At 70.3% G+C, this 46,520-nt stretch carries 42 protein-coding genes; 26 read left to right on the forward strand and 16 right to left on the reverse strand.

Annotation, left to right across the window (positions count from 1 at the left end; genetic code table 11):
• Positions 1-84 precede the first annotated feature (84 nt).
• The 5 genes from ERL55_RS14580 to ERL55_RS14600 all read left to right on the forward strand — a co-directional run bounded on the left by ERL55_RS14580 (position 85) and on the right by ERL55_RS14600 (position 5,039).
• Positions 85-2,523 (forward strand): ribonucleoside-diphosphate reductase subunit alpha, encoded by a 2,439-nt coding sequence (locus tag ERL55_RS14580; RefSeq protein WP_129137076.1) that lies wholly within the window; start codon positions 85-87, stop codon positions 2,521-2,523.
• A gap of 175 nt (positions 2,524-2,698) precedes the next feature.
• Positions 2,699-3,748 carry a ribonucleotide-diphosphate reductase subunit beta gene (locus ERL55_RS14585; protein WP_129137077.1) on the forward strand — a complete coding sequence of 350 codons (1,050 nt, stop codon included), beginning with the start codon at positions 2,699-2,701 and terminating at the stop codon, positions 3,746-3,748.
• 100 nt (positions 3,749-3,848) lie between these two features.
• Positions 3,849-4,331 carry a flavodoxin gene (locus tag ERL55_RS14590; RefSeq protein ID WP_129137078.1) on the forward strand — a complete coding sequence of 161 codons (483 nt, stop codon included), beginning with the start codon at positions 3,849-3,851 and terminating at the stop codon, positions 4,329-4,331.
• Positions 4,303-4,650 carry a thioredoxin family protein gene (locus tag ERL55_RS14595; protein WP_129137079.1) on the forward strand — a complete coding sequence of 116 codons (348 nt, stop codon included), beginning with the start codon at positions 4,303-4,305 and terminating at the stop codon, positions 4,648-4,650. Before ERL55_RS14590 ends, ERL55_RS14595 begins: the two co-directional genes overlap by 29 nt.
• Entirely contained in the window at positions 4,647-5,039 is a 393-nt protein-coding gene (locus ERL55_RS14600) for an acyl-CoA thioesterase (RefSeq protein ID WP_129137080.1), read from the forward strand. The genes ERL55_RS14595 and ERL55_RS14600 overlap by 4 nt, the downstream gene beginning before the upstream one ends.
• A 323-nt stretch (positions 5,040-5,362) precedes the next feature.
• On the opposite strand, the gene ERL55_RS14605 is transcribed toward ERL55_RS14600, so the two are convergent.
• On the reverse strand, positions 5,363-6,250 hold the full coding sequence (locus ERL55_RS14605) for a fructose bisphosphate aldolase (protein WP_164972239.1): 888 nt from the start codon (positions 6,248-6,250) through the stop codon (positions 5,363-5,365).
• Between the two features lie 139 nt (positions 6,251-6,389).
• Between ERL55_RS14605 and ERL55_RS14610 the strand changes: the two genes are divergently transcribed.
• The 4 genes from ERL55_RS14610 to ERL55_RS14625 are packed head-to-tail and all read left to right on the forward strand — an operon-like array spanning position 6,390 to position 10,429.
• A complete protein-coding gene (locus ERL55_RS14610) occupies positions 6,390-7,061 on the forward strand; it encodes a DUF3348 family protein (protein ID WP_129137082.1) in 672 nt (223 codons plus the stop codon).
• The gene (locus ERL55_RS14615) at positions 7,058-9,145 is read left to right on the forward strand and encodes a DUF802 domain-containing protein (protein ID WP_129137083.1); all 2,088 of its coding nucleotides are present in this window, start codon (positions 7,058-7,060) and stop codon (positions 9,143-9,145) included. The genes ERL55_RS14610 and ERL55_RS14615 overlap by 4 nt, the downstream gene beginning before the upstream one ends.
• The gene (locus ERL55_RS14620) at positions 9,142-9,783 is read left to right on the forward strand and encodes an OmpA family protein (protein WP_129137084.1); all 642 of its coding nucleotides are present in this window, start codon (positions 9,142-9,144) and stop codon (positions 9,781-9,783) included. The genes ERL55_RS14615 and ERL55_RS14620 overlap by 4 nt, the downstream gene beginning before the upstream one ends.
• Positions 9,773-10,429, forward strand: coding sequence for a DUF2894 domain-containing protein (locus ERL55_RS14625; protein WP_129137085.1), 657 nt, complete (start codon positions 9,773-9,775; stop codon positions 10,427-10,429). The genes ERL55_RS14620 and ERL55_RS14625 overlap by 11 nt, the downstream gene beginning before the upstream one ends.
• A gap of 889 nt (positions 10,430-11,318) precedes the next feature.
• Here ERL55_RS14625 and ERL55_RS14630 read toward each other — a convergent pair.
• The gene (locus ERL55_RS14630) at positions 11,319-12,731 is read right to left on the reverse strand and encodes a sorbosone dehydrogenase family protein (protein ID WP_129137086.1); all 1,413 of its coding nucleotides are present in this window, start codon (positions 12,729-12,731) and stop codon (positions 11,319-11,321) included.
• Complete coding sequence (locus tag ERL55_RS14635; protein WP_129137087.1) at positions 12,728-13,150, reverse strand: DUF2231 domain-containing protein; 423 nt, start codon at positions 13,148-13,150, stop codon at positions 12,728-12,730. The genes ERL55_RS14630 and ERL55_RS14635 overlap by 4 nt, the downstream gene beginning before the upstream one ends.
• Positions 13,151-13,529: 379 nt before the next feature.
• On the opposite strand from ERL55_RS14635, the gene ERL55_RS14640 reads away from it, so the two are divergent.
• The 6 genes from ERL55_RS14640 to ERL55_RS14665 all read left to right on the forward strand — a co-directional run bounded on the left by ERL55_RS14640 (position 13,530) and on the right by ERL55_RS14665 (position 20,608).
• Positions 13,530-14,840 carry an amidohydrolase gene (locus ERL55_RS14640; RefSeq protein ID WP_129137088.1) on the forward strand — a complete coding sequence of 437 codons (1,311 nt, stop codon included), beginning with the start codon at positions 13,530-13,532 and terminating at the stop codon, positions 14,838-14,840.
• A 67-nt stretch (positions 14,841-14,907) separates the two neighbouring features.
• The gene (gene queF / locus ERL55_RS14645; protein WP_129137089.1) at positions 14,908-15,726 is read left to right on the forward strand and encodes an NADPH-dependent 7-cyano-7-deazaguanine reductase QueF; all 819 of its coding nucleotides are present in this window, start codon (positions 14,908-14,910) and stop codon (positions 15,724-15,726) included.
• A gap of 77 nt (positions 15,727-15,803) precedes the next feature.
• Entirely contained in the window at positions 15,804-16,181 is a 378-nt protein-coding gene (locus tag ERL55_RS14650; protein WP_129137090.1) for a LysM peptidoglycan-binding domain-containing protein, read from the forward strand.
• A gap of 39 nt (positions 16,182-16,220) precedes the next feature.
• On the forward strand, positions 16,221-16,733 hold the full coding sequence (locus ERL55_RS14655; RefSeq protein ID WP_129137091.1) for a hypothetical protein: 513 nt from the start codon (positions 16,221-16,223) through the stop codon (positions 16,731-16,733).
• A 110-nt stretch (positions 16,734-16,843) separates the two neighbouring features.
• A complete protein-coding gene (gene panE, locus ERL55_RS14660; protein ID WP_129137092.1) occupies positions 16,844-17,779 on the forward strand; it encodes a 2-dehydropantoate 2-reductase in 936 nt (311 codons plus the stop codon).
• Between the two features lie 600 nt (positions 17,780-18,379).
• Positions 18,380-20,608, forward strand: coding sequence for an NADP-dependent isocitrate dehydrogenase (locus ERL55_RS14665; protein WP_129137093.1), 2,229 nt, complete (start codon positions 18,380-18,382; stop codon positions 20,606-20,608).
• Between the two features lie 306 nt (positions 20,609-20,914).
• Here the strand turns inward: ERL55_RS14665 and ERL55_RS14670 are convergent, their stop codons facing one another.
• The 3 genes from ERL55_RS14670 to ERL55_RS14680 all read right to left on the reverse strand — a co-directional run bounded on the left by ERL55_RS14670 (position 20,915) and on the right by ERL55_RS14680 (position 23,376).
• Positions 20,915-21,268, reverse strand: coding sequence for a hypothetical protein (locus ERL55_RS14670; protein WP_129137094.1), 354 nt, complete (start codon positions 21,266-21,268; stop codon positions 20,915-20,917).
• 109 nt (positions 21,269-21,377) lie between these two features.
• A complete protein-coding gene (locus tag ERL55_RS14675) occupies positions 21,378-22,406 on the reverse strand; it encodes an NADP-dependent oxidoreductase (protein ID WP_129137095.1) in 1,029 nt (342 codons plus the stop codon).
• A gap of 4 nt (positions 22,407-22,410) precedes the next feature.
• Entirely contained in the window at positions 22,411-23,376 is a 966-nt protein-coding gene (locus ERL55_RS14680) for an aldo/keto reductase (RefSeq protein WP_129137096.1), read from the reverse strand.
• Between the two features lie 137 nt (positions 23,377-23,513).
• On the opposite strand from ERL55_RS14680, the gene ERL55_RS14685 reads away from it, so the two are divergent.
• From ERL55_RS14685 to ERL55_RS14695, 3 genes are read left to right on the forward strand one after another with little or no spacing between them, the layout of a single operon-like run.
• Positions 23,514-24,365 carry a methyltransferase domain-containing protein gene (locus ERL55_RS14685; protein WP_129137097.1) on the forward strand — a complete coding sequence of 284 codons (852 nt, stop codon included), beginning with the start codon at positions 23,514-23,516 and terminating at the stop codon, positions 24,363-24,365.
• A gap of 53 nt (positions 24,366-24,418) precedes the next feature.
• Positions 24,419-25,027 carry a pseudouridine synthase gene (locus ERL55_RS14690; RefSeq protein ID WP_129137098.1) on the forward strand — a complete coding sequence of 203 codons (609 nt, stop codon included), beginning with the start codon at positions 24,419-24,421 and terminating at the stop codon, positions 25,025-25,027.
• Positions 25,028-25,081: 54 nt separating this feature from the next.
• Positions 25,082-26,185: a hybrid sensor histidine kinase/response regulator gene (locus ERL55_RS14695; RefSeq protein WP_164972223.1), complete on the forward strand. Its 1,104-nt coding sequence runs from the start codon at positions 25,082-25,084 to the stop codon at positions 26,183-26,185.
• 69 nt (positions 26,186-26,254) lie between these two features.
• Here ERL55_RS14695 and ERL55_RS14700 read toward each other — a convergent pair whose 3' ends face one another.
• Together ERL55_RS14700 and hrpB are read right to left on the reverse strand one after the other, a co-directional pair.
• Positions 26,255-26,659 carry a hypothetical protein gene (locus ERL55_RS14700; RefSeq protein ID WP_129137100.1) on the reverse strand — a complete coding sequence of 135 codons (405 nt, stop codon included), beginning with the start codon at positions 26,657-26,659 and terminating at the stop codon, positions 26,255-26,257.
• 604 nt (positions 26,660-27,263) lie between these two features.
• Positions 27,264-29,771: an ATP-dependent helicase HrpB gene (hrpB, locus tag ERL55_RS14705; RefSeq protein WP_129137101.1), complete on the reverse strand. Its 2,508-nt coding sequence runs from the start codon at positions 29,769-29,771 to the stop codon at positions 27,264-27,266.
• An 84-nt stretch (positions 29,772-29,855) separates the two neighbouring features.
• Here hrpB and ERL55_RS14710 point away from each other — a divergent pair, with 84 nt between their 5' ends.
• On the forward strand, positions 29,856-30,668 hold the full coding sequence (locus ERL55_RS14710) for a TatD family hydrolase (RefSeq protein WP_129137102.1): 813 nt from the start codon (positions 29,856-29,858) through the stop codon (positions 30,666-30,668).
• A gap of 67 nt (positions 30,669-30,735) precedes the next feature.
• Here the strand turns inward: ERL55_RS14710 and ERL55_RS14715 are convergent, their stop codons facing one another.
• The 3 genes from ERL55_RS14715 to ERL55_RS14725 form a co-directional block, all read right to left on the reverse strand.
• Positions 30,736-32,286: an OmpA family protein gene (locus ERL55_RS14715; RefSeq protein WP_241685789.1), complete on the reverse strand. Its 1,551-nt coding sequence runs from the start codon at positions 32,284-32,286 to the stop codon at positions 30,736-30,738.
• 141 nt (positions 32,287-32,427) lie between these two features.
• Positions 32,428-33,234 carry an ABC transporter permease gene (locus ERL55_RS14720; RefSeq protein WP_129137103.1) on the reverse strand — a complete coding sequence of 269 codons (807 nt, stop codon included), beginning with the start codon at positions 33,232-33,234 and terminating at the stop codon, positions 32,428-32,430.
• Positions 33,231-34,211: an ABC transporter ATP-binding protein gene (locus tag ERL55_RS14725; RefSeq protein WP_129137104.1), complete on the reverse strand. Its 981-nt coding sequence runs from the start codon at positions 34,209-34,211 to the stop codon at positions 33,231-33,233. The genes ERL55_RS14720 and ERL55_RS14725 overlap by 4 nt, the downstream gene beginning before the upstream one ends.
• A gap of 158 nt (positions 34,212-34,369) precedes the next feature.
• On the opposite strand from ERL55_RS14725, the gene ERL55_RS14730 reads away from it, so the two are divergent.
• From ERL55_RS14730 to ERL55_RS14760, 7 genes are all read left to right on the forward strand, one after another.
• A complete protein-coding gene (locus tag ERL55_RS14730; protein WP_129137105.1) occupies positions 34,370-35,143 on the forward strand; it encodes an FAD-binding oxidoreductase in 774 nt (257 codons plus the stop codon).
• 224 nt (positions 35,144-35,367) lie between these two features.
• A complete protein-coding gene (locus ERL55_RS14735) occupies positions 35,368-36,612 on the forward strand; it encodes a M50 family metallopeptidase (protein ID WP_129137106.1) in 1,245 nt (414 codons plus the stop codon).
• Positions 36,613-36,677: 65 nt separating this feature from the next.
• Positions 36,678-37,076 carry a hypothetical protein gene (locus ERL55_RS14740; protein WP_206733333.1) on the forward strand — a complete coding sequence of 133 codons (399 nt, stop codon included), beginning with the start codon at positions 36,678-36,680 and terminating at the stop codon, positions 37,074-37,076.
• Positions 37,073-37,273 (forward strand): helix-turn-helix transcriptional regulator, encoded by a 201-nt coding sequence (locus ERL55_RS14745; protein WP_129137108.1) that lies wholly within the window; start codon positions 37,073-37,075, stop codon positions 37,271-37,273. Before ERL55_RS14740 ends, ERL55_RS14745 begins: the two co-directional genes overlap by 4 nt.
• A complete protein-coding gene (locus tag ERL55_RS14750) occupies positions 37,270-38,772 on the forward strand; it encodes an alpha/beta hydrolase (protein ID WP_129137109.1) in 1,503 nt (500 codons plus the stop codon). Before ERL55_RS14745 ends, ERL55_RS14750 begins: the two co-directional genes overlap by 4 nt.
• 169 nt (positions 38,773-38,941) lie before the next feature.
• Positions 38,942-39,688 carry an ATP-binding cassette domain-containing protein gene (locus tag ERL55_RS14755; protein WP_129137110.1) on the forward strand — a complete coding sequence of 249 codons (747 nt, stop codon included), beginning with the start codon at positions 38,942-38,944 and terminating at the stop codon, positions 39,686-39,688.
• Positions 39,685-40,878 (forward strand): ABC transporter permease subunit, encoded by a 1,194-nt coding sequence (locus tag ERL55_RS14760; protein WP_129137111.1) that lies wholly within the window; start codon positions 39,685-39,687, stop codon positions 40,876-40,878. Before ERL55_RS14755 ends, ERL55_RS14760 begins: the two co-directional genes overlap by 4 nt.
• Before the next feature lie 521 nt (positions 40,879-41,399).
• On the opposite strand, the gene ERL55_RS14765 is transcribed toward ERL55_RS14760, so the two are convergent.
• The 5 genes from ERL55_RS14765 to rpmH form a co-directional block, all read right to left on the reverse strand.
• Complete coding sequence (locus tag ERL55_RS14765) at positions 41,400-42,419, reverse strand: energy transducer TonB (protein WP_129137112.1); 1,020 nt, start codon at positions 42,417-42,419, stop codon at positions 41,400-41,402.
• Between the two features lie 161 nt (positions 42,420-42,580).
• Positions 42,581-43,918 carry a tRNA uridine-5-carboxymethylaminomethyl(34) synthesis GTPase MnmE gene (gene mnmE, locus ERL55_RS14770; RefSeq protein ID WP_129137113.1) on the reverse strand — a complete coding sequence of 446 codons (1,338 nt, stop codon included), beginning with the start codon at positions 43,916-43,918 and terminating at the stop codon, positions 42,581-42,583.
• A gap of 73 nt (positions 43,919-43,991) precedes the next feature.
• On the reverse strand, positions 43,992-45,716 hold the full coding sequence (gene yidC / locus ERL55_RS14775; protein ID WP_129137114.1) for a membrane protein insertase YidC: 1,725 nt from the start codon (positions 45,714-45,716) through the stop codon (positions 43,992-43,994).
• A gap of 13 nt (positions 45,717-45,729) precedes the next feature.
• On the reverse strand, positions 45,730-46,209 hold the full coding sequence (gene rnpA, locus ERL55_RS14780) for a ribonuclease P protein component (RefSeq protein ID WP_343132714.1): 480 nt from the start codon (positions 46,207-46,209) through the stop codon (positions 45,730-45,732).
• Positions 46,209-46,349, reverse strand: coding sequence for a 50S ribosomal protein L34 (gene rpmH, locus ERL55_RS14785; protein WP_027070414.1), 141 nt, complete (start codon positions 46,347-46,349; stop codon positions 46,209-46,211). The genes rnpA and rpmH overlap by 1 nt, the downstream gene beginning before the upstream one ends.
• Positions 46,350-46,520: the final 171 nt, after the last annotated feature.

A 46,520-nucleotide genomic window follows, 5' to 3' on the forward strand; every position in this document is an offset into this window, starting at 1 on the left:
CGACGCCGCTCGTCCACCCTCCGCCTCCAACGCCACGCCCGCCTGCGAGGGACAGGCCGGCCGTGCGCCACCTCTGGAGGACGCATGCACCACGACGACACCCACCTGGCCGAGCCCGCGACGCCGGCCGGCGCGCCATCCGTCGCCCACCCCGATGACAACGTGCCGCTGCCGCCGGCCGCGCATTCCGCACCGGCGATATCCGCACCGCCCGCTGCGACCTGGATCACCAAGGACGCCGGCAACCGCCGCACCCCGTACGACCGCGCGCGCCTGGAACGCGGCATCGACCGCGTGCACGCCGAGTTCCCGCAGCTCGACATCGCCGACTACAAGCGCAGCGTGTTCGGCTTCGTCGAGCGCAAGGAAGCGGTCAACGCCGACGACCTCACCGACCATCTGATCCGCGAGGCCGAGGCCCGCGTCGATGTCACCGCGCCGGAGTGGGAATTCTTCGCCGCCCGCCTGTACCTGCATCGCCTGTACAAGCGCGCCAGCCGCAACCGCTTCTACGATGCCGGTGAGAAGTACGGCTCCTACGTCGGCCTGCAGGAGTCGCTGGCCGACCGCAACATCTATTCCAACGACATCCTGCGCGCCTACTCCAAGGAAGAGCTGCAGGAAGCCGGCCGCATGATCGAGCCCGAGCGCGACAAGCTGTTCGCCTACAACGGCCTGTACCTGCTGGCCACGCGGTATCTGGCCACCGACACGTCGCGCGCCGTGTTCGAACTGCCGCAGGAGCGCTGGCTGACCATCGCCCTGTACCTGATGCAGAACGAGACCCGCGGCGGCCGCGAGCGCCGCATGCAGCTGGTCGGCGAGGCCTACTGGGCGCTGTCGAACCTGTACATGACCGTGGCGACGCCGACGCTGCAGAACGCCGGCAAGGTCGGCGGCCAGCTGTCGTCGTGCTTCATCGACACCGTCGACGACAGCTTGCAGGGCATCTACGACTCCAACACCGACATCGCCCGCGTCTCCAAGGGCGGCGGCGGCGTGGGCGCGTACATGGGCTATGTGCGTTCCAGCGGTTCGGCGATCCGCGGCGTGCCCAACTCCTCGGGCGGCGTGGTGCCGTGGATCAAGCAGCTCAACAACACCGCCGTGTCGGTGGACCAGCTGGGCCAGCGCAAGGGCGCGGTGGCGGTGTATCTGGACGTGTGGCACCGCGACATCGAGAACTTCCTCGACCTGCGGCTCAACAACGGCGACCAGCGCCTGCGCGCGCACGACGTGTTCACCTCGATCTGCATCCCCGACCTCTTCATGGAAGCGGTCGAGCGCCGCGGCGACTGGTACCTGTTCGACCCGCACGAAGTCCACAAGATCAAGGGCTTCTACCTGCAGGATTTCTTCGACGAAACGCGCGGCGATCCGAACGGAAGCTTCCGCCGTCGTTACGAGGAAGTCGTCGCCGACGAGCGCATCAGCCGCAAGACCGTCAAGGCGATCGACATCTTCAAGCGGATCATGGTCTCGCAGCTCGAGACCGGGAATCCCTTCATGTTCTACCGCGACGAAGTGAACCGGAAGAACCCGAACAAGCACGTCGGCCGCGTGTACTCGTCGAACCTCTGCACCGAGATCCTGCAGAACATGAGCCCGACGAAGATGATGCAGGAGATCATCTCCGGCAATCAGATCGTCACCACCAGGCAGGCCGGCGACTTCGTCGTGTGCAACCTGTCGTCGGTGAACCTGGGCCGCGCGGTCGTGCCGCAGCAGGGCCAGGGCGACCTGATCACCGACGTGCTCGAACGCCTGATCCCGATCCAGGTGCGCATGCTCGACAACGTGATCGATCTCAACCAGCTCCCGGTGCCGCAGGCCACGATCACCAACCAGAAGTACCGCGCGATCGGCCTCGGCACGTTCGGCTGGCATCACCTGCTGGCGCAGAAGGGCATCCAGTGGAACGAGCAGGCAGCCGAGGATTTCAGCGATTCGCTCTATGAGCGCATCAACTACCTGACCGTGCAGGCGAGCATGGAACTCGCCAAGGAAAAGGGTGCCTACCCGGTGTTCGCCGGCAGCGACTGGCACACCGGCGCCTACTTCCGCGACCGCGAGTACAACTCGCCGCAGTGGCTGGATCTGGCCGCGCAGGTCGGCGTCAACGGCATGCGCAACGGCTGGCTGATGGCGGTCGCCCCGAACATGTCCACCGCGCAGATCGCAGGCAGCACCGCGTCGATCGACCCGATCTACTCCGCGTTCTACTACGAGGAGAAGAAGGACTACCGCCGCCCGGTCGCCGCCCCCGGCCTGTCGCTGGACACCTGGCCCTACTACGAGAAGGGCGCCTGGAAGGTCGACCAGTTCGCGTCCGTGCGCCAGAACGCGCGTCGCCAGCGCCACGTCGACCAGGCGATCAGCTTCAACCTCTACGTGCCCAGTACCATTCGCGCGAGCACGCTGCTGGAGCTGCACATGACCGCATGGCGCGAGGGCATCAAGACCACGTATTACGTGCGCTCCAACGACATCGATATCGCCGAGTGCGAGTGGTGTTCGAGCTAAGCGCATTCGCGCTTCGCTCCCCACGGTTTGCATTGCAAACCGTGGGCCCCGTCTCATCAGCATCCACACCCCGCACCTTCGGCGCGCCCCCCTGACTCAGGGGGGCTTTCCTCCAGATTGAATCGCCGCGTCGAATCGTGATTCGGGGCGCGGCACCGGAATACGAGAAGCAACCATGGCCGTTACGTCCACCCCGCTCGACCGCATCAAGATCCTCGAGCCGCGTTATCCCAACCGCTCCACCGGCATCATCAACGGCCAGACCAGCGGCATCCTCAACTGGAACGACATTCCGTATCCGTCGTTCTATCGCGCCTACAAGGAACTCTCGACCAACTTCTGGATTCCGGACGAGGTCGACATGAAGGGCGACGCCAAGCAGTACGGCGAGCTCTCGGCGCGCGAGAAGAACGCCTACGACTCGATCATCGGCCTGCTGGCCACGCTGGATTCGCCGCAGACGCGCTTCATCTACAACGTCGCCGAATACATCACCGACCCGGCCGCGCACGCCAACGCCGCGATCATCGGCCAGCAGGAAGTGATCCACAACGAGAGCTACAGCTACGTGCTGGCCTCGATCACCGGCCTCGCCGACCAGAACCGCGTGTTCGAACTCGCGCGCACGCATCCCACGATCATCGCGCGCAACCAGCCGATCATGGATTCGTACAACGACTTCATGCGCGAGCGCTCGGCCGAAACGCTGATCCGCTCGCTGGTGCAGTCGTCGATCCTCGAAGGCATCAACTTCTATTCCGGCTTCGCGTACTTCTACAACCTGGTCCGCCAGAACCGGATGACCGGCACCGGCAAGATCATCAGCTTCATCAACCGCGACGAACTCGCGCACAGCAAGTTCATCAGTGAACTCATCCGCGCCATCGTCGGCGAGAACCAGTCGCTGCAGGGCGACCAGCTCACCCAGTACGTGCACGACGCGTTCGAACACGCGATTCAGCTCGAGACGCGCTGGACGAGTGAGGTGCTCGACGGCATCGACGGCATCGACGTCGACGAGATGGTCCGCTACGTCAAGTACCGCGCCAACAAGATGGCCGGCATGCTCGGCATCGAGAAGCTGTACGAAGGCGCGAACGACAACGTGATGCCGTGGATCAAGGCCTACGCCGACAACTTCACCGAGACCAAGACCGACTTCTTCGAGATGCGCAACGCGTCCTACAAGAAGACGAATTCGGATAACGGCTTCGACGACCTGTGAAGCCTTGGGGGAGCGCGCTCGCGCGCGAACGCATTCGTGAACGCACGCAGTGACGCAGCGTGAACCGCGCGCAGGCGCGCTCCCACCGGACCTGGGCGCGATGAAGATCCTGATCGCCTACAGCTCGCTCAGCGGCAATACGCGCGATGTCGCGCGTGCGATCCGCGCGCGGTGCGAGGAGAAGGACCATGCCGTCACCTGGATCGACGCCGACATCCAGACGCTTGCCCAGGCCTGTCCCGGCGGCGCCGGACACGATCTGTACCTGCTCGGCAGCTGGAGCATCAACGCCGGGCGCACGCCTCCGGAGATGAAGCGCTTCATCGAAGAACTCATCGCCGCGGTCGGCAGGCCCGAGCGCGTCGCGGTGTTCGGCACCGGCGAGACACAGTGGGGCGAGGAGTACTACTGCGGCGCGGCGCGGCGGATCGCCGCGTTCTTCGGCACCGGTTATCCGCGGCTGGAGATCGAACAGATGCCGCATGGCGAACATGACGCCGTGAAGATCCAGCGCTGGACCGACACCATTCTTGCCTGTACCGGAACCCTGACCCATGCAGACGCTGCACGCCTCCACCCCTGACGACTACGACACCGCACTCGCATCGCATCCACGCGTGCTGGTGGACTATCACAAGGACGATTGTCCGGCCTGCCGGATGCTCGACATGTCGCTGGCGAAGTTCGCCGACACGGCTGACGCCGCCGGCCTGGTGCTGCTGAAGGTGAAGCTGGAGGCGATCGGCGAAGCATTCTTCCGCGGCCTGGACCTGCGGCAGACGCCTACGCTTTCGGTGTTCAATGCCGGAATCGAGGTGGTACGGCTTCCCGGCTTCCGCACGCCGGCGCAGATCGCGCAGGCCGTCGCCCTGCACCTTCCCTCAGCCGGAGACCTGGCATGAACGATGTGGCCCACACCCCACGCACCGAAGCCCGGCTGCTGGAGATCGTGTTCCCGGACCACACCAACCACATGGGCACATTGTTCGGCGGCACTGCGCTTGCGTGGATGGACAAGGCCGCGTTCATCGCCGCCTCGCGCTATGCACGCCGCACGGTGGTCACCGCGCGTTCCGACCAGGTCGACTTCAAGCTGCCGATCCGCCAGGGCCAGCTGGTGGAGACGATCGCCCGCGTGGTGGAGGTCGGCCGCACCTCGATGAAGGTGGAAGTGAAGCTGGTGGCCGAGGACCTGCTGACCGGCGAGCGCGAACTGTGCACCTGCGGGCACTTCGTGATGATCGCGCTGGATGCGCGCGGCCGCCCGGTGCAGGTGCCGGCGCTGGGTTGACCTTCCCGTCAGCACAGGCAGAAGAAGCGTCGCCAGTGAATCCACCAGGCGGCATCCCGTTCGGGGTTTGCGGATAGCGGCCCAGGGATGGGCCGCGGCGGCGAGTCAGACATGGATGTCTGACCGAGCCGGGGAGCAAGACCCCGGATGGGATGACGCCCGGCCGGAGCTGGGCATGCATGGCCACCGGATACCCGACCTTCGGGTTCTCAAAGACGCCACCACATCGCCACGGCGGACACGACGTATGCGCGGTCGACACGACGGTTACAAAAAAAGGCCGGCATCGCTGCCGGCCTTTCCGTATCGCGTGATACGGGAAATCAGGCGATCGATGCCTGGTAGATCGACTCGATGGCCACGTCCAGCGACTGGTTGAACGCCTCGTCGGTCTGCTGCGCGCTCAGGCCTTCGGTCAGCGCGCGGCTGAAGCTCGCCACCACGCCCGGGTTCTTTGCCAGCTTCGCGTTGGCGTCGTCGCGGCTGTAGCCGCCCGACAGCGCCACCACCTTCAGCACCGCCGGATGGTCGACAAGCTCCTGGAACCAGCCGTCCACGCTCGGCAGGGTGAGCTTGAGGATCACCGGGGTATTGGCATCGATACGATCCAGCCGCTCGATCAGGCCCTTCTTCAGCTCGACCTCGATGGCTTCCTTGTCGGCGGCCTTGATGTCGACTTCCGGCTCGATGATCGGCACCAGCCCGGCATCGAGCACCTGCTGGCCGAGCTCGAACTGCTGGTCGAGCACGGCAGCGATGCCGCCTGCATTGTTGGCCTTGATGACCGAGCGCTCCTTGGTGCCGAACACGCCCTTGGACTTCGCCTTGGCCAGCAGCTCGGCGAGGCCCGGGATCGGCTTCATCAGCTGCACGCCATCGGCCTCGTCCTCGAGGCCCTTGTCGATCTTCAGGAACGGCACGACCTGCTTCTCGTTCCACAGGTAGCTGGCGGCGTCCTGGCCGGCGAAGCTGGCATCGAGCGTGCGCTCGAACAGGATGGCGCCGAGGACGCGCTCGCCGGTGAACGCCGGGCTGGTGACGATGCGGGTGCGCATCTGGTGCACCAGGTCGTACATGCCCGCCTCGTCGGACCACGCCGACTCGTCGATGCCGTACAGCTTCAGCGCCTTCGGCGTGCTGCCGCCGCTCTGGTCGAGTGCGGCGATGAAGCCCTTGCCCGAGGCGATCCTGTCGAGTTGCTGCTGATTCACTGCCACGTCGATGTCCTGTCCTGTCGTGAAGGGGGGTCCTGCGGCCGGCCATGATACCCCGCGGGCATCGGCGCTTCAGGTGAGCGGAGCCCGGCGCGCGGCCTGCGCACTGTAAAATGGCCGTCTTTTGGCCAGCCGCATGCACGACGCCCAGCCCGGGGCAGCCGTTCCAGCCTCCACCCTGCCCCGCCTGCTGGCGCGGATCGCGGGAGCGGCGCCGATGCCGCCCGTGCAGGCGCCGGCGGCGCGGCTGGGCGAATGGCTGGACTGGCCACGCGCGGTGGCGCTGTCGCGTGCGCTCGACGGCCCCGCGGCGGCAGACGACGACACCGGACCGGATGCGGATGCGGATGCCGACGACTGCACGCGCGTGCGCGAGGACCTCGCCCAGGCCATCGCCGCCGACCGCGGCTGGCCTGCGGTGGATGCGGACAGTGATGCCGCCGCCGCCGCGGTGCTGCGCCACTGCCAGTCCCTGCAGCGCGCGATGCAGGCGGCCACCGGCCGCCTGCGTGGCCAGCTGCGTGACCGGCTGGCCCGGCAAACGCCGCGGCAGGCACGCCTGGCCGCGGTCGATGCCGTGCTCGAAGCGGTGCTGAGCCCGCGCGAGCATGCGCTGCTGGCCCCGGTACCGGCGCTGCTGGCCGCGCATTGCGGGCGCCTGCAGCGCGGCACCGGCGGCGACGGCCACGGCTGGTATCGCCCGTTCCGCGAGGACGCCCGGCAGGTGCTGCTGGCCGAATTCGACCTCCGTTTCCAACCCGTCGACGCGCTGCTTGCCGCGCTTCGGCCCTCCCCCGTGGACGCATGAACAGACAACTCCTCCATTGGCCGGTGTTCGCCACCGGCCTGCTGGCGATCGGCTGGATCGGCGCCGGCTACATCGGCAGCCACACGCTGGCACTGGCCGTCACCCTGCTGATCGCTGCGCTGTACCTGGTCGGTGCGCTGGAACTGCATCGCTACCGACAGGCCACCGCCGGCCTCGGTCGCGCCCTCGATGGGCTCGCGGCGCCACCGGCGACGCTCGCGGAATGGCTGGACCCGCTCGATACCTCGTTGCGCGGCGCGGTACGCCTGCGCGTGGAGGAAGGTCGTGCGCCACTGCCGGTGCCGTCGCTGACGCCCTATCTGGTCGGGATGCTGGTGCTGCTGGGCATGCTCGGCACCCTGCTCGGCATGCTGCTGACCCTGCGCGGCACCGGCATGGCGCTGCAGACCGCGAGTGACCTGCAGGCGGTACGCGACTCGCTGGCCGCGCCGGTCGAAGGCCTTGGAATCGCGTTCGGCACCTCGATCGCCGGCATCGCGGCCTCGGCGATGCTGGGCCTGCTGGCAGCAATGTGCCGCGGCGAGCGCGCCGCGGTGGTGCGGCGCCTGGATGCCGCGATCGCCACCACGCTGCATACGCATTCGCGCGCCCGCCAGCGCGACGAGGCGCTGCAGCTGATGCGCGCGCAGTCCGCCGCCATGCCGGCGCTGGTGGACCGCCTGCAGGAGATGATGGCCGCGCTGGAGCGCCAGGCGCAGGCCGCGCAGGCACAGCAGGCCGAGCGGCAGCAGCACTTCCACGCTGGCACCGCGGCCGCCTATGAACGTCTCGCCGCATCGGTGGAGCAGTCGCTGCAGCGCAGTGCCGTCGACAGCGCGCGTGCATTCGGCGATGCCCTGCAGCCCGTGGTGGCCACCACGATGGAGGCGGTGACCCGTGACACCGCACGCCTGCACGAGTCGGTGACCGCCGCCGTCGAGCGCCAGCTGCAGGCATTGGCCACGAGCAGCGAAACCAGCACCGATGCGATGACCACGCTGTGGCAACAGGCGCTGGACCAGCAGCGTGAGGCACAGGCCGCGCTGGCCGACACCACCCGTGAGCGCCTGGACGGGGTTGGTACGCGTTTCACGGAACACGCCGCGACGCTGGCCGATGCGGTCGCCACCCAGCTCGACGGCAGCGCCACCCGCCTCGCCGGCGCGTGGGACGCGGCGCTCGAGCGCCAACAGGCGCAGCACGCGGCGCTGGTCGAACAGCAGCAGGCCGCACTGGTGGCCGCGGGCGACCAGCTCGCCGCCAGGGCGCAGACGTTGCTGGACGACGTCGCGGCCTCGCATACGCGCCTGCAGGACGCACTGGCCAGCGGCGACGGCGAACGCCTCGCGGCATGGAACCGCGAACTCGGTGCGATCGGTGCTGCGCTGCGCGAGGACTGGGCACGCATCGGCGATGACGCCGCGCAACGCCAGCAGGCGATCTGCGATGCACTCGCACGCACCGCGCAGCAGATCGGCGAGCAGTCGCAGGCGCATACCAGCGCCACCATCGCCGAGATCGCCACGCTGGTGCAGGCGGCATCGGAAGCGCCACGTGCGGCTGCCGAGGTGGTGGCCGAGCTGCGCCAGAAGCTGTCCGACAGCATGGTGCGCGATACCGCAATGCTGGCCGAGCGTAGCCAGCTGATGGACACGCTGGCCACCCTGCTCGACGCGGTGAACCACGCCTCGGTGCAGCAGCGCGAGGCGATCGATGCGCTGGTGTCGACCAGCGCCGGGCTGCTGGAGCGGGTTGGCGACCGCTTCCTTGCGCAGGTCGAGCAGGAAACCGGCAGGCTCGACGCCGCCGCCACCCGCATCGGCGCCGGCGCCGCGGATGTCGCCAGCCTCGGCGAGGCCTTTGCCGGCGCGGTGGAGCTGTTCGGCGCCAGCAACGAGCGCCTGCTGGAGCGACTCGACGGCATCGGCGCCACGCTCGACGCCACCGCCACCCGCAGCGACGAGCAGCTCGCCTACTACGTCGCGCAGGCGCGCGAGGTGGTCGACCTCAGCGTGCTGGCGCAAAAGCAGATCATCGAGGAACTGCGGCAGCTGCCCGGCGTGCGCGACAGGGCCGGCGCATGAGCCTGGAAATCGACGTCGACGACGGTGCCGGCGCACCGGTGTGGGCGGCCTTCGGCGACCTGATGTCGGTGCTGCTGGGCGTGTTCGTGCTGATCCTGGTCGGCGTGATCGGCGTGCAGCTGCACCTGGAAGTGCAGCTGCAGGAGGAGATCGCCCAGCGCCGGGCCGAGGAGCAGCGTCGGCAGGCCCTGGAGGACGCGCTGGCCGTGCCGCTGGCCGCCGGCCGCATCACCCTGGTCGACGGCCGCATCGGCATCCGCGGCAGCGTGCTGTTCGCCCTCAATTCCGACCGCCTGCAGCCCGAAGGCGTGGAACTGCTGGAAACGCTGGCGGGGCCGCTGGCCGGCTACCTCGGCACCCGCGACGAGATCCTGATGGTCAGCGGCTTCACCGACGACCGCCAGATCCGCGGCGACAACCGCCGCTTCGCCGACAACTGGGAACTGTCGGCGCAGCGCGCGCTCACCGTGACCCGCGCGCTGGTCGAGCACGGGGTGCCGGCGTCGTCCGTGTTCGCCGCCGCGTTCGGTGCCGAACAGCCGGTGGCGCCGAACACGGACGAGGCGGGACGTGCGCGCAACCGCCGCGTCGAGATGGCGCCGGTCCCGCGCCAGCAGCCGGCCGCCCATGGCGGCTGACGCAGCCACCCGCGTGGCGCCGACGCCCTCCGTTGCGCAGGCACTGCGCAGCGGACGCATCGCCGCGCTGCGCCGGCGCATGGACGCTGTGGACGACGCCGTGCGCGCGGCGCTCGAGCAGCGGATCGCCGCACTCGAAGCATCGCCCGCCGGAGAGCCGAGGCATTGCATGCGGCGTGGCGCGATCGGCGACGACCGCGCGACCGGCCAGCCAGCCCCGGGGCATGTTCCAGCGCCCGGTGCGCGAACGTCGCTGTTCGCCCCGCTGTTGGCCACGCTCGAACAGGAGGCCGGCTGGCGCGATGCACATGCGGTCGACGGCCTGCCGACGCGTGCCGCCTATCCCGCGCTGCCTGCACTGCAACCACTGCGCGCGCTGTGGGCGCGGTTGCGCATCGAAGGCCAGACCCGCGAGGCGCTCGCCCCGGCGGCCACCGATGCCGGCCCGCTGAACTCCGCCAACCTGGTGCAGCGCGCGCTGCGGCTCATGCGCGATGAATCACCCGATTACCTGCACCATCTGATGGCCTACCTCGACGTGCTGGCCACCCTGGAACGACTGCCGGCGACCGGCAGCCAGCAACCGGGCGATGCCGCGGCGCCGGCGAAGAAGCGCGCCCGGGCGTCACGCGCGAAACGCAGGTAACGCTGTCCCCGGGCGGGCGTCCACCGTGGCCGGTCCATGGGTGCGACTTGTCGTCGCGGCCGTGGAAAGGGCGACGCGGGCTCGATGCGGCACCCGGCCGGGCTGTAAGACGGGCGAGCAGGGTTTCTCCAACTCCCGGGGCAGGGCTGCAGCGGAAGGGTATTCGCGTTTGCGAGTTGCTTCGTTGCGATCCGCGCTGCCCGTCGCGCGCACCGCGGGGTGTGCTCCCCCGGCCGGAGTCCGCGTCCAGCTACCACGGCCGGCCGCCGGCCATCCATGGCCGGCTGGGCGCACACCCCGCGGTGCACGCGACGGGCTCAGTCGTTCGCCGGCTCCGGCACGGAAAGCAGGAGCGGTTACCGCGGAGTCGTCCGCAACGGACCACGCTCGTGCGCTCGTGTGGTCTGGCATGGAGATCAACAGCGGCTCAGCCGAAATCGTTGATTGCCACAGCGGCCGACGTTCCTCGCGGTTGAACTTTTCCCAGACGCCACGGCAGCTTGGGGCCCGCCGCGGCCGCGGGGGGATGTCCAGAGCCGGCCATGGATGGCCGGCGGCCGGATGTGGGAGCAGGACGCGGAGATATCCGGCTGGGCATCCCCCCGTGGCCGCGGCGGGCTGCCCGGAACCCCGGACTCGCACCGCGTCCCTCCGGGGTAGAGAGCCTTCCTGGCGGGCCCGCTGAGCGCCAGGCAATGGATGGCCGGCGGCCGGATGTGGCAGCAGGACGCGGAGATATCCCGCTGGGTATCCCCCTGCGGTCGCGGCGGCCCGCCAGGACCCCTTTGAGCTCGCCCCGTTGGGCAGAACGGGCCCCGAGGGCAGCACAAAAAACAGCGCGGGAGGCCATGCCTTCCGCGCTGCGATTCTGCCGCCATCGGGCGAACGGTTACTGCGTGCGGGTCTCCGCTGCCGCCGGATCGGTGGCGGGCGCGGTGCCGTCGTCCGTCGCGGCATCGGCCGCTGCCGGTGCCGGTGCTGCCGGCTGCGGCGCGACGGCCGGGCCACCCACGCGCGACACCCGCCAGACGATGTTGGCCAGGTCGTCGGCAATGATCACCGCGCCGCGCGGGTCCACGGTCACGCCCACCGGGCGGCCGCGGGTGGTGCCGTCGTCGTCGCGGAAGTTGGTGGCGAAGTCGATCGGCTGACCGGCCGGGCGGCCGTTGCGGAATGGCACGAACACCACCTTGTAGCCGACCGGCTCCGAGCGGTTCCAGCTGCCGTGCATGCCGACGAAGGCACCCTCGGCGAACTCCGGCCCCATCACCGGCGAGGAGAAATCCACGCCCAGCGAGGCGACGTGCGCGCCCAGGCTGTAGTCCGGGGTGATCGTCGCGGCGACCTTTTCCGGGTTCTCCGGGCGCACGCGGTCATCGACCTGGCCGTCCCAGTAGGCCCACGGCCAGCCGTAGAAACCGCCGTCCTGCACCGAGGTCAGATAATCGGGCACCAGGTCGGGGCCGATCTCGTCACGCTCGTTGACCACCGCCCACAGCTGGCTGGTGGTTGGCTCGATCGCCAGCGCGGTCGGATTGCGCAGGCCGGTGGCGTACTGGCGATGCATGCCGGTTTCCGCGTCGATCTCCCAGACCATCGCGCGGTTTTCCTCGGCGGTCATGCCACGCTCGGTGATGTTGGAGTTCGAGCCGATGCCGACATACAGGAAGCGCCCGTCGGCGCTGGCGGTCATCGCCTTGGTCCAGTGGTGATTGATGTCGGACGGCAGGAGCGTCAGCAGCTCCGGCTCGCCATTGGCCTGGGTCTGCCCGGGCTGGTAGTCGAAGCGCACCACCGCGTCCTGGTTGGCGACGAACAGGCTGTTGCCGACCAGCGCCAGGCCGTACGGCGCATTGAGGTTGTCGGCGAACACCGTCTGCAGCTCGTACTCGCCGTCACCATCGGCATCGCGCAGCAGGGTCAGGCGGTTGCCGCTCTGGACCTGGGTGGTGCCCTTGGCCTTGATCGGCCCGGCGATGATGTCCTTGGGCTTGAGCGCCGGCGCGTTGCCGCCGCGACCCTCGGCCACCAGGATGTCGCCGTTGGGCAGCACCAGGGTCTGGCGCGGGATGCCCAGGCCGGTGGCGATCGCGCGGACCTCGAAGCCGGCCGGGACCGCCGGCAGCTGGTCGCCCCAGGGCGACGGGTCGGCGATCACCATCTGCGGCATCAGCCCGCGCTTGGGCTCGGGGAGGTCGACTTCGGTGCCGTACTGCAGTTCCGGCTCCGGTGCCGGGTTGCATGCGGCCAGGGTCATCGTCATCGCCAGCGCGACGGCGGCGGTCAATCCGGAGCGATTCATTGCAGTTCTCCCGTACGGACACGGCGGAAGGCCATGACGGTGGCGACAAGGCCGAGCACCACGGTGATCACCGACAGCACCAGACCGCCCGGCATGCTGGCCCAGGCATCGCGTGCGTGCATCAGCGCGTTGAAGAACCCCACGATCCACATCGCGATCACCAGCAGCGCGTAGATCACCGCGGCGCGGGTGCGGCGCGCCGCGCGCAGGTCGAACAGCGAGAACAGCACCGCGAACGCCGACAGCACCAGCCCGCCCACGATCAGCCAGGAGGCGAAGTTCTGCCACTGGATGTGGTAACTGCGGAAATAGGTGATGTCGCTCAGCAGCGCTCCCAGGAGCATGAAGAACGAACCCGCCAGCATCGCTGCGGGGAACGGATGGACCGCGATCGGGCGGTCGACACGGGTTGGACGCATGGCCACTTCTCCGGACGGCGCGACGCACGGAAGCGATCCGTGCAGGACGTTCAGGCTACCCGCAGGGTCCTGAGCGCGGTGTGCAGACCACGGAACGTTGCGTTGCCCGGTGTGCCGGGGCATCCGGCGCCGCTCCGTGCGCCGGTCCGCGGCCGGACGCACCGGAGGCTGGCGTATCCTCGCTCGGCGCCCTCGCACCGGCGCCCGGGAGGCCGCATGACACTGCTGCAATGGATCGGACTGGGGCTCGGTATCGGCGTGCTCTACGCGCTGGACCGTGTGCTGCTGGATCGCAGGGGTCCGCCGTAACCGCTGGCCGCGCGCTGCCCCGCGCACCCGGCGGCAGGCTAGGATCGACGGTGTCCACCGGGAGCCCGCCATGTCACGTCGCGCCGCGCTGTTGCTTGCCTGCTGTGCCGCCCTGCCCGCAACCGCCACCGGCGCCCAGCGCCCGGAGGTGACCGCCGCCGCCGACGCACTGCAGGCGCGGGTGGTGGAGTGGCGCCGCGACATCCATCAGCACCCCGAACTCTCCAACCGCGAGGAGCGCACCGCGGCGAAAGTCGCCGAACACCTGCGCAGCCTCGGTCTCGAGCCGCGCACCGGCATCGCCCATCACGGCGTGACCGCGGTGCTCAGGGGCGGGCGACCCGGCCCGCGCCTGGCGCTGCGCGCCGACATGGACGCGCTGCCGGTGACCGAGGAGACCGGCCTGCCGTTCGCCTCGACCGCCACCGGTACCTACCGCGGCCAGACCACGGGCGTGATGCATGCCTGCGGCCACGACGCCCACACCGCGATCCTGATGGGCGTGGCCGAGGCGCTGGCGGGCATGCGCGAGCAGCTGGCGGGCGAGGTGCTGTTCGTGTTCCAGCCGGCCGAGGAGGGCGCGCCCGAGGGCGAGGAAGGCGGCGCCGGGCTGATGCTCGAGGAAGGCGTGTTCGCCGACTTCAAGCCCGGGGCGGTGTTCGGCCTGCATGTCTTCAGCACCCTCAACGCCAACCAGATCGGCGTGCGCGCCGGTCCGACCATGGCGGCGTCGGACCGCTTCGGCATGAAGGTGATCGGGCGCCAGACCCATGGCTCGCGGCCGTGGGGCGGGGTGGATCCGATCATCGCCGCGGCGCAGATCGTCAACCAGTCGCAGGCGATCGTCAGCCGGCAGATGGACATCAGCGCGCAGCCGGTGGTGCTGAGCTTCGGCGCGATCAACGGCGGCATCCGCTACAACATCATTCCCGACTCGGTGGAGCTGGTCGGCACCATCCGCACCTTCGACGAGGACATGCGCGCGGATGTCTTCAGGCGCCTGACCTCGGTCGCCGAACACGTCGCCGCCGCCAATGGCGCGACGGTGGAGACGCAGATCCCCGCCGACGAGGGCAATCCGGTCACCTTCAACAACGAGGCCCTGACCGCGCGCATGCGCCCGAGCCTGGACGCCGCCGCCGGCGCGGGCAACGTGGTCGACATGCCGCTGGTGATGGGCGCGGAGGATTTCTCGCTGTACGCGCGCGAGGTGCCGGGGCTGTTCTTCTTCGTCGGCGCGACGCCCGCCGGCACCGATCCGGCCACCGCGCCGAGCAACCATTCGCCGAAGTTCGACGTCGACGAGTCCGCGCTCGACCTCGGCCTGCGCGCGATGCTGCAGGCCAGCCTCGACTACCTCGCGGGCGACACCGGCGGCTGACCGCGCACGGACGCACGGACGCACGGCGTTTGGCGGGCGTGCGGCCGGCGCCGCCTAGAATGCGCGCATGACATCCCCGCACGATTCCAGCCTCGGGCGCAGCGTCGCCTATCCCGCGCACTACGACCCGTCACTGCTGTTCGCCATTCCGCGTGCACCCGCGCGCGCCGCGCTTGGCCTGGCAGGCGACGCGGCCCTTCCCTTCACCGGCATCGACCGCTGGCACGCCTACGAGCTGGGTTGGCTGGACCGCCGCGGCAAGCCGGTGGTCGCCACCGCCACGCTGTCGGTGCCGGCGGATTCGCCCAATCTGGTCGAATCGAAGTCGCTCAAGCTCTATCTGAACTCGCTCAACAGCACCCGCTTCGACAGCGCGGACGCGGTGCGGGCGCGCATTGCCGGGGACCTGGCGGCGGTGGCCGGCGCGCCGGTCGAAGTCACCTTCGGGCTGCCGCCGTTCGATGGCGCGGCCGGCGTGGTCACCGACCTGGACCGGCTCGAGGTCGACATCGACGACTACGGCCCGCCCAACCCCGCACACCTCGCCATCGCCGATCCGGCGCCGGTGCGCGAGGTACTGGTGTCCGACCTGCTGAAGTCCAACTGCCCGGTCACCGGCCAGCCGGACTGGGCCAGCGTGCGCATCGACTGGCACGGACCGCGGCTCGACCCGGCCGGGCTGCTGCGCTACCTCGTCTCCTACCGCGAGCACGCCGGTTTCCACGAGCAGTGCGTGGAAGGCATCTTCCTGGACCTCCTGCGGCTCGACCCCGTGGCCCTGTCGGTGGAGGCGCGTTACACCCGCCGCGGCGGGCTCGACATCAATCCATGGCGGGCGAGCCCCGGGCACCCGCCGCCGCCCGTCCGACGCGAGCTGCGCCAGTAACGCCCATTCACGCAGGCGCGATCCGGTCTTAACCAGCGCCGTGGGAGGCTGCGGTTCCCCGCGCTGGAGCGACCCCCATGAGTGACACCCGCAAGACCCCCGATCCGGCCTCGCTGTCGCTGAAAGGTGCCGGCACCGGGTCCGGCGCCGCCCCGGCCGGCAAGGCGGATTTCTCCGGCGTCCGCGGCAGCGTCGACAGCACCGAGGACCCGGTGCGTGGCGCCGACTTCGGCAAGGTCAGCTCCTCGATCGAATCCACCGAGGACGTGCTCGACGAGCGTTCGCACACGGTCGCCCGGGGCGACACCCTGTCGCGCATTTCGAACCGGTACTACGGCTCGGCCAACCACTGGAAGGACATCTTCGAGGCCAATCGCGACCTGCTCGACGATCCCGACCTCATCCAGCCGGGCCAGGTGCTGCGCATCCCCGCACGCCCGCGCGACGACGGCTGAAGCATCCGCCTTCCGGACCCACCCGCAGAGGACACCCTGATGACCCAGACCCGTTCCCACCGCCTGCTGGCACTGACTGCCGCCATCGCCTGTGCAGTAGCGCTCGGTGCCTGCAACCGCGACCAGCCCGCCGCCGACACGCCGCCGGTGGGCGCGCCGATGCCGGCCGATCCGGTCGCCCAGCCGGCGAACCCGGCCACGACCCCGTCGGCAACGCAGTCCGCCACGGTCAGCGAGGTGCTGCTGGGCACCGAGGCCAGCGGTAACGAACGCGTTGCCGAGCCGAAGACGACCTTCGCCCGCAGCGACCGCACCATCGTCGCCTCGGTGGTCACGCGTGCCGACAGCCCGGCGGAGACCGAAGTTCGCGCACGCTGGACGTTCCAGGATGGCCAGCTGGTCGACGAGACCAGCCAGCGCCTCAACCTGAGCGGTCCGGGCGTGACCAATTTCCGTGTCAACAACCAGGAAGACTGGCCGGCCGGCAGCTACACCGTCGAGATCTCGCTGGACGGCAACGTGGTGCAGACCCAGCAGTTCACCGTGCAGTAACGACGCCTCCCCCGCGGTGTCCGGACGGGCGTGGTCGTTGCGGCCACGCCCGTTCTTTTTGCGCACGGCGCGCGGCTACCATGGCATCCCCTGGACCTCGGGACCATGGCATGCGCATCCTGGTACTTGGCGCCGGCGGCACCGGCGGATATTTCGGCGGGCGGCTCGCCCAGGCGGGCGTCGACGTAACCTTCCTGGTGCGCCCGGCGCGCGCGGCCGAACTCGCCACAAACGGCCTGCGCCTGCGCAGCCCGCTGGGCGATGCCAGCGTGCCGGTGCGCTGCCTCACCGCCGACGCCCTGGCCGCCGACGCGGCGCAGGCGCCATACGACCTTGTGGTGCTGAGCTGCAAGGCCTACGACCTCGACAGCGCCATCGCGGCGATCGCACCGGCCGTGGGCGCGGAGACGGCGGTGCTACCGATCCTCAACGGCCTGCGTCACTACCCGCTGCTGGATCAGCACTTCGGTGCCGGGCGGGTGATCGGCGGCCTGTGCTTCATCAGCGTCAGCAAGGCCGAAGACGGCGGCATCGCCCATCACAGCCAGGCGGCCTCGATCACCTTCGGCGAACGCGACGGCACCCGCAGCGCCCGTTGCACAGCGTTCGCAGACGCGTGCCGCCGGGCCGGCATCGACCACCTGCATGCCGACGACATCGCCCGCGAGCAGTGGATCAAGTTCACCTTCCTGGCAACCCTTGCCGGCGCGACCTGCCTGATGCGTGCGGCGATCGGCGATATCGTGGCCGGCGAGGACGGCCGCGGATTCATCACCGCGCTGTATGCGGAAACCCTGGTCGCGGCGGCGGCCGCCGGCCACCCGGTGCCCGAACGCGCGCGCGCCACCGCGCTCGCCCAGCTGACCCGCGCGGATTCACCGCTCAGGGCCTCGATGCTGCATGACCTGGAAGCCGGCAACCGGGTGGAAGCGGCGCATATCGTCGGCGACATGCGCGACCGCGTGCGCGCAGCCGGCGCGCCGGCACCGCTGCTGGCGGCCGCGTACTGCCACCTGCAGGCCTACGAGCGACTGCGCAGGGGCTGAGCGTCGCCGACGGCGCCAGATGGGGCAGCGCGATACGGGATGGACGCGGCACGGTGCGGGAGCCTGGCTGCGGACGCTTGCAGGCCCGCGACGCCGGGCAGCGCGGGACGGTCAGGATCCGTGCGTGACCTGCGCAGGTGCGGAGTGCGTCCGGATGCGCGCAGCTGTCGGGATGCCGACAGCTCGCAGCGCGTATCCGTGCACATATCGAAGAAAGCGCCCCGGCCCGGCAGATGTCCCCACTGCTCAGATGGCGGCCCGTGTTCCCTTGCGGAGCTGCGTTCCATGCTTCTGCATGAGCCGTGCCGCCGGGGCGTGGTGTGGACTATGACCGCGACACTTTGCCGAATCTGTCGGCGCCTGCCCCGTTGCCGTGTAGGAAAAGTCTGACACCGCTCCGGCGTCGCCGGAGCGGCGACGGTGGCCGGACGCGTGGCGTACCGTTCGCCGGCGTTTTCCCTCGCTCCGGCAAACCGGCGACAATGGCCGGCCATGCGCGCCGACACCCAGTGCGGTTGTCGGCCCGGAAAACCGCAGCGGCTTGCGCCGCCCGCACGTTCCGCCCGCGCGATCCCCGACACACAGCGAGATGACCCGCCCATGTCCAGCACGCCGAAGATCCTCTACACGCTGACCGACGAAGCCCCGTTCCTGGCCACGCAGTCGCTGCTGCCGATCGTGAAAGCGTTCACCGCCCCGGCCGGGATCACCGTCGAAACCCGCGACATCTCGCTGGCCGCGCGGATCCTGGCGCAGTTCCCGGAACGCCTGGGCGATGCCGCCGTGGCCGACGATCTCGCCGAACTGGGCGAGCTGGCGAAGACCCCGGAAGCCAACATCATCAAGCTGCCCAACATCAGCGCCTCGGTGCCGCAGCTCAAGGCCGCGATCCGCGAACTGCAGGCCCAGGGTTTCGACCTGCCGGACTACCCGGACGAGCCTTCCGACGACGCCGGGCGCGACACCAAGGCGCGCTACGACCGGGTCAAGGGCAGCGCGGTGAACCCGGTGCTGCGCGAGGGCAATTCCGACCGTCGCGCGCCGGCTTCGGTGAAGGCGTACGCACGCAAGCATCCGCACCGGATGGGCAAGTGGAGCAGTGATTCGAAGTCGCACGTGGCGCATATGGACGCCGGCGATTTCTACGGCAGCGAGCGTTCCGCGACGATTGCTGCCGCCGGTGCGCTGAAAATCGAACTGGTCGCCGCCGACGGCACCGCCACGGTGCTCAGGGACGCGGTGAAGGTGCAGGCCGGGGAGGTCGTCGATGCCGCGGTGATGAGCCGCCGCGCGCTGTCGGAGTTCATCGCCCGCGAGATCGAGGATGCGCGCGCGCAGGGCGTGCTGTTCTCGCTGCATCTCAAGGCGACGATGATGAAGGTCTCCGACCCGATCATGTTCGGCGTCGCGGTCAACGCGTTCTATGGCGACGTGCTGGCGAAGCACGCCGAGGCGCTGGCGCAGGCGGGCTTCGATGCCAACAACGGCATCGGCGACCTGTATTCGAGCATCGCCTCGCTGCCCGACGACCAGCAGGCGGCGATCCGCGCCGACATCGATGCGCTGTACGCAAAGCGCCCGGGCCTGGCGATGGTGAACTCCGACAAGGGCATCACCAACCTCCACGTGCCCAGCGACGTCATCGTGGATGCCTCGATGCCGGCGATGATCCGGGACTCCGGCCGCATGTGGAATGCAAACGGCGAGCTGCAGGACACCAAGGCGGTGATCCCCGACCGCAGCTACGCCGGCATCTACCAGGCGGTGATCGCCGACTGCAAGGCAAACGGCGCATTCGATCCGGCCACCATGGGCAGCGTGCCCAATGTCGGTCTGATGGCGCAGAAGGCCGAGGAATACGGCAGCCACGACAAGACCTTCCAGATCCCGGCCGACGGCACCGTGCGCGTCACCGACCAGAACGGCAACGTGGTGTTCGAACACGCGGTGGAAGCCGGCGACATCTGGCGCATGTGCCAGACCAAGGACGCGCCGATCCAGGACTGGGTGAAGCTGGCGGTGACCCGCGCGCGCCTGTCCGGCACGCCGGCGATCTTCTGGCTCGACCCGCAGCGCGCGCACGATGCGCAGCTGATCAGCAAGGTCGAGCGTTACCTCGCGGACCATGACACCAGCGGGCTGGACATCCGCATCCTGCCGCCGGTGGAGGCGATGGCGGAGTCGCTGGCGCGCATCCGCCGCGGCGAGGACACCATCTCGGTGACCGGCAACGTGCTGCGCGACTACCTCACCGACCTGTTCCCGATCATGGAGCTGGGCACCAGCGCGAAGATGCTGTCGGTGGTGCCGCTGATGGCCGGCGGCGGGCTGTTCGAGACCGGTGCCGGCGGCTCCGCGCCCAAGCACGTGCAGCAGTTCACCGCCGAGAACTACCTGCGCTGGGATTCGCTGGGCGAGTTTCTCGCGCTGGCCGCCTCGCTCGAGCACCTCGGCGAGACCCAGGGCAATGCGCGCGCGAAGGTGCTGGCACGGGCGCTGGATGCGGCCAACGGCCAGATCCTCGACAACGACCGCTCGCCGGCGCGCAAGCTCGGCCAGCTCGACAACCGCGGCAGCCACTACTACCTGGCGCTGTACTGGGCGCAGGCCCTGGCTGCACAGGACGAGGACGCGGAACTGAAGACCCGGTTCGCGCCGCTGGCACGGGCGCTCGCCGACGCCGAACAGGCGATCCTTGGCGAACTTGCCGGCGCGCAGGGCAGTGCGGTCGACATCGGTGGCTACTACCACCCGGACCTGGACAGGGTCGCCGCCGCGATGCGGCCGAGCGCGACCTTCAACGCCGCGCTCGCGCAGCTCGAAGGCTGACGTCCGCAGCGGAGTCGTCGAAACGAACCCCGCCACGGCGGGGTTCTTTCGTTCACGGGCGCAGGCTCCGGCCACCCGCGCCGAGCTGCTGCTGGATGCCCGCCAGATGGTGGCGCCGTCACCGCATCGCCTGCAGCCGCCACGGTGGCGTTACCCGGCGTATCCGCCGCGGACCGCGAAGCTTCCGGGCGTTCCCGCCTTGCGCGGATGGATCCACGCGCAGACCACCGGCACGCCCGCCAGACCCCGCCCGACGCAGCCGCACCCCGTTGGTGGAGCAGGGCCAAGAAGGCTGAAACCTGCTGTCTACGCCCGGCCCCAGTCGATCTCGCGCACCACCGGGCGCTCGGCCTCGCGCGCCACGGTGACCGTCATGCCCTCGGTTTCGCCGCCGTGCAGCAGCAGGTAGACGGCACCGAGATCGCCGTCCTCGCGCAATTCCCAGTCGCGCACGGTACGCGCGACCTCGATGCGGTCCGGCGCCGGGCCCACCCAGTCGACGAGGTCCTGGTAGGCCTCGCGCAGCGCTGACGGCGGCCAGTCGTCGCGGGCATCGGAAGACAGCAGCAGGTGCGCGCCGGCGTACTTGCCGTGGATCAGCTTGGTCGCGAATTCCACGGCGACGCGGGTGCACGCATCGAGGTCGGCGGTCGGGCTCATCGGGGTGGCAGGCGCTGCACGGGGGAGGTGCTGACGGCGAAACGCTACGTCGGCGGCGGCCGCCGGGCAAGAACCGGCGTCACCACCGCGACGGCCGGCGCCGTCGCGGTCACGGCACGATCCGTACCAGCCGCTTGCCGAAGTTGTCCCCGCGCAGCAGGCCGATCAGGCCCTGCGGCGCGTGTTCCAGTCCGTCGACCACGTCCTCGCGGTAGGCGATGCGGTCCTCGCGCAGCCACGCCCCCATCTCGCGCAGGAACTCCGGATACAACGCGGCGAAATCACTCTGGATGAAACCGCGTACGGTCAGGTGCCGCGACAGGATCAGCCCCATCGCCTGCGGCAGGCGGTCCGGGCCCGGCGGCGGCGCGGTGTCGTTGTAGTGCGCCACCAGCCCGCACACCGGGATGCGCGCGAAGTCGTTGAGCAGCGGCATGACCGCCTCGAGCACCTTGCCGCCGACGTTCTCGAAATAGACGTCGATGCCGTCGGGCACCGCCGCCGCCAGCTGCTCCGCGAAGTCCGGTGCGCGGTGGTCGAGGGCGACGTCGAAGCCGAGTTCGTCGCGCACATGCGCCACCTTGCGCTCGCCGCCGGCGATGCCGACCACGCGCGCGCCGCGCAGTTTCGCGATCTGGCCGACGGTGGCGCCCACCGGGCCGCTGGCCGCGGCAACCACCAGCGTCTCGCCGGGTTTCGGCCGGCCGATCTCCTGCAGCCCGGCATACGCGGTGAAGCCGGGCATGCCGTAGACGCCCAGCGCGGTGGTCAGCGGCAGCGCGGTGGGATCCAGCTTGCGGCTGAGGCTGCCGCCATCGGCGACCGCGTAGTCCTGCCAGCCGCCATAGGCCAGTACCCAGTCGCCCGGGTTCCATTCCGGGTGCATCGACTCGACCACCTGCGCCACGGTGGCGCCGCCGAGGGTTTCGCCGATCTCCAGCCCCCGCGCGTAGGAGCGGCCGGCATTCATGCGGCCGCGCATGTACGGATCCAAGGACAGCCAGTGGTTGCGCAGCAGCACCTGGCCCTTGCGCGGCAGCGGCAGCACCTCGTCGACGAGGCGGAAGTCGCCGTCGACGGGTTCACCCTTCGGGCGTGCGGCGAGCACGATGCGGCGGTTGTGCACGGCATGGCTCATGGCGTCACTCGCTCGAGCTGGCCGCATCGAGCGCGGCGATGTCGGCGGGCGACAGCGGCAACGTCGCGGCACCGAGCAGTTCGTCGAGCTGCGCGGTGGTGGTGGCGCTGGCGATCGGCGCGGTGATCGAGGGCCGCGCGGTCAGCCAGGCCAGCGCGACCTGCGCGGCGGTGGCGCGATGGGTGGCGGCGATGCTGTCGAGCGTCGAGAGGATGCGTTCGCCGCGCGGGTTGAGGTACTTCCCCACCACCGTGCTGCCGCGCGCGCTGCTGCGCACGGCGTCCGCCGCGCTGCGGTACTTGCCGCTCAGAAAGCCGCTGGCCAGCGAGTAGTAGCTCACCACGCCCAGCCCGCGCTCGAGCGCCATCGGTTCCAGTTCCGCCTCGTAGCCGATGCGGTCGTAGAGGTTGTATTCCGGCTGCAGCACCTCGTAGCGCGGCAGCCCATGGCGCTCGGCGATGTCGAGCGCCTCGCCCAGGCGCACGGCGCTGAAGTTGGACGCACCGATGGTGCGCACCTTGCCCTGTTCGATCAGCCGCGAGAACGCGCCCAGCACATCCTCGATCGGCACGCCCGGATCATCCTCGTGGGCGAAGTAGACGTCGATGGTGTCGATGCCCAGCCGCCGCAGCGAGTCGTCGGCGGCGCGCGCGATGTTGTCGGGCGACAGTCCCGGCCGTTCGCTCCACTTCGCGACCTTGGTGGCGATGACCACGTCGTCGCGGCGACCGCTGCGCGCCAGCCAGCGGCCGATCAGGGTCTCGGACTCGCCGCCGCGGTTGCCGGGTACCCAGGCCGGGTAGGCATCGGCGGTGTCGATGAAGCCGAAGCCGCTGGCGGTGAATGCGTCGAGCAGGGCGAACGTGGTGGCTTCATCCGCGCTCCAGCCGAACACGTTGCCGCCGAACGCGAACGGGCGGATGTGCAGGCCGGAACGGCCCAGCGGGCGCAGGTCACGGGGTGCGGTCATGCGCAGGCTCCTTGCGGTCGAAAACCCGGACCCTAGCGCGGAACCGGTTGCCGGGTCGCGAAGGCGCGCGGCCGCAGCGTGTGGCCCGGCGCGTGCGCGGGTAACCTCTGCGGCCTGTCCCCGATCCGGAAACGCCGATGAAGCCGATGCTCTCCGCCGCGCTGTTGCCCGCACTGCTCGCCGCCTGTGGCACGGGCGCCGCCGTCACCGCCGACCCGGCGACCACGCCGGCCACCACCGCGCGTGCCGACAGCGCAGCCGCGCTCGAGCGGGTGATCGCCGGCAACTGGCGCACCCCGGAATTCGCCGCCCGCGACAGCGCGCGCCACCCGAAGGAAACGCTGGCGTTCTTCGGCATCCGCCCGGACATGACCGTGGTGGAGATCGCGCCCGGCGGCGGCTGGTACATGGAACTGCTGGCGCCCTACCTGCGTGACCAGGGCCGCTACGTGGGCGCGATCGTCGACCCGGCCACGGTGGCGCCCGAGCGCCGCGAGGCCGCCGAGCGCGCCCGCCGCGCGCTGGCCGAACGCCAGCCGGCCACGGTCTTCGACCGCGCGACCATCCACGGCTACGACCCGAAGGCGCCGCGCTTCGGCCCGGATGCCTCGGCCGACGCGGTGCTGACGTTCCGCAACGTCCACAACTGGCTGTCGGCGGGCAACGCCCAGGCGATGTTCGAGGGCTTCCACAGGGTCCTGAAGGACGGTGGCGTGCTCGGCGTGGTCGAGCACCGTGCCGGGCGCGAACTGCCGGCCGACGACCGTTCCGGCTATGTCGCCGAGCAGACGGTGATCGCACTGGCCGAGGCCGCGGGCTTCCGCCTCGATGCCCGCAGCGACATCAACGCCAATCCCGCCGACACCCGGGACCACCCCAACGGCGTGTGGACGCTGCCGCCGACCAACCGCCACGAGGATGCCGACGCCGCGAAGTACCGCGCGATCGGCGAGAGCGACCGGATGACGCTGCGCTTCATCAAGGACTGAGCCGCCGCCCCGGCGGCCGAGACGCGGCCACCGGGGCCCGGCAGTCACACCACATGCTCGTTGCTTTCAACAAGCCATACGGCGTGCTGTGCCAGTTCACCGACCGCAGCATGCCGCCGCGGCCGACGCTGGCCGGCTTCGGACTGCCGGCCGGCGTGTACCCGGCCGGCCGTCTCGACCACGACAGCGAAGGCCTGCTGCTGCTCACCGACGATGGCGCCCTCGTGCATCGCATCAGCGACCCGCGCCACAAGCTGCCGAAGGTGTACCAGGTGCAGGTCGAGGGTGAAGCCGACGAGGCGCGGCTGGATGCACTGCGTGCCGGGCCGCTGCTCAACGATGGTCCGACCCGGCCGCCGCAGGTACGCCGGCTGCCGGAACCGCCGTCGCTATGGCCGCGCGACCCGCCGGTGCGTTTCCGCAAATCGGTTCCCGACAGCTGGATCGAGGTGATCCTGCGCGAGGGCCGCAACCGCCAGGTGCGGCGGATGACCGCCGCCGTGGGCCTGCCGACGCTGCGGCTGGTCCGCGTGGCGATCGGGCCATGGAGCCTCGGGGATCTCGCACCCGGGCAGTGGCGCGAGCTGCCGGTCGCCGATGATCCCGCTGAACGCTTCAGACAACCACGCGGCCGGAGCACGCGACCGCACCGCGCCACGTAGTCCGTTCCACCGGGTTCTGCTACCTTCGCAGCTTCCTATTCAGGCTTGTCGGACGTGAAGAAGGTCGTTGCCGGGCGCATCCTCGTGGTCGATGACCAGCCTGCGAACCTGCGGGTGGTGGGCGCGTTGCTGTCGCGCAACGGCTACGAGGTGCTCAGCGCCGCCAACGGCGAGCAGGCCCTGGCGATCGCCAGCGAGACCCTGCCCGACCTGATCCTGCTCGACGTGCTGATGCCCGGCATGGACGGCTTCGCGGTGCTGGCCGAGATCAAGCTGCGCGAACCGCTGATGCGCCTGCCGGTGGTGTGCCTGACGGCCGCGCGCGACCGCGAGCAGCTGCTGCGCGCCTTCGATGCCGGCGCGGTGGACTACGTGACCAAGCCGTTCCTGCCCGAGGAGCTGCTGGCCCGGGTGAGCGCGCACGTGGGCCTCAAGCTCACCCGCGACCGTCTGGAGCGGGTGGCGCGCGAGCGTCAGGAGCTGGTGAACCTGGTCGCCCACGACCTCAAGAACCCGCTGAGCTCGGTGCTGTTCGCCAGCGACATCCTGCGCAACAACGGTGTCGGCCCGGAGCGGGTGCCGCGCTACCTCGAGACCATCTACGAGAGCGCCAGCGATGCGCTGGGTTATATCAAGCGCTACCTGGAAACCCAGCGCAGCCGCCGCGAGGACACCGAGCGCAACGCCAGCGCCTCGCTCAACGAGACCATCGACTGGCTGCAGAACCGCTACGGCCTGCAGTTCGAGGCGCGGTCGCGCTGCATGCGCATCACCAGCCTCGGCACCCAGGACGACGCGACGGTGGCGATCGACCCGCTGGTGCTGCGCCAGGTGGCCGAGAACCTGGTCACCAACGCGATGAAGTACGCGCCCGAAAGCGACCTCGACATCACCTGCCGCCCGGGCGCACCGGGTTACTGGCAGCTGGTGCTCGAGGACCGCGGGCCCGGCATTCCGCCGTCGCGCCAGCGCGAACTGTTCAAGCCGTTCGTGCGCATGCACGAGGGCGGCAACCCCGAGATCGACAGCAACTCCACCGGCCTGGGCCTGTCGCTGGCCAAGCAGATCATCGCCAATGCCGGTGGCCAGCTCTGGTACGAGGACCGTGAGGGCGGCGGCAGCCGGTTCGTGCTGGAACTGGCCGAACGCAAGCTCTGATCCGCGCCGCGGACCAGCCAGACGAAGACGCCGGCACAGTGGCCGGCGTCTTCGCATCAGGCGTGGGCTTCAGTTCGCAGAGGAACCGGACGACGTCGACGACGCATTGTGGTCCTTGCGCGACTGCTGGTTGCCCGTGCCGCTGTGCTCTGCGCTGATGCGGCTCGAAGAGCCCTGGATCGAGCGCTGGGTGCGGCGGCGGGTTTCCTCCTGCTCCTTGCGGCGCTTGCTGGCCCACCACAGCAGGCCTGCGCCGGCGACCACGGCCACCACCACCGAGCTGGAAATGGCCGGATGGCGGCGGATCGAACGGCCGGCTGTGCGCGTGGCCATGCGCGCGGCGCCGAGCGCCGCGCCGGTCTGCAGCCAGGTGGAGGCGGAATGGCGCTGGTGGGGGAGGGCGTGACGGAGGCTGTCGCTGACGTGGCCTGCCAGTTCCATCGCCCGATGCTGGATCAGATCGAATTTGCTCATGGGGTGTCCTCGCATTGATTGAAACGGGGCGAACGTACGCGGGCACTGTCGCGTGGGCGCCGTCGCAATGACGTGATCGGTGGCTGACGCAAGGGTCGGGCCGCCTTCTCCGTTCAGAGAAGCATCGCGCCGGTGCCGGATGACCGGGGACCCGCGCGCTTGTGGAGACCGGACGCGCCGCTGCGGTGGGCGGTCGTCTGCTTCGGTTGGCCTGCTGGAGGATGCGTGGTTGGCTGTCCGGATGAGGGTGCGTGCCTGACGGACGGCACGGCATGCTGCGGTGGCGAATGCGTGCGGAGCCCGCGCATCAGGTGAGCGCGCGGGGCCGATGCGGCACGCCCTGGCGGGACACGCCGTGAATCCGTCCGTGGAGGCTTGTCGGCGCCATCCATGGCGCCGACAGTCCCGCGCGGGCATGCCGCACCGGCCCTCCAGGGTTTCGCCTCGACGGTTGGGGAAAAAAGCGCCCGCGTGGTGGGACGTTCCGGAACACGCTCGCGACGCTACGTCCCGGCGGCCTGCGTGAGGGGTTGCTGCAGGAAGCGTCCGGTCGCGGCAGTCGTGGCCACAGTCGACGTCGCCTCGTGCCACGGGACCGCGCGCGTCACGTCCCGCGCGGCTTTGCCCGATGGGTTGCGGTGGCATTCCAGGGATCATCCGGCCACGGATGTCGGGGATAGCGGCCCTTCATCTCCTTGCGCACCTCGGGGTAGGTGCGGTCCCAGAAGCTGCGCAGGTCGGCGGTGACCTGCAGCGGCTTGCCGCCCGGCGAGAGCAGGTGCAGCAGCAGCGGCACGCGGCCGTCGGCGATGCGCGGGGTGTCGGACAGTCCGAACAGCTCCTGCAGCTTGACCGCGAGCACCGGCGGCTGCGGCATGCCCTCGTGATCCAGCGCGTACGCGACCGCGCGCTGCATGCCGGATGGCACCTCGATGCGCGACGGCGCCAGCCGATCGAGCTGCTGGCGCTGGTTCCAGTCCAGCCGTGCGCGCAGCGCCTCGCCCAGTTCCGCCTCCGACAGCGCGTCCAGCCGGGTCTTGCCGGCGAATGCGGGCCTGAGCCAGTCATCGAGCCCGGCCAGCAACGCCGTATCGGTCACGTCCGGCAGCCCCAGCGACGGCACCCAGGCACGCAGCGAGGCCACGCGCGCCTGCCACTGCCGCAGGCCGGGCGTCCACGGCAGCACTTCGAGGCCGAGCGTGCGCACCGCGTCCGCCAGTGCCTGCGCGGCCTGCGCCGGATCCACGCGGCCGGCGGGGCGACTGTCGAGCACGATGCGGTCGAAGCGCGATTCGCGCCGCGCCACCAGCGCGCGCCGGTCCGCGTCCCACACCGCGCCCTCGTGTTCGACGAAGCGCGCGGCGAAGTCGCGCCGCAGGCGTGCTTCGTCGACCGGGGCGGCGCGCAACAGCCAGGCATCGCCGCGTGGCTCATGGCGCAGTTCGTTGATCACCAGCCACGGCTCGCCGCGCAGGACGCTGTCATCGAACAGCATCGCGGTGCGCCCGTTGGCCAGCTGGTAACGGCGCGCGTCCGTGGGGTGCTGCGCGGCGATGCGATCCGGAAACGCGTGCGCGAGCAGGTCGCCGAGTTCATGCGCCTCGATGCGATCGGGCGGGGCGACGTCGCAACGCAGGCGTCGGCGCCATTGCCGGGTGGCGGCATCGATCGCGGCCAGCGCCGAGCGGCTGGCATCGGCCGGCATCCGTCCGCTGCGGAATGCGGCCAGTGCACGCCAGCGCTCGGCCAGCGCATCGCTGCGGCTGCGCAGCGGATCGCGCGCTTCCAGCAACGCCGCGAGATCCGCCGCCAGCGCCTGTTCGCGCGGCGTGCGCGCGGCCACCAGCATCGCCGCCAGCCGCGGATGCGTGCCCAGCGCGAGCATGCGCCGGCCGGTGTCGGTCACCCCGCCGGTGGCGCTCAGCGCACCCAGCCGCTGCAGCAGTTCGCGCGCGGCCGCCAGTGCGCCGGGCGGTGGCGGGTCCGGGAAGCGCAGCTGGTCGCTGCCCCAGGCCGCGAGTTCCAGCGCAAGCCCCGCCAGCTCGACCATGGCGATCTCCGGCCGCCGCTGCGGTTCCAGCCGCTGCGATTCCGGCCACAGCCGGTACGCCCAGCCGGATGCCACGCGACCGGCACGCCCGGCGCGCTGGTCGGCCGACGCCTGCGCGATCGCGACCACGTCCAGCCGCGAGAACCCGCTGTTGGGATCGAAGCGTGGCTCGCGTGCGAGCCCGCTGTCGATCACCACCCGCACGCCGGGAAGGGTGACCGACGATTCCGCGACATTGGTCGCCAGCACCACGCGGCGGGCGCCATCGGATGCCGGCTGCAGCACGCGTGCCTGCTGTTCCACCGGCAGTTCGCCATGCAGGGCCAGCACCTCGGTCCCCGCCGGCAGTGCCGCGGTTGCCAAGCCCGCGCCGACCCGTGCGATCTCGCGCTGCCCCGGCAGGAACACCAGCACGTCGCCGGGGTGCCTTGCCAGCGCGTGCTCGACCGCACGTCGCGCCTGCACCTCCAGCGACTCCTCGCGTCGCGCCGGCAGGTGGGCGACCTCGACCGCATGGCTGCGGCCCTCGCCCGACAGCCGCGGTGCATCGAGGAAGCGCGCCAGGCGCTCGCCGTCGAGCGTCGCCGACATCACCACGATGCGCAGGTCCTCGCGCAGCTGCGACTGCACGTCGAGCGACAGCGCAAGCCCGAGGTCGGCGGACAGGTGCCGCTCGTGGAATTCGTCGAACAGCAGCGCACCGACGCCGTCGAGCAGCGGGTCGTCCTGCAGCATGCGGGTGAGGATGCCCTCGGTGACCACTTCGATGCGGGTGCGCGCGGACACCCGGTTGTCGAAGCGGATGCGGTAGCCGACGGTGGCACCGACGTCTTCGCCCAGCTGCCGGGCCATGAACTGCGCGGCGCTGCGCGCGGCCACCCGGCGTGGCTCCAGCATCACGATGCGCCTGCCGGAAAGCCACGGCGCGTCGAGCAGCGCCAGCGGTACGCGGGTGGTCTTGCCGGCGCCGGGCGGGGCTTCCAGCACCAGGCGCGTGTGGGCGTGCAGCGTGGCACCGATGTCCGGCAGCAGGCTGTCGATGGGAAATGTCGGGTCCGTCACCCGCAAAGGATAGGGCCTCGCCACACGAGCGATCGCGGGGTGCGGTGGCGCGGGTCGCCATGGCGCGCACCTACAATAGGCACCATGCAACTCATCGATATCGGCCTCAACCTCAGCCACGACAGTTTCGACCGCGACCGCGACGAGGTCTGGCAACGCGCACGCGACGCGGGCGTGGTGCAGGCGGTCCTCACCGGCGCCAGCCGCGAACACTCGCCCAAGGCGCTCGCACTGGCGCGCACGCGGCCGGGCGAATGGTTCGCCACCGCCGGCGTGCATCCGCACCATGCGGTCGAATACACCGGGGAATGCGATGCCGAGATGCGCGCGCTGCATGCGCACCCGGAGGTGGTGGCGGTCGGCGAATGCGGGCTCGACTACTTCCGCGACTTCTCGCCGCGCCCGGCGCAACGCCGCGCCTTCGAGCGCCAGCTGCAGATCGCGGTGGACCTTGCCGTCGACGGCGTGGGCAAGCCGCTGTTCCTGCACCAGCGCGATGCCCATGCCGATTTCATGGCGATCATGAAGCAGTTCGACGGCCGGCTCGGCCCGGCGGTGGTGCACTGCTTCACCGGCACCCGCGAGGAACTGTTCGACTACCTCGACCAGGACTGGCACATCGGCATCACCGGCTGGCTGTGCGACGAACGCCGCGGCCAGCACCTGCGCGACATCGTGAAGAACATCCCCGCCAACCGGCTGATGGTGGAAACCGACGCGCCCTACCTGCTGCCGCGCACCCTGAAGCCGATGCCGAAGGACCGCCGCAACGAGCCGGGGTTTCTGCCGCATATCGTCGAGGAACTCGCGCGCGACCGCGGCGAGGACGTCGCGGTGACCGCGGCGAATGCCACAGCCACGGCAAGGGCGTTCTTCGGCCTGCCCGGTATCGGCTGACGCGGGCGGCGTTCGCGCCCGCACTGCCATACGGCCCGCCGGCGGCAGTGCGCCGACGGGCGTGCGCTCAAAGCCTCACGAGCTCCACCCGCCGGTTTCTGGCGCGCCCTTCGTCGCTGTCGTTGTCGGCCACCGGCGTCGACTGCCCATGGCCCCGGGCCTGGAGTCGCGAGGCGTCGATGCCCTCGCCTGTCAGTGCCGCGACCACGGCCTGCGCGCGCGCTTCGGACAGGCGCTGGTTGTGCGTGGCCTCGCCGGTGGCATCGGTGTGGCCATCGATCGACAGGCGCAGCGAAGGATCGTCCTGCAACAGCGCCAGCACCTGCGCGATCTGCGGCTGCGAATCCGGGAGGATGTCCGCCCTGTCGACGGCGAAATTGACCTCGATCGCCACGCGCCCATCGGCGTCGAGCTGCTGCTTCAGCTGCGACGCCGGCAGCAGGGCCGCGGTCTGCACGAAGCCTTCCCGCTCGGCGACCACCCAGCCGGCGTTGAGGTATTCCAGTCGCGCATGCACCCACACTTCGCGCCCGTCGGGCCGGTCCACCCGGTAGACCAGCGAATCGTAGTCGTCCCAGCTGAAGCCGGTGCCACGGCTGTAGTAGCCCTTCAGATCACGGTCGTAACGCTCCGATGCCTCTGCCGGGATACGGCCCTCGAACACCCGGGTGCCGCCGGCCTCGGCCATCATCGCCTCGATGTTCCGGCGCACCTCGTACATCGAATAGCTGCGCTCCTCCCCGCGCACGGCGGTGGTGAAGGTCCTGCCTTCCACTTCCTCGAAGTCACCGCCGGTCCAGAACGGGTACATGTCGAAGTCGCGCTGCTTGCCGCTGCCGTTGTCATCGTAGGCCGCGGGCAAGGTCAGATACGGGAACCCGTCAGTCCAGCGGGCGGTAGCCGTGAACGGGCGCTCCTCCACCACCACCAGCGCTGCACCATGCGAATGCGTGGACAGCTGCAGCCAGATGCTGCGGTCGGCCTGGCGGATGACGTGCACCGTCGTCGGCGTGCCGGCATCGAGGTTCACGCCCTCGTGAAAGCTGCCGGCGATCTCGTCTTCCAGTTGCGGGCCGTAATACAGGTCGCGCATGAACGGACCCTCGAACACCTTCCTCGCGCCTGCCTGCTCGAACACGGCCTCGAGGTTGCGGCGCAACTCGCGCGGCGAGAACTCCTTGTCGCCTCGCGCCTCGCGGGCGACGCCGATCAGGCTGTTCCAGCTTGCGCCTTCCACCCAGTGCAGGCCGTCGCCAAGCCGGAACGGAAAGCGTGCGAAGGCCCGCTGTCGGGGGCGATTGACCGGGCCGTAGCCGTCGGGCATCGAGAAGAACGGCAGCTCGCCAAGCGCAGCGGAGGACACGGGCACGCTGTCGATGTCGAACGGCACCAGCGTAATCGGGTTGCCTTCCTTGTCGACGAGCGCGGATGCCGGCGCATCGGGCGCAGCCGCCGCGGTCATGGTGGTGTCCGGCGACGGCGGAGGCGTGGTATCGCCCGCAGCCACAACGTCCTGCGTGCTGGCGGTATCGACCGTGTTGCCGGCATCGGATGCGCCGCCGCAGGCTGCGAGCAGCAGCGCAGCCGCGCAGGCGGCCGCGAGAGTTGCCTTGTGCATTCCCCTTCCTCCCTGAGATGGAAGGCGGAAGGCTACACGATCAAAGGCCCGGGATTCCCGGCCGGCTCGCGCACGGCTGCACACGACCGATCATGCCCACGCGCGCCCGCATGTACGACGCACACGACGCGTGAGCGCGTCTCAGCTGCGCAGCCCGACCCCACGTTTCAGCAGCCACAGCCCGAGGGCGCCCAGCACCACCACGAAGCCCAGCATCAGCACGTAGGCGATCCACAGCGGCACGTCCGACTGACCGAGCAGGCCGTAGCGGAAGGCGTTGACCATGTAGAAGATCGGGTTGGCGTGGGTGGCCGCTTCCGCCCAGCCAGGCAGCAGCTTGACCGAATAGAACACGCCCCCGAGGTAGGTCAGCGGGGTCAGGATGAAGATGGGCACGATGGCGACGTCGTCGAACTTCTTCGCGAACACCGCGTTGACGAAACCGGCGAGCGAGAAGATCGTCGCGCCCAGCAGCACCGTCGACAGCGTCACCCACGGATGCGGGATGCGCACGGTGGTGAACAGCATCGCGATGCCGAGCACGATCACGCCCACCATCAGCCCGCGCAGCACCGCGCCGGCCACATAGCCACCGAGGATCACCCACGGCGGCATCGGGCTGACCAGCAGTTCCTCGACATGACGCCCGAACTTGGCGCCGAAGAAGCTCGACGAGATGTTGCCGTAGCTGTTCTGGATCACGCTCATCATCACCAGGCCGGGGACGATGAAGTCCATGTAGCCGATGCCGTCCATGGTCCCGATGCGGCTGCCGATGAGGCCACCGAAGATCAGGAAGTACAGCGTCATGGTGATCGCCGGCGGCACCAGCGTCTGGCTCCAGATGCGCAGGATGCGCATCACCTCGCGGCGGGCGACGGTGCCCAGCGCGACCAGGTTGCTGCGCAGCACGGTGGGTTCGGCGGCGTGTGTCGTGGTGGTGCTCATGCGGCCTCCCCCTGCGCCTGCCCGGCATCGACCGGCGCATCGCCGGTCAGACGAACGAACAGTTCCTCCAGCCGGTTGGACTTGTTGCGCATGGAGCGCACGCGGATGCCGGCGGCGTCGAGTGCGGCGAACACGCGGTTGAGATCCATCGCGCGCGGCATGTCGACATCGAGCGTATGCGCATCCATCGCGCGCACCTCGGTGCCGGGGATCTCGGGCAGCAGCTCGGGCAACGTGCCCTCGACATCGAGCAGGAAGCCCTCGACGTCGAGCTTGGCCAGCAGGCCCCGCATCGGCCCGGACTCGACGATGCGCCCATGGTCGATGATCGCGAGGTTGCGGCAGAGGTTCTCGGCCTCTTCCAGGTAATGGGTGGTGAGGATGATGGTGGTGCCGGCGGCGTTGATCTGCCGCAGCGTCTGCCACATGCCGCGGCGGATCTCGATGTCGACGCCCGCGGTGGGCTCGTCGAGGATCAGCAGCTTCGGCTTCGTCATCATCGCGCGCGCGATCATCAGCCGCCGCTTCATGCCGCCCGACAGCGTGCGGCTCATCTTGTCGGCCTTGTCCCAAAGCTGCGCGGCACGCAGTTCCTGTTCGGCACGCACCACCGCCTCGGCGCGCGGAATGCCGTAGAAGCCGGCGTAGTTGACCAGGATGTCGAGCGGCTTCTCGAACATGTTGAAGTTGATTTCCTGCGGGACCAGGCCGAGCAGGCGCATCGCGCGGTCGCGCTCGCCGTGCAGGTCCACGCCGAACACGCGCACCTCGCCGGAGGTCTTGTTGACCAGCGAGGAGACGATGCCGATCAGCGTCGACTTGCCGGCGCCGTTGGGGCCGAGCAGGGCGTAGAAATCACCCGGCGCGACATCGAGCGAGACGCCCTTGAGGGCCTCGACACCGTTGTCGTAGGTCTTGCGCAGGTCGCGGATGGCAAGGGCGGGCAGGGCCACGTCCGCCCCGACGGAAGCTTGCATATGAACGTCCAGGCCGCGAGGCAGGCGGCGAATCCCGCTAGTATATGCGGCTGCCCGGTGCCCGCCGGCGCGACGCTGCGTTGCGGGACCAGGCGATGCGACGGGCGCGGCCCGCCCGCATCTACCGGGCTGTTCCCGCGGCCGCGCCGCGCCTGCAGATGCACGTCTTGGCCATCCAGCATTTCCCCCTCACGCTTCGTGGACGCCGGATGCTGGCGCCCAGCATCGCCCACCTCACCTTCGAGCGCAGCGATGGACAGCCGGTGCTGTTCGCACCAGGCCAGTTCATCCAGATCCATTTCAGCTACGCCGACGGCACCGCCACCAAGCGCAGCTATTCGCTGGCGACCATCCCCGATGCCGGCGCCACCCCCGGCCCGCAGGTGGAGATCGCGGTGAGCTACGTGCCCGGCGGCGCAGCCACCGCGCTGTTCGAAGGCCTGGAGCCGGGCGATACCGTGGATGCCAGCGGGCCGTTCGGCCGCTTCTGCCTGATGCCCAACGACAGCAACCGCCGCTATCTGCTGATCGCCACCGGCACCGGCGTCACCCCGTACCGCTCGATGCTGCCGCTGCTCGAACAGCAGATGGCGCTGCGTGGCATCGAGGTGGTGCTGCTGTTCGGCGCGCGCAACCCCGATGAGCTGTTGTACGGCGACGAGTTCCGCGCCTTCGCCGACGCACATCCCGGGTTCCGGTTCGTGCCCTGCTTCTCGCGCGAACTGCCGCCGTCGGGCTCGCCGCACGACCATGCCGACGTGCGCCATGGTTACGTGCAGCAGTTCATCGACGAATTCGCGCCGGACCCGATCGGCGACATCGCCTACCTGTGCGGCAACCCGAACATGGTCGATGCCTGCTTCGAGGCTCTGAAGACGCGCGGGCTCGGTGTGTCGCAGATACGCCGCGAGAAGTACGTCAGCTCGAAATAGCGGTTCCGCGGCGGATGCCCGGCCGCGCGCACCCTTGCGAGCCCCGGCAATGCACCCGGCAGTGGCGGCAGGCGCGACGTCGCCCACCGTGGATCAGCACCGGGCTCCGGAGCGCCACGCTGCCGGGGCGCATGACCGTTCGCGCCCGCTGGCATGACCAGATGCACGCGTGTGTCGTCCGCGCCCGGGCCTAGACTGGCCGCCTGTTGCGGCAGGAGGGGGCCATGGAATCGCATCCGGCACAACGTGCGCTGTATCCCGCATTCATCGACCCGCCACCGCGCCCGTGGTGGCGTCGCGCGCTCGCGCCGGCGGCGGGATTCGTTGCGGGCGTGGGCGGCGGCATGCTGATCGCCCATCTCGCGTTCGCACCGGCCGGGCCGCTGCACGGGCTCGGTAGCAGCGGCCTGATCGCCACCCTCGCCACCCTGGCAGTGGGCCTGTGGCTGCATGTGATCCTGCACGAGGCCGGGCATGCGCTGGCCGGGCTGGCGGTGGGGATGCGGATCGTCGCGCTCGGAATCGGCCGCTGGCGCTTCGAGCGCGGCGGCGATGGCTGGCGTGCCTGGCGCGGGCCCAGCCTGGCCGGAGTGGGTGGATTCGCCGCCCTGGTGCCCGGCCCCGGGCGCGGCGGTGGTGCACCTGCGCAGGCGGTCTACCTGCTGGGCGGGCCGCTGGCCAACCTCGTCGCTGGCGCTGGCGCCTGCGTGCTTGCCATCGCCCTTGCCTCCACGGCGCCGGCCTGGGTCGCGGGCGCGATACTCGGTCTCGGCATCAGTGGCGTGCTGATGGGTGCGATCAACCTGGTGCCATTCCGCACCCATGGCTGGCGCAGCGACGGCATGGGCCTGGCCGACCTGCTGCTGGGCCGCCCGGATGCGCGGCTGCTGCAGCGTGCACAGGCAGCGATGGCGCTGTCGGCCGCCGGCACGCGTGCGCGTGACTGGCCTGCCGACGTGGTTCCCGCCGAATCCGGACTGGCCGCGGCCAGCGTGGGTGCGGCAACGATGGTGCGGCAGCTCCGGCTGGCGCGGGCGGTCGACGCCGGCGACCACATGGCTGCGTCGGAAGCGGCTCACGCGCTTGTGGCCGGTGCGGGCACGCTGCCTGCGACGTTCCGCGGCCAGGTGGCGTTGTCGATGGCGGCGTGGGCGGCGCGCTGCAGCGCCGACACCGCGCTGCTCGAGGCCTGGCGCGCGCACTGCAGCGGCGCGATCCTGGATGCCACGCCAGTGTTGCACTGGCTCGATGGCGAACTCGCACGTCGCCATGGCGACCACGCGGCGGCGCGACGCGAGCTCGCAGCCGCACGCCGGACCCTCGGGCGCCTGCCCGATGCCGGCGGGGCGAAGGCGCTTTCCGATTCCCTGGACCGGCTGGAGCAGGCGCTGCAGGACGCGCCGCCGGGCGGGGCCACCGCCTGCCGGCCCGCGGGCACGGCGGCAGCCGCCACCACATCGGCGATGTAAAGGACGCTTGACACGAACCACATGCGGGGCACATGCTCGATGTCAAGCACACTTGACACACGCCAATGACGATGACGCCTGCCGCACGCCGCTACGGCCGCGAATTCCTCCCGGCCATGGCCGCCTATGCCGTGATGCTGCTGGCATCGACATGGCTGCTGCGCTCGATCGACTCCACCCCGCTGCGCGCATTGCTGGCACTGCTGCCGTTCGTGCCGGTGGTGTATGCCGCCGGCGCCCTGCTCCGCTTCCTGCAGGCGATCGACGAGTTCCAGCGCAAGCTGCAGCTGGAGGCGTTCGCGCTTGCGGCCCTGGCGTTGACGCTGGGCAGCTTCGCGCTCGGCCTGCTGACCGCCGGCGACGTCATCGTGCTTCCCGCCGACCTCGTGCTGCTGCTGGTGCTGCCCGCGTTCTGTGTGCTGCACGGCCTGTTTGCCTGCCTGGCGGCGCGGCGCTACCGGTGAGAAGCCGCATCCGCGAACTGCGCGAGGCGCAGGACTGGTCACAGTCGGACCTCGCCGAACGTCTGCAGGTGTCGCGACAGACGGTCAATGCCATCGAGACCGGCAAGTACGACCCGAGCCTGCCGCTGGCATTCCGCATCGCGCGGCTGTTCGGCAAGCGCATCGAAACCATCTTCCAGTACGAGGACGACGCATGAGATCTCCAGTTCCATGGACCGCCACGCTGGCCTTTGCCACCGTGCTGCTGGCCGGCTGTGACAGCGCGCCGGAGACATCCGCCAGCGGCGGCCGCTTCGGCAGCCTGGCGCTCGAGGCCTGTTCCACCGGCGAGGGGGCGATGCGCGCCGAGGCGATGTGCGGGACCCTCGAAGTGCCCGAGGACCGCAATGCACCCGATGGCCGCAAGATCGCGCTCAATATCGCGGTACTGCCGGCGCGCAACGACAGTGGGCTGGAGCCGGTGTTCTTCCTCGCCGGCGGCCCGGGCCAGGCGGCCACCACGCTCGCCGGCCATATCGGCAACGCTTTGCGCGATGTGCGCCGTTCGCGCGACGTGGTGCTGGTCGACCAGCGCGGCACCGGCAGGTCCAACCCGCTCGATTGCGTGGATGCCAGCGGCGAGCCGATGGACACGGACCTCTCGCAGGTGACCGATGCCGACGGCATCGCGCGCTATGCGGCGGCCTGCGCGCAGGGCCTGGCCGGCCGTGCAGATCCGCGCTTCTACACCACCGCCGAGGCCATCGCCGACCTCGATGCGGTCCGCGAAGCGCTCGGCGCCGACACCATCAACCTGGTCGGTGGTTCCTACGGCACCCGTGTCGCCCAGCAGTACGCGATGCGCTACCCGGACCACGTGCGCACGATGGTGCTCGACGGCGTGGCACCCAACGACCTCGTCGTGGGTGGCGAATTCGCCCGCACCTTCGAGGATGCCCTCGCGCTGCAGGCGGCACAGTGCAATGCCGACGCCGCCTGCCGCGCGCGCTTCCCGGTGGATGCGCCCACGCGGCTTCGCGAAGTGATCGCGCAACTCCAGGCGCAGCCGGTCGAGGTGGAGTACCGCAACGCCACCACCGGCGCGATCGCCCGCGACACCGTCACCGCCGACACCGTGACCGGGCTGGCATTCCTGTTCTCGTATGCGCCGGAAACCGCCTCGCTGCTGCCGCTGATGCTCGAGGAGGCATCTGAAGGCCGCTACGGCGCGCTGCTCGCACTGACGCGCATGACCGGGCAGCAGTTCGCCGGCGGAATGAACCGCGGCATGCAGTGGTCGGTGCTGTGCGCCGAGGACGCGCCGCGCTGGAATGCCGACAGCGGCAGTGCCGACGGCACCATCCTCGGCGCCGAGGTCGCGCGGATGTTCTTCGCAGCGTGCCCGGCGTGGCCGCACGGCGCGGCCGATCCGGCGCAGGCGCAGCCGCTCGAAAGCGACATTCCCACGCTGCTGCTGTCGGGCGAGCTCGACCCGGTGACCCCGCCCGCCTATGGCGAGCGCGTGGCTGCAGGCCTCGCCAACGGTCGCCACCTGGTGCTGCGCGGCCAGGGCCACGGCACCCTGCATCTGGGCTGCACGCCGAAGCTGGTGGCGGGCTTCATCGAGGATGCCGACACCGCGTCGCCCGATCCCGCCTGCCTCGACAGCCTCGAGGGCGTGCCGCCGTTCACCAGCTTCAACGGGTGGGATCCGTGATGGCCGCGTGCCTGCACCGCTCGTCGCTCCGGTTGGCGACGTTCCATTCGACCCGATCCGCTTCGTCATGTCGCGCAGTGCTTCGCGCGGCACACCGCCCCGCTTATTCCCGTCGATGCGGCACCCGCGACGCGGCGTGCGCACCCGGCCCATACCAGCGAGCCCAGTGATGATCACAGCACAGCATCTGCACAAGGCGTTCAAGACCCGCACCGGCACGGTGAAGGCGGTCGATGGCGTCGACTTCACCGCCGAGGACGGCCGCATCACCGGCCTGCTCGGTCCCAACGGCGCCGGCAAGACCACCACCCTGCGCATGCTCTACACGCTGATGCGCCCGGACAGCGGCAGCGTGCGCGTGGATGGCATCGATGCCGGCGAGGACCCGGCCGCGGTGCGCCGCATCCTCGGCGTGCTGCCGGACGCGCGCGGCATCTACAAGCGGCTGACCGCGCGCGAGAACATCCGCTACTTCGGCGAGCTGCACGGCCTGCCGCGTGCACTGGTGGACGAGCGGATCGACGCGCTGTCGGCGCGGCTGGACATGGCCGACATCCTCGACCGCCGCACCGAAGGCTTCAGCCAGGGCCAGCGCACCAAGACCGCGATCGCGCGTGCCCTGGTGCACGACCCGCGCAACGTGATCCTCGACGAGCCCACCAATGGCCTCGACGTGATGACCACCCGCGCGATGCGCGAGTTCCTCTTCAGCCTGCGCGACGAGGGGCGCTGCGTGGTGTTCTCCAGCCACATCATGCAGGAGGTCGCCGCCCTGTGTGACCGCATCGTCATCATCGCCAAGGGCCAGGTGATGGCCGCCGGCACCGCCGACGAACTGCGCGAACGCTTCGACGAGCCCAACCTCGAGGACGCTTTCGTCAAAGCCATCGGTTCCCAGGAGGGCCTGTTCGCATGAATGCTCCGCGCTCGAACGTGTTCGCCCCGCTGTGGGCGGTGATGCGCAAGGAACTCGTCGACATCGGCCGCGACCGCCGCACGCTGGCGCTGATGCTGCTGCTCACCCCGTTGCTGACGCCCTTGCTGCTGATCGGTATGTCGTCGCTGGCCGAGAAGCGCATCCGCACCCAGACCGAACAGACCCTGGAGGTCCCGGTCGCCGGTGCAGAGCGCGCGCCCAACCTGGTCGCATTCCTCGCCAGCCGCGGCATCACCGCGGTGGAGCCGCCGGCCGATCTCGACGCCGCGATCGCCGACCAGTCGGTGGACGTGGCGCTGGAGATCGCCCCCGACTTCGCCGAGGCCTGGCATGGCGGGCGCGCGGCGGGTGTCGATGTCGTCACCGACAGTACCCAGCGCAATGCCGAAGTGCCGGTCGCACGCGTGCGCGGGGCGCTGGAGGCCTACAGCCAGCAGGTCGGCGCGCTGCGCCTGGTCGCACGCGGCATCGATCCCGGGGTGGTGCGGCCGGTCGGTGTCGGTACCCGTGACCTCGCCAGTGACGCGGCGAAGCAGAGCATGGTGCTGGCGGTGTTCCTGCCCTACCTGCTGCTGCTGTCGGGGTTCCTCGGCGGCATCTACCTGATCGTGGATGCGACCGCTGGCGAGCGCGAGCGGCAGTCGCTCGAGCCGTTGCTGGCCACGCCGGCGGCACGGGGCGCGATCGTCAGCGGGAAGATGGCCGCGGGCTGCGTGATCGGCATCACCTCGCTGCTGCTCACGCTGCTCGCGCTCAAGGGCAGCAGCATGATGGGCGACACCGCCCGCATGCTCGACGTGCGCTGGCTGGCGATCGGAAAACTGCTGCTGATCCTGCTGCCGATGGTGGTGATCGGCACGGCGCTGTTCACCTTCCTCGCCGCCGCGGCCAAGAGCGTCAAGGAAGCCCAGAGCCACATGAGCTGGCTGATGCTGCTGCCGATGGTGCCGTCGTTCGTGCTGATGGTGAACCCGATCAAGACCGAGGGCTGGCAGTTCGCGGTGCCGTTCCTGGCGCAGAACCAGATGATCCTGAAGGTGATCCGCGCCGAGCCCATCGACGCCGCGACCTGGGGCATGTACCTCGCCGCGGCGCTCGCGCTGGCCGCGGTGCTGTGGCTCGCCGCGGTGCACCGCTACGGGCAGGAACGGCTGGCGGTTTCCGGCTGACGGTTGCGGCGACCTGGAGGAACGTCTGCAGGTTCCGGCACGATGGCGCACAGCTGGAGTGTCGTGCGCGTGGTTGCTCCGTTTGAGACCCGCGCTGCCCGTCGCGCGCACCGGGGGGTGTGCTCCCCCGGCCGGAGTCCGCGTCCGGCTACCACGGCCGGCCGCCGGCCATCCATGGCCGGCTGGGAGCACACCCCCCGGTGCACGCGACGGGCTCAGGCAAATCGTGGGCTTCGGCACGGAGATCCACAGCGGCTGCGGCGGCAGCCACGAAGCCCTGACCGCTTTCGTCGCTGACCTTCGTTCCGACGCGGCGGCAGGTTGGGGCCCGCCGCGGACGCAGGGGGATGTCCAGAGCCGGCCATGGATGGCCGGCGGCCGGATGTGGGAGCAGGACACGGAGATATCCGGCTGGGCATCCCCCTGTGGCCGTGGCGGGCCGCCGGGCATTCCCTTCACGGAGAAGATCCACGAAAAAGGCCCGGTCAATGCCGGGCCTTTTTCGTTCCCGCGCGGCGCGATCAGCCGCCGCCGGGGGTGAAGCCGATCGTGCGCCGCGTGGTGATCGGTGCATCCATCGGCTCGAAGCGCCAGCGGCGCACCGCGGTCAGTGCTTCGCGGTCGAACACCCGCGGCGGGTCGGCGCGCACGACGCGTGCATTGGAGACCGAGCCGTCGGCGGCCACGGTGAACTCCACCAGCACCTCGCCGGACTGCCCGCCGCGCAGCGCCTCGGGCGGATAACGCGGGGCCGGCGTGCTGATCGCGCGCAGGTCGGCCGCCGACGGCGCCACGAATGCCGGTGCCGCGGAAGCCGCCCGCTGCTGCGCGGCGCGCTCCTCGTTGGCGCGCTGCTCGGCGGCACGTCGTTCCGCCGCCTGGCGCTCCGCCGTCTCGCGGGCCTCCGCGTCGCGCGCCGCCTGCTGTTCGGCTTCACGGCTGGCTTCCTGCTGTGCCGCCAGTTCACGTGCGGCCTGTGCCTGCTGTTCCTGCTGCTGCTTCGCGCGCTCGGCCTCGAGCTGCTTGCGGCGCTCGGCTTCCTGCTCCGAGCTCAGCGCCTGCTGGGCGATGCGCTGCTCGCTCGCGGCCTGTGCATTGTCGATGCTGGTGCCCAGCCGGCCGACCGCCGGGTGGCTGCCGTCAGTGCGCTGGATCAGCGCCTGCAGGCGGCGCGCCTCCTCGAAGTCCTCGCGGTCGCGCGCCTGCTCGGTGGCGATCACCGCCATCGGCAGCAGGTCGATCAGCGCGCTCGAGGCCCCGGCGTCGCCGGGCTCGCGCTCGCGCAGCGCGAGGTAGTACTCCATCGCGTTGTCGCCGGCCGGCGCGTACAGCCGGCTCTCCTGGTAGGCCCTGGACGCCGCCGCGCGCAGTTCGTCGACGCTGAGCGTGGCCACCGCGTCCGATGCCGGCGCGTCCTGGCTGACTGCGGCGGCCGGCTCCCCGGGCGCGGTCCCCACCGCGCTGTCGGCGGGGGCCGGATCCCCCGAACACGCGGCCAGCGCGCAGGCCAAGGCCATCGCGATCAGGCGCCGGTTCCACATGGTGTTCCCCTTCGGTGTCGCCAACATCTGGTGTTCCCCCCTGGTAGTGCGTCACGCACCGTCGCGTAGGACGCGATAGCCGCGACGATTTGTCAACCGTCGATGTCGCGGAAACCGCGCCGCCAGCCCTTCCCCGGCCGGCGTTTCGCGCACGCTCCGCATTATTTGCCGATGCAGAATGTCGAGAAGATATGCCCGAGGAGATCGTCGGGCGTCACCCGCCCGGTGATCTCGCCCAGGGCGTCGTGGGCCACGCGCAGGGCCTCCGCCGCCAGCTCCAGCCGCTCGGCGTCGAGCTCCGCGGCCGCCTGCGCCAGGTCCGCCTGCACCCGCAGCAGCGCATCGACATGCCGCGCGCGCGCCGTGAAGGCATCTTCGCCCGTTGCCCCGTCCGCCTCCAGCAGCGTGGCCAGGTGGCTTTCCAGCGCCGCCAGACCGTCACCGGTGCGCGCGGAGATCCGCAGGCCCTCGACTGCGGCCGTGCTGTCCGGGCCGACAAGGTCGGTCTTGTTGAGCAGCACCACTTGGCGCGGCACGCCTGCCACTGATGCGGCGACCGCGGCCAGTCCACCGGCGGGATCGCGCGCATCGACCACCACCAGCGCGAGGTCGGCACGCTGCAGCTCGTCATGGGCGCGACGCATGCCCTCGCGTTCGATGGCATCGCCGCCCTCGCGCAGGCCGGCCGTGTCGACCAGGGTGAGTTCGATGCCGCCCACGCGCACGGTCTCGCGCAACAGGTCGCGGGTGGTGCCGGCGATATCGGTGACGATCGCGCGCTCGTTGCCGGCCAGCGCGTTCAGCAGCGAACTCTTGCCCGCATTGGGCGGACCGACGATCACCGCATGCCAGCCTTCGCGCAGTTTCCGGCCGCGCTGCGCGGCGGCGAGCAGCGCCTGGAGGGTGTCACGTGCGGCGGCAAGGTCGCGCCGCAACCCGGCACCGCCGAGGGTGTCGATGGGTTCGTCGGCGAAGTCGATCGCCGCTTCCACCTGCACGCGCAGTGCCAGCAGCGCGTCGGCCAGCGCATCGACCCGCTGCGAGAACACGCCGTCGAGCGAGCGCCGCGCGGCGCGGGCCGCACGCACGTCGGCGGCGGCGATGAGGTCGGCGACCGCCTCGGCCTGGGCGAGGTCCAGCCGGCCATTGAGGTAGGCGCGCTCGGAGAATTCGCCGGCACGCGCGGGCCGCGCCCCGAGCTCCAGTGCGCGCCCGACCAGCGCCTGCAGCACCGGCCGGCTGCCATGCGCCTGCAGTTCCACCACGTCCTCGCCGGTGTAGCTGGCCGGCGCGCGGAACCACAGCGCCAGGCCGTCGTCGATCACGCCGCCGTCGGCGGCATGGAAGCGCACGTGGTGGGCGTGGCGCGGGCGCAGCGTGCGTGCACAGATCGCCTCGGCGATGCCGCGCGCCTGCGGGCCGGACAGCCGCACCACGCCGATGCCACCCGCGCCGGGCGCGGTGGCGATGGCGACGATCGTGGCGTGGCGGGAAGTCATCGGCACAGGGTTCGCGGGCATCGTCCGGCCAGCCAACGCACGGAACCCGCCATCAGGCGGGTTCCGTGGGGCGTCAGGCCTTGGCCGGCTTGCCACCGGAGGGCTTGTCGTCGGCGTACTTGCGGATCAGCAGCCACTGCTGCAGCAGGCCCAGCGCACCGTTGGTCACCCAGTACAGCACCAGGCCGGCCGGGAAGAAGATCATGATCACGCCGAACACCAGTGGCATGAAGGTCATGATCCGCTGCTGCATCGGGTCCATACCGGTCATCGGCGACAGGCGCTGGGTGGCCCACATCACCGCCATGTTGAGCACTGGCAGGATGAAGTACGGATCGCGCGCGGTGAGGTCCTGGATCCACAGCATCCACGGCGCATGGCGCAGTTCCACCGACTCCAGCAGCACCCAGTACAGGGCGAAGAAGATCGGCATCTGCAGCAGGATCGGCAGGCAGCCGCCGATCGGGTTGATCTTCTCCTTCTTGTACAGCTCCATCATCGCCATCTGCAGTTTCTGGCGGTCGTCGCCATAGCGCTCCTTGAGCTGCTGCATGCGCGGCTGGAACTTGCGCATCTTGGCCATCGACTTGTACTGCGCCTGCGACAGCGGGAACAGCGCAAGCTTCACCAGCACCACCAGGCCGACGATCGCCCAGCCCCAGTTGTTGAACAGGCCGTGCAGCAGGTCGAGCAGGCGGAACAGCCACTCGCCGAGCACCGCCATGACCGTGAAGCGCGAATAGTCGACGGCGCGATCGAGCCCGCGCACGTCCTCGGCGCGGATCAGGCCCACCAGCTTCGGCCCCACCCACAGCCGCGCACTGGTGGTGACCGCCTGGCCCGGGCCGACGGCAACGCCGGGGCCGAGTTCACGGATGAGATGCGGGCTGCGCGCGCCAGCGCCATCGACATGCAGCGAGACGGTGGTCTCGTCCTGGCCGTCGGGAATCCATGCGCTGAAGAAATGATGCTGCAGCAGCGCGATCCAGCTGCCGGTGCCGCGCTGGTTGACGGTGCCGTCGTCGATGAAGTCGGCGAACTTGCGACGGCCGAAGCCATCCTGCGCGGTATGCCAGACGCCGCCGTTGAGGCTGAAGGACTCCGGATCCGGATTCATCCAGTTGCCGGCGGTGACCGGCGGCACCTTGGCCAGCTGGCGGTAGATGAAGCCCTGCCACGGCTGCGCGCCGCGGTTGATCACCTCGTCGCGTACTTCGATGGCATAGGTGCCGCGGCGCACGGTGTAGGTACGGCGCACGGTGACGCCGTCGGGCCCGGTCCACACGAACGGCACGCTGACGCTCTCGCCGTCGGCGTCGAGCACGTAGTCGTTGCGCCCGCCTTCGGGAACGAACTCGGCCTCATGGGTTGGCGCGGTGCTGGTGCTGCTGACCCAGCCGACCTGGGCGGCGTAGAAGCGCGAGGGATCCGGGTCGAGCAGGGTGACCGGCGGGCTGCCGGCCTCGCGGGTCTGCGGGTACTGCAGCAGCTCCGCCGACACCACGTTGCCGCGCTCCAGGGTCATGCGCAGGACATCGCTGGTGATGGTGACCGGGGCCACCGTGCCGGCCGTGGCGGGGGCAGCGGCGCCGACCACTCCGGGTGCAGCGGGCGCCGACGGGGTCGCCACGCTGGGCGCCTGCGGGATCGAGCCGGGAGCGGCACCGGGAACGGCGGCGGTGGTCTGGCTGGGCGTGGCGCCGGCCACGGGCGCGACCTGTTCCCGGTTCCATGCCATCCACAAAAGCGTCGCCACCATCAGCCAGGCGAGGATCAGGAAGGTACGGGTCTGGTTCATCAGGCAGGCACGCTCACGGGCCGGTGGAAGCCGGCGCGTCCGGAGGAAGGGGAGACGGATCGTCGGCGGGCATTGTGCCGGCCGGGGTGGCGACGGGCAACGCGCCGGCACGCTGCAGCAGGCGCAGGAAACCGTCGCGCAGTGCGCTGTTGTCGGCCTGGCGGGCAGACGGTCGCGCCACCAGCACGTAGGCGCCCGGGGCGAGTGTGCCCTGCAGGCGGCGGAACTGGTCGCGGATCACCCGCTTGATGCGGTTGCGACCCACCGCGGTCGGATCCACCTTGCGCGAGACCGCCAGCCCGAGACGCACCGGGCCGTCATCGGCGAGCCGGTGCAGGGCCATCATCGGAGAGGCCGTTCGCCGCCCGTGCTGGAAGACGCGGTCGAATTCCGCGCGCGCACGAACGCGCGCCTGCTTGGGGAAGCGGGCGGCTGTCATCGGAACGACTGCGGCGCGACCGGCACCTCGAGGGTGCGCGGCCGCGGCCGGCATCAGGCGCTGAGGCGCTTGCGGCCCTTGGCGCGGCGACGGGCGAGGATCTTGCGGCCGTCGGCGGTCGCCATGCGGGCACGGAAACCGTGGTCGCGCTTGCGCTTGAGGTTGCTGGGCTGGTAGGTGCGCTTGGTGGCCATGGGGTTGCTCGTGCATGTGGTCGCGAATGCTCGCGACGGAAAGAACCGGCGATTCTAGCGGGCGCCCGGGTCGCACGTCAACGCAACAGGGCGCGCGGACCGTCGGCGCGGATGCTTCCGGGGGGGGCGCGGTGGTAGTCTGCCGGCCCACTCCCGCGCATCGTGCGCGCT

Source organism: Luteimonas sp. YGD11-2 (genome assembly GCF_004118975.1).
In the GTDB taxonomy this organism is placed as follows: Bacteria; Pseudomonadota; Gammaproteobacteria; order Xanthomonadales; family Xanthomonadaceae; genus Luteimonas; species Luteimonas muca.

Bases quoted from the DNA above. Each gene is read 5' to 3' on its own strand.
- ERL55_RS14580 (WP_129137076.1), top strand. From the start codon at position 85: ATGCACCACGACGACACCCACCTGGCCGAGCCCGCGACGCCGGCCGGC.
- ERL55_RS14585 (WP_129137077.1), top strand. From the start codon at position 2,699: ATGGCCGTTACGTCCACCCCGCTCGACCGCATCAAGATCCTCGAGCCG.
- ERL55_RS14590 (WP_129137078.1), top strand. From the start codon at position 3,849: ATGAAGATCCTGATCGCCTACAGCTCGCTCAGCGGCAATACGCGCGAT.
- ERL55_RS14595 (WP_129137079.1), top strand. From the start codon at position 4,303: ATGCAGACGCTGCACGCCTCCACCCCTGACGACTACGACACCGCACTC.
- ERL55_RS14600 (WP_129137080.1), top strand. From the start codon at position 4,647: ATGAACGATGTGGCCCACACCCCACGCACCGAAGCCCGGCTGCTGGAG.
- ERL55_RS14610 (WP_129137082.1), top strand. From the start codon at position 6,390: ATGCACGACGCCCAGCCCGGGGCAGCCGTTCCAGCCTCCACCCTGCCC.
- ERL55_RS14615 (WP_129137083.1), top strand. From the start codon at position 7,058: ATGAACAGACAACTCCTCCATTGGCCGGTGTTCGCCACCGGCCTGCTG.
- ERL55_RS14620 (WP_129137084.1), top strand. From the start codon at position 9,142: ATGAGCCTGGAAATCGACGTCGACGACGGTGCCGGCGCACCGGTGTGG.
- ERL55_RS14625 (WP_129137085.1), top strand. From the start codon at position 9,773: ATGGCGGCTGACGCAGCCACCCGCGTGGCGCCGACGCCCTCCGTTGCG.
- ERL55_RS14630 (WP_129137086.1), bottom strand. From the start codon at position 12,731: ATGAATCGCTCCGGATTGACCGCCGCCGTCGCGCTGGCGATGACGATG.
- ERL55_RS14635 (WP_129137087.1), bottom strand. From the start codon at position 13,150: ATGCGTCCAACCCGTGTCGACCGCCCGATCGCGGTCCATCCGTTCCCC.
- ERL55_RS14640 (WP_129137088.1), top strand. From the start codon at position 13,530: ATGTCACGTCGCGCCGCGCTGTTGCTTGCCTGCTGTGCCGCCCTGCCC.
- queF (WP_129137089.1), top strand. From the start codon at position 14,908: ATGACATCCCCGCACGATTCCAGCCTCGGGCGCAGCGTCGCCTATCCC.
- ERL55_RS14650 (WP_129137090.1), top strand. From the start codon at position 15,804: ATGAGTGACACCCGCAAGACCCCCGATCCGGCCTCGCTGTCGCTGAAA.
- ERL55_RS14655 (WP_129137091.1), top strand. From the start codon at position 16,221: ATGACCCAGACCCGTTCCCACCGCCTGCTGGCACTGACTGCCGCCATC.
- panE (WP_129137092.1), top strand. From the start codon at position 16,844: ATGCGCATCCTGGTACTTGGCGCCGGCGGCACCGGCGGATATTTCGGC.
- ERL55_RS14665 (WP_129137093.1), top strand. From the start codon at position 18,380: ATGTCCAGCACGCCGAAGATCCTCTACACGCTGACCGACGAAGCCCCG.
- ERL55_RS14670 (WP_129137094.1), bottom strand. From the start codon at position 21,268: ATGAGCCCGACCGCCGACCTCGATGCGTGCACCCGCGTCGCCGTGGAA.
- ERL55_RS14675 (WP_129137095.1), bottom strand. From the start codon at position 22,406: ATGAGCCATGCCGTGCACAACCGCCGCATCGTGCTCGCCGCACGCCCG.
- ERL55_RS14680 (WP_129137096.1), bottom strand. From the start codon at position 23,376: ATGACCGCACCCCGTGACCTGCGCCCGCTGGGCCGTTCCGGCCTGCAC.
- ERL55_RS14685 (WP_129137097.1), top strand. From the start codon at position 23,514: ATGAAGCCGATGCTCTCCGCCGCGCTGTTGCCCGCACTGCTCGCCGCC.
- ERL55_RS14690 (WP_129137098.1), top strand. From the start codon at position 24,419: ATGCTCGTTGCTTTCAACAAGCCATACGGCGTGCTGTGCCAGTTCACC.
- ERL55_RS14700 (WP_129137100.1), bottom strand. From the start codon at position 26,659: ATGAGCAAATTCGATCTGATCCAGCATCGGGCGATGGAACTGGCAGGC.
- ERL55_RS14710 (WP_129137102.1), top strand. From the start codon at position 29,856: ATGCAACTCATCGATATCGGCCTCAACCTCAGCCACGACAGTTTCGAC.
- ERL55_RS14715 (WP_241685789.1), bottom strand. From the start codon at position 32,286: ATGCACAAGGCAACTCTCGCGGCCGCCTGCGCGGCTGCGCTGCTGCTC.
- ERL55_RS14720 (WP_129137103.1), bottom strand. From the start codon at position 33,234: ATGAGCACCACCACGACACACGCCGCCGAACCCACCGTGCTGCGCAGC.
- ERL55_RS14725 (WP_129137104.1), bottom strand. From the start codon at position 34,211: ATGCAAGCTTCCGTCGGGGCGGACGTGGCCCTGCCCGCCCTTGCCATC.
- ERL55_RS14730 (WP_129137105.1), top strand. From the start codon at position 34,370: ATGCACGTCTTGGCCATCCAGCATTTCCCCCTCACGCTTCGTGGACGC.
- ERL55_RS14735 (WP_129137106.1), top strand. From the start codon at position 35,368: ATGGAATCGCATCCGGCACAACGTGCGCTGTATCCCGCATTCATCGAC.
- ERL55_RS14740 (WP_206733333.1), top strand. From the start codon at position 36,678: ATGACGATGACGCCTGCCGCACGCCGCTACGGCCGCGAATTCCTCCCG.
- ERL55_RS14750 (WP_129137109.1), top strand. From the start codon at position 37,270: ATGAGATCTCCAGTTCCATGGACCGCCACGCTGGCCTTTGCCACCGTG.
- ERL55_RS14755 (WP_129137110.1), top strand. From the start codon at position 38,942: ATGATCACAGCACAGCATCTGCACAAGGCGTTCAAGACCCGCACCGGC.
- ERL55_RS14760 (WP_129137111.1), top strand. From the start codon at position 39,685: ATGAATGCTCCGCGCTCGAACGTGTTCGCCCCGCTGTGGGCGGTGATG.
- ERL55_RS14765 (WP_129137112.1), bottom strand. From the start codon at position 42,419: ATGTGGAACCGGCGCCTGATCGCGATGGCCTTGGCCTGCGCGCTGGCC.
- mnmE (WP_129137113.1), bottom strand. From the start codon at position 43,918: ATGACTTCCCGCCACGCCACGATCGTCGCCATCGCCACCGCGCCCGGC.
- yidC (WP_129137114.1), bottom strand. From the start codon at position 45,716: ATGAACCAGACCCGTACCTTCCTGATCCTCGCCTGGCTGATGGTGGCG.
- rnpA (WP_343132714.1), bottom strand. From the start codon at position 46,209: ATGCCGGCCGCGGCCGCGCACCCTCGAGGTGCCGGTCGCGCCGCAGTC.
- rpmH (WP_027070414.1), bottom strand. From the start codon at position 46,349: ATGGCCACCAAGCGCACCTACCAGCCCAGCAACCTCAAGCGCAAGCGC.